Raw genomic sequence first — 57113 nt, 5'->3', positions numbered from 1 at the left:
CGATCAGCTCAACTGAAAATAAAAATGCCCGGGTTTGCCCGGGCATTTGAGTTCGAGAGCCTGTAAAACCGGCTTAGTTCGGAACGGCCTGAACCTTGGAGCGGGCCTGTTCTTCGGAAACGCGCTGTGCGAACATCTGTGCGAAATCGATCGGGTCGATCATCAGCGGCGGGAAGCCGCCATTGCGCGTGACGTCGGCAATGATCTGGCGGGCAAACGGAAAGAGCATGCGCGGGCACTCGATGAAGAGAACCGGCAGCATGTGCTCCTGCGGGAAGCCGGCAACGCGGAAGACGCCGCCATAGACGAGCTCGGTGTGGAAGACCGTCTTGTCGCCTTCCTTGGCTTCAGCGATCAGCGAAAGCACGACATCGAAATCCGTTTCGGACAGCGGATTGGCATTGACGTTCACATTGATGTTGATCGCCGGTGCCTTGTCGCGGGCCTGAAGCGAGCGCGGTGCGCCCGGGTTTTCGAAGGAAAGATCCTTGACGTACTGGGCAAGGATCGAAAGGGTCGGGCTCGCTGCGCCGTTGCTGCTGTTATCGTCTGCCATGGGATTTTCCTCGAGGGGCATTGAATGGTGCCGCCATCTAACATTTCGGGAATAGGCTTACAACCCTGGGCGTCCGGCGCAGTTAATGCGCCGCCATATCAGTCTCCGAGCCGTTTGCCAGACCAGGGCGACTTGCCGTCCGGTTCCCGATGATAGTCCTCTTCATCGAGATCGACCACCTTTGAATCGCCCGGCTTGCCTGGCCGGCCTCGAAATTCCGAACGCGAGGAAGCCGAAAAACCGTCGCCGCTCGCGCCAACGACAACGAAACGCTTTGCGATCGACCGCCAGAGCAGATTGCGAACCTGCGGGATAAGAAGCAGGATCGCCAGTATATCCGACAGAAAGCCCGGGATGATGAAGAGCAGCGAGGCGATGACAGTCATCGCCGGATTGAGCAGCTCCCGCCCGGGCACGGTACCGCTGCGCCCTTCGGCGGACATGCGGCGCAGGATGCCAATACCCTGCCGGCGCAAGAGGAAGGAGCCGACGACAAAGCCCAGTACGACAAGCGCCAGCGTCGCGGCAAGTCCGATTGCGCGGCCGACAATTACGAAGCCAGCGATCTCGGCAAGCGGCAGAAGCAGCGCGAAAACCGGCAGCATGGAAAAACGCATCTCTTTACCCCGAGTGGCTCGGGCTCCTCTTGGCACTGGCGAAGATACCAGCCATGATTTGAATCATTCGTATAGCCGGACTATATGGGGGTAGAAATCAGGGATGTTAACAGTGAACGGCGGGATATGAGTTCAAACGACTTCATCACATTATTTTTCTTGGTGGCGGCGGTGCTGATTTTCTTTCAGCTTCGATCCGTTCTCGGACGCCGCACGGGAAATGAGAAGCCGCCGCGTGATCTCTATACGCCACGGGATGCCGCGCAGAACGACAGCGCCGATGCCGGCAAGGTCGTAACCCTGCCGCGGCGCGATGTGAATGGGGAAGAGGAAGACCGCTTTTCCGCCATCGACGCTTTCGCACCGGCCGGCACGCCGCTGAACGAATCGCTGCGCGCGCTCAACAGAGCCGATCCCTCCTTCGACCCGAAGGAATTCTTGAATGGCGCCCGTATGGCCTACGAGATGATCGTCATGGCCTTTGCTGATGGTGACCGCAAATCGCTGAAGAACCTCCTCTCCCGAGAAGTCTATGACGGCTTCGACGCAGCGATCAGCGATCGCGAAAACAAGGGCGAGAAGATGAAGTCCACTTTCGTGGGCATCGACAAGGCTGAGATCACCCATGCCGAGACCAAGGGCAGCGAGGCGCAGATCACCGTGCGCATCATCAGTCAGCTGATCTCTGCCTCCTACGACAAGAACGACACGCTGATCGACGGTGATGCAGAGAATGTCGCGGAGGTCAACGATCTCTGGACGTTCGCTCGCGATACGCGATCGCGCGACCCCAACTGGAAACTCGTCGCGACTGAATCGGAACATGACTGACGCCGCCGGCTTTGCCCTTCAGGCAGTCAGTTTCGACGCAATGGAAGGCTGGAGGGATGATGATCCCTCCAGCCTTTTTGAAGTCATGGCTACCTGTCGCCGGCATATTTCCGAAACCAAACCTTATCGTACCGGTTCGCTGGGGCTGAGTTCAGCCGATCTCCTTCCATTGCTGGAGGAAGCAGAGACTTTTCGTCCGTCTTCGGCGAAGGAAGCGCGTGGCTTTTTTGAAAAGCACTGCCAGCCATTCCGGATTGTCCGGACCGACGGCGTCAGTGGTTTCGTCACCGCCTTCTACGAACCCGAAATCGAAGTTTCCGACAGACAGGATGCGACCTTCCGTTTTCCGATCTACCGGCGCCCGGATGATCTTATCGATCTCGATGATCAAAATCGTCCCGGGCGGTTTGATGGCTCCTACGCATTTGGACGCTTGCGTGCTGGGCTGATCGATGCCTATCCGGATCGCCACGACATCGATCAGGGCTATCTTGAGGGCCGTGGTCTTGAGATCGCCTGGGCGAAATCGAAGGTCGATCTTTTCTTCGTCCACGTGCAGGGCGCTGCCCGTCTGCGCTATCCGGATGGCAGGATCGGCCGCATCACCTACGCCGCAAAAGCCGGCCACCCATTTTCGGCGATCGGCAAGCTATTGATCGACCGTGGCGAGATCGACCGTGCGAAAATTTCCATGCAGTCGGTCCGCGCATGGCTTGCCACACATCCGGACCAAGTCGACGAAGTCCTCTGGCATAACCGATCCTATATTTTCTTCCGGGACGCACCGGTGGACAATCCGAATGCCGGACCGATCGCCGCCGCGAAGGTGCCGCTGCTTGCGGGGCGTTCGCTCGCCGTCGACCGCCTGATCCATACTTTCGGTTTTCCATTCTTCATCCGCTCCGAAAGCCTGACGCATCTCGATGCCGGTAAGCCGTTTCAACGGCTGATGCTGGCGCTGGACACTGGTTCGGCAATTGTCGGCCCCGCGCGCGGCGACATTTTCACCGGTTCGGGCCATGCTGCAGGCGAGTTGGCGGGAACAGTACGCAACGATGCCGATTTCGCAATTCTCATCCCAAATGCCGCTGCAGCGAGGTTCCTCTGATGCCGAAGGACCGCAAGCTCAGCTCAGACGAGAGAATCCTCTGGGGCAGGGTAGCCCGCAGTACCCGGCCCATGCCCGGCAAGACGGATGAACTGACCGCGCTCGACGCCTTCCTGGCGGAGGCCGAAGCGGCAGCCGAACAGGAAAAGGCGGAAAAGCAGAAGACGGCCACGCCACTTCCGCAGCAACCGGTAGCCCAGCCGCCTGTAAAACAGCCCTCGGGCGTCCACCATCCGCTGGAGCGGCCGGTCAAGCGCAAGATCGCCAAAGGCAAGCTGGCGCTGGAAGCACGGATCGATCTTCACGGCATGGTCCAGAGCGAAGCGCATTCCTTCCTGCTCGATTTCCTGATCCGCGCGCATGAACGCGGCATGCGGCACGTTCTCGTCATCACAGGTAAGGGCAGCTCCATGGGCAGCGAAGGCGCCTTGAAGCGCGCGGTGCCGCTCTGGTTCTCCAAGCCGGAATTCCGTTTTCTGATTTCGTCCTATGAGCCAGCGGCCCAACATCATGGTGGCGCGGGCGCCCTCTATATCCGCCTCTCGCGGCGGGCCGGGGAAACATCGTGACGCCGTTTGCAGAAGCAGTTCGCAAGCTGCGCGCCCGCAAGGGCGTGACGCAGAAACAGATGGCGGCGGCGCTCAATGTTTCGCCTGCCTATCTCTCGGCGCTCGAGCATGGAAAGCGCGGCGTGCCAAGCTTCGATCTGCTGCAGCGCATCGCCGGCTACTTCAACATCATCTGGGACGAGGCCGAAGAACTCTTCCTCGTTGCCGGCTCTTCCGATCCGCGCGTGGTCGTCGATACCTCGGGCCTGCCGCCCGAATATACCGAATTTGCCAATCGTCTGGCCAAGCGAATTCGCAGCCTTGACAGCGCCGATATCGCCCGGTTATCGGCGCTTCTTGAAAATGACGGCAAAGGGGACGGAAAAGCGTCATAATCCCCTGATTTATGCCTTGTTTTAGGGCCTTGCCATTGGGAACTCGCTGCAAAAAACCTATATTCGACATTGAAAAAGCCGGTGATTCGCAAGGCGCGCCGTTGCTTACGACAACAGGGAAAACCTCGACAGAATGACCGATGCACCCGCGACGGAAAACGGCGTAAACACCGAATATGGCGCAGACTCCATCAAGGTCCTGAAGGGCCTCGATGCCGTGCGCAAGCGCCCCGGTATGTATATCGGCGATACCGACGACGGCTCGGGCCTCCACCACATGGTCTATGAAGTCGTCGATAACGCGATCGATGAAGCGTTGGCCGGCCATGCCGACATCGTCACCGTTGCGCTCAATCCCGATGGCTCTGTGACCGTGACGGACAACGGCCGCGGCATCCCGACCGATATTCACAGCGGCGAAGGCGTGTCGGCAGCCGAGGTCATCATGACCCAGCTCCATGCCGGCGGTAAGTTCGACCAGAATTCCTATAAGGTTTCGGGTGGTCTGCACGGCGTCGGCGTTTCGGTGGTCAATGCACTGTCCGTCTGGCTGAAGCTGAAGATCCGTCGCCAGGGCAAGGTTCATGAGATGAGCTTCACCCACGGCGTTGCGGATGCTCCGTTGAAGGTGACGGGCGAAGCGGGCAACGAGACCGGCACGGAAGTCAGCTTCATGCCGAGCACCGGAACCTTCACCATGACGGAGTTCGACTACGGCACACTTGAGCACCGCCTGCGCGAGCTGGCCTTCCTCAACTCCGGCGTCCGCATTCTGCTGACGGACAAGCGCCATTCCGACATCAAGCAGGAAGAGATGATGTATGACGGCGGCCTCGAGGCCTTCGTTTCCTATCTCGACCGCGCCAAGAAGCCGCTCGTCGAAAAGCCCGTTGCGATCCGCGGCGAGAAGGATGGCATTACCGTCGAGGTGGCCATGTGGTGGAACGACAGCTATCACGAGAACGTGCTTTGCTTCACCAACAACATCCCCCAGCGCGATGGCGGCACGCATATGGCCGGCTTCCGCGCCGCACTGACGCGTCAGGTCGTTTCCTATGCCGATAATTCCGGCATTACGAAAAAGGAAAAGGTGACGCTGCAGGGCGAAGATTGTCGCGAAGGTCTGACCGCAGTCTTGTCGGTCAAGGTACCGGATCCAAAATTCTCATCGCAGACGAAAGACAAACTAGTTTCGTCGGAAGTTCGCCCTGTCGTCGAAAGCCTCGTCAATGAGGCCTTGAATACCTGGTTCGAGGAACATCCGAGCGAAGCGAAGATTCTCGTTGGCAAGGTCGTTGAAGCCGCCGCCGCCCGTGAAGCCGCCCGCAAGGCGCGCGAACTGACGCGCCGCAAGGGTGCGCTCGATATCGCCTCGCTGCCCGGCAAGCTCGCCGACTGCTCGGAGCGCGATCCGGCCAAGTCTGAAGTCTTCCTCGTCGAGGGTGACTCGGCAGGCGGTTCTGCAAAGCAAGGGCGCTCGCGCGAAAATCAGGCGATCCTGCCGCTGCGTGGCAAGATCCTGAATGTCGAGCGTGCACGCTTCGACAAGATGCTGTCGAGCCAGGAAATCGGCACGCTTATCACTGCGCTCGGCACCGGAATCGGCAAGGACGAGTTCAATGTCGAAAAGCTGCGCTACCACAAGATCATCATCATGACGGATGCCGACGTCGACGGCGCCCACATTCGCACGCTGCTGCTCACCTTCTTCTTCCGCCAGATGCCGGAACTGATCGAGCGCGGCCACCTCTACATCGCCCAGCCGCCGCTCTATAAGGTGTCGCGTGGCAAGTCGGTCCAGTACGTCAAGAACGAAAAAGCGCTGGAAGATTATCTGATCGGCCAGGGTCTGGAAGATGCGGCGCTGAAGCTCGCCAGCGGCGAAGTCCGTGTCGGCCAGGATCTGAATGAGGTCATTCACGATGCCCTGCGCCTGCGCGCGCTGCTCGACAACCTGCATTCGCGCTACAATCGTGCGGTCGTCGAACAGGCGGCAATCGCCGGCGCGCTCAATGCCGAAACCGTCAGCAATGCCGAACGTGCCCAGGAACTGGCAATCGAGGTGGCAAAGCGTCTCGACATCATCGCCGAGGAAACCGAGCGTGGTTGGGAAGGCAGCCTCACCAGCGAGGGCGGTATCCGCCTCGAGCGCATGGTTCGCGGCGTCAAGGAGGTCATCGTGCTCGATATGGCGCTGATCGGCTCCCAGGATGCCCGTTTTATCGACCAACTCACGCCGCGGATGAAGGAAATCTATCAGACGCCGCCGGCGCTGAGCCGACGGGATGGCGATGTCGAAATTTCCGGTCCACGCGCCCTTCTCGATGCAGTTTTCGCAAGCGGCCGGAAGGGCCTGACGATGYAGCGCTATAAGGGTCTCGGCGAAATGAACGCCGAACAGCTCTGGGAAACGACGCTCGATCCGAACGTTCGCTCGCTGCTGCAGGTCAAGGTCAACGATGCGACCGATGCCGACGGCCTTTTTGCGCGCCTGATGGGCGATGAAGTCGAGCCGCGGCGCGAATTCATCCAGGACAATGCGCTGAGCGTCGCAAACCTCGATATCTGACCAAAAATCAGTCGCGAAAAAGCCCCGCAGCCATCAGGCTTGCGGGGCTTTTTATTTTGCGATCAATCGTTGTCGATGAAATGGCCGTTGAAGGCGACCTCCGAGAGCGGCTTGCGCTGGCTCGGGAATTCGCGCTCCCGGTTGCGCTCGGAAAGGATGCTCTTGTCGGCGATGCGACCGATGGCAATGCCGGCTTCAACGCGGTAACCATCGGGGACTTCAAGCTTTTCCTTGATCTCGTCATGCTTGATGCCGCCCATGCCATGGGCATGGAAGCCGGAAATGCGGGCCTGCATGGCAAGATGGCCCCAGGCCGTGCCGGCATCGAAAGAGTGCGTATAGCTTGACCGTCCCTCGCTGCGCGCGCCGTTGAAGCTGCGCGAGACCACGAAGATCAGCGCTGAAGCGTTCTTTGCCCATTCCTGGTTGGCTTCGTTGAGCAGGCTCACGAATTCTTCCCAGTGCTCGGAGCCTTTTAAGGCGTAGAGGAACCGCCACGGCTGCATATTTGCGGAGGACGGCGCCCAGTGTGCGGCGTCGAGAAGCGTCAGAAGCTGGGCTTCTTCGATGATCTCGCCGGTAAAGGCGCGGGGCGACCAACGGTCGAGAAACATCGGATCGATTGGATATTCGGATTCGCGGCTATTGGCTTTGGTCATGCTGGCTTCCGGAAGTTGGCGATGGACGGGGGATTCCATTGCGGGAGATCACTTAAGTGATATTTCCGTGCTCGCTTGCTTGGCAAGCAAAGTTTGGTCACGGCCAGTGCACAATCTGTTTCCAGAAACTGGCCTTACGCGCGCGAGGAACTCCCGGTAAAGCAGCGTCAAATCCGATCGATCAGGGGATGCGGCATGTTGGTGAATGGGAAATGGACCGAAGACTGGCAGCCGGTCCAGGCGAAGGATGAGAAGGGTGGCTTCGTCCGCCAGATATCGAGCTTCCGCAACTGGGTGACACCTGACGGCAGCGCTGGTCCGACGGGTGAGGGCGGTTTTGCCGCGGAAGCCGGACGCTATCATCTTTACGTCGCCTATATCTGCCCCTGGGCTTCTCGCACGCTGGTCGGCCGCAAGCTTAAGCGGCTCGAAGACGTCATCTCGGTTTCGATCGTCGAACCGGCGCTCAGCAAGCAGGGCTGGCGTTTTGGCGATTATCCCGGCGCGACTTCGGATGAGCTGAACGGCGTCACCTACATGCACGAGATCTACACAAAAGCGGATCCCCATTTTACCGGGCGAGCAACGGTCCCCGTTCTATGGGACAAGAAACGTGCAACGATCGTCAACAATGAATCCTCCGACATTCTGCGCATGCTGAACAGCGGCTTTGGCGATCTTGCCCGCGGCAGTCTCGATCTTTATCCGGCCGCTCGACGGGGTGAAATCGATGCCTTCAACGAGCGTATCTATTCGTCCTTGAACAATGGCGTTTATCGCACCGGATTCGCAACGACGCAGGTTGCCTATGAAGAGGCCTTTGCCGAGGTTTTCGCTTGCCTCGACTGGATAGAACCGCAGCTTGAAGGACGCAGTTTCCTCTTTGCCGACCATCCGACGGAGGCCGATATCCGTCTGTTCGTCACGCTGGCGCGTTTTGATGTCGCCTATCACGGTCTCTTCAAATGCAATCTGCGGCGTCTCTCTGACTATGTTAACCTCAAGTCCTTCTGCCGGCGGATGCTGGATTGGCCCGGCATTGCCGAGACCGTGAACTTCGATCACATCAAGCGCGGCTATTATTCGATCGAGAGCCTCAACCCCACGCCTATTGTTCCGGTTGGTCCATCACTGGCGGAAATTTTCTAAGCGGGCGTACCGCTTCCGTGGCAAGTCATAATGACACCGATGAATAATTCGTTCATAGGTGGCGCATCTACTTTCCATTGAGGAGGACATTCATGAAGCTGATGCGCGTTGGAGAAGCGGGCCGCGAAAAGCCGGCCCTGCTCGATGCCGATGGCAAGATCCGTGACCTTTCCGCGCACGTCGCCGATATCGGCGGCGAGGCGATCACGCCGGCAGGTCTTGCGAAAATCGCGGCCCTTGACCCTAAGAGCCTGCCGGAACTGGCGCCCGGCCGCATCGGCGCCTGTGTTGCCGGCACCGGCAAATTCATCTGCATCGGCCTGAACTACTCCGACCATGCGGCTGAAACCGGCGCGACCGTGCCGCCCGAACCCGTTATCTTCATGAAGGCGACTTCGGCGATCGTTGGTCCCAACGACAATGTGCTGATCCCGCGCGGTTCTGAAAAGACCGACTGGGAAGTCGAACTTGGCGTGGTTATCGGCAAAACCGCGAAATATGTGAGCGAGGCCGAAGCGCTGGATTACGTTGCCGGTTACTGCGTTTCCGATGACGTCTCCGAGCGCGCCTTCCAGACCGAGCGCTCGGGCCAGTGGACCAAGGGTAAATCCTGCGACACCTTCGGACCGATCGGCCCCTGGCTCGTCACCAAAGACGAAGTTGCCGATCCGCAGAACCTCGGCATGTGGCTCAAGGTCAACGGCCAGACGATGCAGAACGGTTCCACGAAAACCATGGTCTATGGCGTGGCTTTCGTCGTGTCCTATCTCAGCCAGTTCATGTCCCTGCACCCGGGCGACGTTATCTCGACGGGTACGCCTCCAGGTGTCGGCATGGGCATGAAGCCGCCGCGTTACCTGAAGGACGGCGACGTCGTCGAACTCGGTATCGAAGGTCTCGGCACCCAGAAGCAGCTCTTCGTAGCAGACCGTTAACGACTTTTCTTGCTGAAAAGCTTAAACTTTGTGCGCCAAGATAATGCCGGAGATCAATTTTCCGGCATTTTTCTTTCAAACTGTAATGTTATGTTGCTGTGCAACAAAAACCTGTTAGCCTACGTTGATGTGCCAGCGTTAACGGAAAGAGTCCGGTGCCCTTCAATTGGCGTCGTCTTTGCCGGATAGAGAAAGGTGGCGCCCTCGATGTTCTACCAGCTTTATGAATTGAACCATGCAGCGTTGGCTCCGTTCCGCGCTGCAGCAGATATCATGCGTTTTGCCTATTCCAATCCGCTGAACCCCTTCTCACAGACCCCGCTAGGGCGCACCATTTCGGCCAGTCTCGAAATGTTCGAGCGCACGACGCGCCGTTACGGCAAGCCGGAATTCGGGCTCAATGAGACTGTCATCGACGGCAAGAAGGTTTCCGTGCGCGAGGAAGTCGTCTGGGCGCGCTCCTTCTGTAATCTCCTCCATTTCTCCCGCGATGTTCCGGCCGGCCACAGCGGCGACCCGCGCATCCTCATCGTCGCGCCGATGTCAGGCCATTATGCGACGCTGCTGCGTGGCACCGTCGAGGCCCTTCTGCCCAGCGCCGATATCTACATCACGGACTGGATCGATGCGCGCATGGTGCCGATGACCGAAGGCACCTTCGACCTTTCCGATTATATCGACTACGTCATAGAGATGCTGCATTTCCTCGGCCATGACACCCATGTTGTCGCCGTCTGTCAGCCCTCCGTGCCGGTGCTGGCCGCTGCCGCAATCATGGAAGAGGCCAAGGATCCGCTCGCCCCGTCGTCCATGACGCTGATGGGCGGTCCGATCGATACCCGCATTAATCCGACAGCCGTCAACAATCTTGCCAAGGAACGGCCGCTCGAATGGTTTGCCGATAATGTCGTCATGAACGTGCCCTGGCCGCAGCCGGGCTTCATGCGATCTGTCTATCCGGGCTTCCTGCAGCTTTCCGGCTTCATGTCGATGAACCTCGACCGGCACCTGATCGCCCACAAAGAATTCTTTATGCATCTGGTGAAGAACGACGGCGAACCGGAAAAGCACCGCGATTTCTACGACGAATATCTCGCCGTTATGGACCTCACCGCGGAATTTTATCTGCAGACCGTCGACCAGGTCTTCATGAAGCATGCGCTGCCGAAAGGCGAGTTGATGCATCGCGGCAAGCGCGTTGATCCCTCGGCCATCCGCAACGTGGCCTTGCTAACCGTAGAAGGCGAGAACGACGATATCTCCGGTGTCGGCCAGACGCATGCAGCCCAGACCATCTGCGTAAACATCCCTGAGCACATGCGCATGCATTACCTGCAGCCGGATGTCGGCCACTATGGTGTCTTCAACGGTTCCCGCTTCCGCCGCGAGATCGCGCCCCGCATCGTCAGCTTCACGCGCCAGCATTCTCGCGCCAAGAAGCCACCGGTCCAGCGCATCATCAAGGGCGGCAAATCGGCGTGAGTTAGAAAACGCTGATTTAATGCCATCGATTCAAGGTCTTGTTCGATTTAACCTGAAATCGTCTTGAAGGCCGGTTCCGCGGTAACCATCTGTTTTTTCAGCACTCGGCATCCTGTCGGGTGCTGAACGCGAGGATACCGCACGATGAACCAGTCAGCATTGCTTCGCCCGGATTGGACTCCGGCTACCGTTGCCTTGATGATCCTCGGCTTCATGGTTTTCTGGCCTCTGGGGCTGGCCATGCTTGCCTATATCATCTTCGGCGAGCGGCTGCGTGGCTTCAAGCGTGACGTCAACCAGGCAACGGATGGCTTCTTTGCAGGCTGCCGCCGTTCGCACGGCCGTCACCGCCCGCATTTCTCGACGGGCAACGTCGCCTTCGACGATTGGCGCAAGGCCGAGCTCGATCGCATGGAAGAAGAGCGCCGCAAGCTTGATGAAATGCGTGAGGAATTCGATTCCTACCTGCGCGAGCTTCGTCGCGCCAAGGATCAGGAAGAATTCGATCGCTTCATGCGCGAGCGCAAGAACAACCGACGCGACGATAATGGCCCGGTCGCCGAATACCAGACGCCGTAAGGCGTGATCACAAAGAATCTACGGCCGGCACCGGATACGATGCCGGTTTTTCTTTGCCCGGATTTCTCCCGAATCGTATAGAAAACCCCTATGTTTCCGCTTCCAAAGATCCGCCGTACGACGAAAAAACCGTCGCCGCCCGAAAAGCGGACGCTGGATGTCGCCGGCCGTCTGATGCCCTTGACGATCAAGCAGCATGATCGGGCAACCCGGATCACGCTCCGTATCGAGCCGGGCGGCCGTGCATTGAAGATGACGGTGCCGAAGGGGCTTGCCGCCCGCGAAGTCAACGCCTTCCTTGATCGGCATCAGGGCTGGCTGCTGACCAAGCTTGCGAAATTCTCGACGGATGCGGGCCTGCGCGACGGCGGCGAAATTCTCTTTCGCGGTGTCAGACATCGCATCGAGCACACAGGCAGCCTGCGTGGGCTGACTGAGGCTGTCGTGATGGACGGCAAACCGTTACTTCGCGTCAGCGGCATGCCGGAACATATCGGCCGGCGCATCGCGACCTTCCTCAAGAAGGAGGCGCGCAGCGATCTTGAGAGATTGTCGCGGCTGCATGCCGGTTCCATCAAGGCGCCGATCCGCTCGATTTCGATGAAAGATACTCGCAGCCGCTGGGGTTCCTGCTCTTCGGAAGGAAATCTGAGCTTCTCCTGGCGCATCGTCATGGCGCCGCCTTCGGTGATTGATTATCTCGCCGCCCATGAGGTCGCGCATCTGAAGGAAATGAACCACGGTCCACACTTCTGGGCGCTCTGCAAGAAGCTCTGCCCGCACATGGAAGAGGCGAAGTCCTGGCTGAAGCGTCACGGCAGTCAGCTGCACGCCATAGAGTTCGATTAAGCGCCGCCGTTAAATGCGGCCGCCATTGCAAATTGGCTCGACTCTTCGCCCGTTTCGTGTCACTTCGCTGCCATGAGACCGGATATCAAGATCTGCGGTTTGAAGACGCCTGAGACTGTCGAGCGCGCATTGAAGCGCGGAGCGACGCATATCGGCTTCAATTTTTTCCAGAAAAGCCCGCGTTACGTCGAGCCGGACATTGCCGGCAAGCTCGCGGAACCTGCGCGCGGCAAGGCGAAGATCGTCGCTGTCGTGGTCGATCCGAGCAATGATGATCTTGATGAAATCGTTGCACTTTTGCGCCCGGATATGCTGCAGCTCCATGGTAGCGAGAGCCCTGAGCGCGTGCTGACCATCAAGGCGATGTATGGCATCCCTGTGATCAAGGCCTTGTCGGTCCGCAGCACCGACGACCTGAAGAGGGTCGAGGCCTATATTGGCATCGCCGACCGCTTCCTCTTCGATGCCAAGCCGCCAAAAGGATCTGAACTACCGGGCGGCAATGGCGTTTCCTTTGATTGGGGTCTGCTCACCTGGCTTGACGGCAATGTCGACTACATGCTTTCCGGTGGGCTCAACAAGGCCAATGTCGGACAGGCGCTTGCAATGACGAAGGCGCCAGGTGTCGATACTGCCTCTGGTGTCGAGAGTGCGCCGGGCGTGAAGAGCCTGGACATGATCGATGAATTTTTCGATGCGGTTGAACAGGCATGCCTGCCTGAAACGACCTCAGGGAGTTGAAAGTGAACGAGACGCCTAAACCGAATTCCTTCCGCGCCGGTCCGGACGAAGACGGACGCTTCGGCATTTATGGGGGCCGCTTCGTGGCCGAAACCCTGATGCCTTTGATCCTCGATTTGCAGGAGGAGTGGAACAAGGCGAAGGACGATCCGGAATTTCAGGCGGAATTGAAACAGCTCGGCACCCACTATATCGGCCGGCCGAGCCCGCTCTATTACGCCGAGCGCCTGACCCAGCATCTCGGCGGCGCCAAGATCTATTTCAAGCGTGAAGAGCTGAACCATACCGGCTCGCACAAGATCAACAACTGCATCGGCCAGATCCTGCTCGCCAAGCGCATGGGCAAGACGCGCATTATCGCCGAGACCGGTGCCGGCCAGCATGGCGTGGCTTCCGCCACCGTCGCCGCCCGCTTCGGATTTCCCTGTGTCGTCTATATGGGCGCCACCGACGTCGAGCGTCAGGCGCCAAACGTTTTCCGCATGAAGCTTCTGGGTGCCGAAGTAAAGCCGGTCACGGCCGGCAGCGGCACGCTGAAGGATGCGATGAATGAGGCGCTGCGTGACTGGGTCACCAACGTCGATGACACCTATTATCTGATCGGCACGGCCGCCGGCCCGCATCCCTATCCGGAAATGGTGCGGGATTTCCAGGCGGTCATCGGCACGGAAGCCAAGCAGCAGATCCTTGAGGCCGAGGGCCGCCTCCCAGATCTCGTCATCGCTGCGGTCGGCGGCGGTTCGAATGCGATCGGCATCTTCCATCCTTTCCTCGATGACAAGGACGTCAAGATCGTCGGCGTCGAAGCGGGCGGCAAGGGGTTGCAGGGCGATGAGCACTGCGCCTCGATCACAGCCGGCTCACCGGGCGTGCTGCACGGCAACCGCACCTATCTGCTGCAGGACAATGACGGTCAGATCAAGGAAGGCCATTCGATCTCGGCCGGCCTCGACTATCCTGGCATCGGCCCGGAACATTCGTGGCTCAACGATATCGGCCGCGCCGAATACGTGCCGATCATGGATCATGAGGCGCTCGAAGCCTTCCAGATACTGACTCGTCTCGAGGGCATCATTCCCGCGCTCGAGCCTTCGCATGCGCTTGCCGAAGTCATCAAGCGCGCGCCCAAGATGGGCAAGGACGAGATCATTCTGATGAACCTGTCCGGCCGTGGCGACAAGGACATCTTCACTGTCGGCAAGATCCTGGGAATGGGTGAGTAAAGAGACATGACCGCACGTATGGATAAACGCTTCGCCGATCTGAAGGCGGAAGGCCGCCCGGCGCTCGTAACCTATTTCATGGGTGGCGATCCTGATTACGAGACCTCGCTCGGCATCATGAAGGCGCTGCCGGAAGCCGGCTCCGACGTCATCGAACTCGGCATGCCCTTTTCCGATCCGATGGCCGATGGCCCGGCGATCCAGTTGGCCGGCCAGCGCGCCCTGAAGGGTGGTCAAACGCTGAAGAAGACGCTGCAGCTCGCTGCCGACTTCCGCAAGACCAACGATGCAACACCGATCGTCATGATGGGCTACTACAACCCGATCTATATCTACGGCGTCGAGAAGTTTCTCGACGATGCGCTGGCATCCGGCATCGACGGTCTGATCATCGTCGACCTGCCGCCGGAAATGGATGACGAGCTCTGCATCCCGGCGCTGAAGAAGGGCATCAATTTCATTCGTCTGGCAACACCGACGACGGATGAGAAGCGCCTGCCGACCGTGCTGAAGAACACGTCTGGCTTCGTCTATTACGTTTCTATGAACGGCATCACCGGTTCGGCTTTGCCGGATCCGTCGCTGATTTCGGGTGCGGTCAAGCGCATCAAGGACCATACCGATCTGCCCGTTTGCGTCGGCTTCGGCGTCAAGACGGCAGAGCACGCAAAGGTCATCGGTGCTTCGGCCGATGGTGTGGTTGTCGGTACCGCGATCGTCAATCAGGTAGCCAACACCCTGACGGCGGATGGAAAGGCGACGGCCGACACGGTTCAGGCCGTTGCGACACTCGTTCGCGGTCTTTCCACAGGAACGCGTTCGGCGCGCCTTGTTGCTGCCGAATAGTTTCCCCACATTGGCACTAGTCAATCAGGAGTATTCGAGTTGAACTGGATCACTAACTACGTTCGCCCGCGGATCAATTCCATGCTGGGCCGTCGCGAAGTGCCGGAGAACCTCTGGATCAAGTGCCCGGAAACGGGCGAGATGGTTTTTCACAAGGACCTGGAAAGCAACAAGTGGGTCATTCCCGCTTCCGGCTACCACATGAAGATGCCCGCAAAGGCGCGCCTTGCCGACCTGTTCGACAACGGCGAATACGAAGCTTTGCCGCAGCCGAAGGTCGCCCAGGATCCGCTGAAGTTCCGCGATTCCAAGAAGTATAGCGACCGTCTGCGCGACAGCCGCCTCAAGACCGAGCAGGAAGATACGATCCTTGCCGGTCTCGGCAGCGTGAAGGGCCTGAAGCTCGTCGCGGTCGTTCATGAATTCAATTTCATCGGTGGTTCGCTTGGCATGGCTGCCGGCGAAGCGATCGTCAAAGCCTTCGAACGCGCGATTGCGGAGAAGTGCCCGCTCGTCATGTTCCCGGCCTCCGGCGGCGCGCGGATGCAGGAAGGCATTCTATCCTTGATGCAGCTGCCGCGCACGACGGTGGCCGTCGACATGCTCAAGGAAGCAGGCCAGCCCTACATCGTGGTTCTGACAAACCCGACCACCGGCGGCGTAACGGCCTCCTACGCCATGCTTGGCGATATTCATCTGGCGGAACCGGGTGCCGAAATCGGCTTTGCCGGCAAGCGCGTCATCGAACAGACGCTGCGTGAAAAGCTCCCCGAGGGCTTCCAGACCTCGGAATATCTGCTGGAACACGGCGTGGTCGACATGGTCGTCAAGCGTCATGATATTCCGGAGACGCTGGCGCGTCTGTTGAAAATCCTGACCAAGAAGCCGGCTACGGCGGCAAATGATGCCAATGGAGTGATTGCTCTGGCGGCGAGCGCCTGAGCAGCAGATCTCACAGAATAGGGCGGGCCGATGACAGACAGAGGCCAGATCGCGGTGAGTGAGGCGGCGCAGGAAATCGAAAAGCTCATGGGATTGCATCCCAAGGGCTACGATTTGTCATTGGACCGCATCAAGCGCCTTCTGGAGGCGCTTGGCAATCCGGAGCGCAACCTTCCCCCCGTCATCCATATCGCCGGCACCAACGGCAAGGGCTCGACATCAGCTTTCTGCCGCGCGCTTCTGGAAGCGGGCGGCTACAGCGCCCATGTCCATACCTCTCCGCATCTCGTAAACTGGCATGAACGTTACCGCCTGGGTGTTCCAGGCGGGCGTGGTCAACTGGTTGATGATAGCGTTTTCGCAGAAGTTTTGCGACGCGTGGCGAAGGCCAATGGCGGGGAGAAGATTACCGTCTTTGAAATACTGACGGCCGTCACTTTCATTCTTTTTTCTGAACATCCAGCCGATGCCGCAATCATCGAGGTCGGTCTCGGTGGTCGTTTCGACGCGACGAATGTCATCGAGGATCCCGCCGTTTCGGTCATCATGCCGATTTCACTCGATCATCAGCCCTATCTCGGCGACCGGGTGGAACTGATTGCAGCGGAAAAGGCCGGCATCATGAAGCGCGGCCATTCCGTCGTCATTGGCCATCAGGAGTATGACGCAGCCCTTGACGTGCTGATGTCGACGGCCGAACGGTTGCACTGCCCGAGCGCCGTTTTCGGACAGGATTTCATCGCGCATGAGGAATATGGCCGGCTGATCTATCAGGACGATTTCGGCCTTGCGGATCTGCCTTTGCCGCGCCTTCCCGGTCGCCATCAATATGCCAATGCCGCAGCCGCCATCCGGGCGGTCAAGGCCGCAGGCTTTACCGTCGCCGAACCGATGATGGAAAAGGCAATGGAAACGGTGGAGTGGCCCGGCCGCCTGCAGAAATTGACAGAAGGCAGGCTTCTGAGCCACGCGCCGGCCCGGTCGGAAATCTGGGTCGATGGCGGCCATAATCCGGGTGCTGGTGAAGTGATTGCCGAAGCCATGGCAAATTTCGAAGAGCGCCAGTCCCGTCCGCTGTTCCTGATATCGGGTATGATCAACACCAAGGACCCGGTCGGCTATTTCAAGGCCTTTGCGGATCTGGCGGAGAAGATCTATTGCRTGCCGATCCGCGGCAGCGAGGCGATGATCGATCCGGTGATTCTGGCCCACGCCGCCTATGATGCCGGGCTTGTGGCCGAACCGATGTCATCAGTCACCGACGCCCTGGACGCGATCGCTTCGAGCGTCGACCCGGAGGCGGCGCCGCCACGTATCCTCATCGGCGGCTCTCTTTATCTCGTCGGCGACGTGCTGGCGGAAAACGGCACACCCCCTAAATGAAAAAGCCCGGCATTTGCCGGGCTTTTTGCATCGAACTATCGATATCATCAGGCTGCGCTGGAAATCCAATTGGAAAGCGCCGTCTTCGGCTTTGCGCCGATGGAGATATCGGCAACTTCGCCGCCCTTGAAGATTGCAAGCGTCGGGATCGAGCGAACACCGAACTGGGCAGCCAGTTCCGGGTTTTCATCGATGTTGAGCTTGGCAACCTTGACCTTGCCGGCCATTTCCGTGGCGATTTCTTCGAGGCTCGGAGCAATCATTTTGCACGGACCGCACCATTCAGCCCAGAAATCGACGACGACTGGTTCTGCGGACTCCAGAACTTCCGACTGGAAGTTGTTGATATCGACCTTAACGGTAGCCATAGGCTGCTCCTTTACCGGAATTTGCTGTTGCGTAACATGTGAGGGTGCGGTGCCGGAATTTCAATGTCCGATATTTCACTTTGTGTTGAGTCCTGCAAGTGCCGAAGCCAAAGCCTGTTCGCCAAGAGTATGGATGGTCGCATTTTCCGTATAGACCAGCATGCAATCGATCCGTTTGGCAGGATAGAGCGGCTTCAATATTTCCCGATAGATCGCAAGCTGCGCCTTGTGCGCAAAAGGGATTTTATCTTCGTTTGTCGGTGGAACGCGATTTGTCTTGTAGTCCAGAATGACGACGCTGTCTGGCAGGACAGCAAGCCGGTCAATCCGGCCGGAGACGGCATACTCCCGGCCTTCCAGCGTCAAGGTTCCCATGATCGAAATTTCCGCCTGGGCATGAACGTTGAAGACGGCTTGAAGCCTTTCATCCTGCAAAAGTTTCACAACCGAATCGACTAAAGCCTGCCGCTCGATAGTGGGCCAGAATCGTGCCGCGCGTTCAGTGTAACGCTTCGCTGCCTCGGCCCGCTCCTCCGCCGGAATATCGGGAAGAGCCTGAAGCATCCGATGGATAAGACGGCCCTTTTCCAGGGAGCGATCGCTGCCCTCTTGATCGCCGAAGAGCGGTGAGGTCACCAAGAGATCATCGGCCTCCTCATCGATGATCGTTCCGGCACCGGAAGGGCTAAGCGGCCGAGGCAGTTGTTTTTGCGGCGGCAAAGGGCGGAAAAGGTCCGGGGGGATCGTTTCGACAGTTGCCTGTTCAGGCGCACGGTCCATTCGCTCGAAGCTGCGCTCGACCTGCGGCACACGCCAGCGCATGCCGTCCCACTCGCCATCCGGGCCCGCGAAAGTCGCCTTTTCGACATGCGGATGCTCCGCGTCGAGCGCGGTGGAAATCATCATATGCCAGGTGTCGGTGTTCAGCCGCACGCCGCGATAGCCGCAGACGATCAGCCGGTCGGCGGCGCGTGTCATCGCCACGTAGAGCAGGCGCCGGTATTCCTCTTCGGCAAGAAGCTGGATGCGCGCTGCATCGGTCAACGTCAGCGAATTGCCGAGATCACTGACGGGAATCCACACTGGTATCGGCGGCTCGTCCGGCCCGGCATCAAGCAACCGAAGCTTTGGCAGGTGGGTGTGGGTAAAAGCCTTCGAGCCGCCATCGACCAGAAAGACGATTGGCGCTTCGAGACCTTTGGAGGCATGCACCGTCATGATGCGCACCTCGTTGCGGCCCTTGTCCTGTTCGCGCTTCACTTCCGGCGCTTCAAGCTCAAGCGTCGAGATGAAGGATTGCAGGCCGGGGAGACCCGATGTCTCGTGGTCGAGCGCAAAGGTCAGGAATTCGTCGAGGATATCGCTGACTTCGGTACCGAGCCGCGCCAGAAACTGCCGCCGGCCGCCATGACTGCCGAGGACACGGGCATAGAAATCATGGACCGAAAGGCTTCGGGACTGGGCAAGAAAGAGCTCCAGCCTTGCGACGGCCGTGCCGAGGCGCTCATTGCCGTCGGCGGCATATTTGCGAAGATGGTGCCAGACGCTTTCATGGTCGTCGCGGAGCGCCGCAACCGCAAAAATATCCTCCTCCGAAAGATTGAAGAGAGGGCTCTTCAGGAGGGCGGCCAGCGAAAGATCGTCTTCCGGCAGGAGCAGAAAACGGCCGAGCGCCAGCAGATCCTGTACGGCGATATGACTGGTCAGCACCAGCCGGTCCGCGCCGGCGACGGGAATGTCGCCACGCCGCTTCAGTTCACGCGTCAGCGCATTGACGAAGGCGTCGCGTTTGCGGACGAGAACGAGGATATCGCCGGCTTCTATGAAGCGTTCCTTGCCCTTTTCGACGATCGTTTCGTGTCCCACAAGAGTACCGATCGTATGAGCGATGCGCCGTGCAAGAATGGCGGCTGGCGCGCTCTCGGGCGTCGCATCGAAGGGAGCGGTCCAGTCCTCATCCTTTATCACGACATCGGGCACGACCATTTCCCAGAGATCGACGGCCCCAGGATGGCCGATACGGCTGGAGCGATGAACGACCGGCTCGGTGCCGAGGCCGCGTGCATTCTCCGGTGGGGTGAAGATGTGATCGACCGCGAGCAGAACGTCGGAGGTAGAGCGGAAGGACAGCGGCAGGCGAACGGTCGAGAAGGCGAGGCCGCTGTTCTGCACGCGACGCTGCGTTCGTTCCTTCTCCTCGGAAAACCGTTCCGGCCGCGCGCCCTGGAAGGAATAGATCGACTGTTTCTCGTCACCGACGGCAAACAGTGTCCGGACGAGAGGCCGCGAACTTTCTCCTGAGAAGAAATCCTCCGCCAGCGACTGGATGACGCTCCATTGAACAGGGCTGGTATCCTGCGCCTCGTCGACGAGGATATGGTCGATACCCTGATCGAGCTTGTAATGGATCCACGGACCGACGCCACTCTTGGTGAGCAGGTCCGCAGTGCGGGTGATCAGGTCCTCGAAGTCGAGATGGCTGCGCTGTTTTTTCAGCTCCTCATAATCCCGGTTCAGACGGTCAGCGAGCACGAGAGCGGCATGGGTTGCTGTGTGCATCCGCATCAATTTCAGCCGGTCGCGGCAATTGACGACATGCGCACGCGCAGAAGCGATAGCATCACTAAGCTGCGGTGCTTCAGCAAGCATCGCCTTGACAAAGAATTGCCCGTCCGTCTTCGGCTCACCTTTCGATGTCAGGAAAACTTTCTCCAGTATCTGCGCGCGCGCGGTAACATCCCGTTCGCGGGCAGCGCGGCGCAAACCCTCGGCGACGTCTTGAGCCTTCGCGCCACCCTTTGCAGCGGCGAGCGAAAGATAAAGTTCCAGCACCGCATCCGAGAGACCTGGCAAGGGCCAGTATCGCTCGGCCAGCCCCTCTTCCGTATCATCAGGTGAAAGCCCGAGTTTCTTTCGCAGCAACTTGTCGGCGCCGCCATGCTGTTCGGCAGCGGTTATGAAGCGGCGTATGGCGTTACGGTTGGCAACGATCTCGCCGAGCAGATTTTCAAGCCCGGATTCATCACCGAGATTAAGCACATAGGTGAAGGCGCCAGCGAGGTTCCGGCCGTTCTCCGGTGCCGTTGCCGTCAGCAGCGAGCGTCGTGCGTCGGCGAGCAGGGTCTCTGCCGCTCGATCATCGAGGACGGAGAAGTGCCCGGCGACGTTTGCTTCCAGCGGAAACTGGTGCAGCAGTGCTTCGCAGAAGGCGTGGATCGTCTGGATCTTCAGACCACCCGGTGTTTCCAGTGCCTTGGCAAACAGTCGTCTTGCTTCCGCAAGCTTCAGGGAATCCGGCTCACGACCTTCGATCTGTGTGATGCGCTTGGCAAGCTCTTCATCCGGGAAAATCGCCCATTCCGCCAGCCGTTCGAAGACGCGGTTCGACATTTCGGAGGCGGCAGCCTTCGTATAGGTGAGGCAGAGAATGGCGGAAGGCCTTGCACCGGCAAGCAGCAGCCGGATCACCCGCTGGGTCAGAACATGCGTTTTGCCGGAGCCGGCATTGGCCGACACCCAGGCAGAACGGGTCGGATCAGAAGCGATCGCCTGCTGGATCGTCGTCCAGCCGATCCAGGTACCGGGATCGTCACCCTCCGGAAGCGCGGTCGGATCATTCATCGCCTCCTCCTTCCGGGTCAGCAGTTGCCCATTCCGCAACGCGGGCAAGATGATCGTAATCGCCGCCGAAATCGAATTGTTGGGCGGGGATCAGCCGCGAGGTAAAACCCTTCTCACCGGACTGCAGCAGGGTGACGAATTTTACCAGCTGGTCGATCGATTCTTCGGCAAGCTGCATTGCCGATTTTGCCTTGTCGCTGTTGGCCTCCTCGTTATTGACCTTGTCCACCAGGAAGCGGCTGCCCGGCCGCAAGCGGACATAGAGGAGGTCGCTCGGTACAAGGCTGCCGGCATCACGGAAGGCGCCGGCCTGAAGGGCAGCGGCCTCAAGCGCGAGCTGCGGGTCGAGCAAGGCGCGGGCCTGTGTCGGAGAGGGGTTGTAGCCAGTCTTGTAGTCTATGATGTCGGCGCTGTTTGGCCCCTTGATATCGATACGGTCGGCAACGCCGGTGAGCCGGATATCGATCCCATCGAGTTCGACACCGCCCCTCACTTCCGTCAGCCTCTTCTGCACATCGGATTGCCGCCCGGCCTCCCATTTCAGGAAAGCGCGCGCGACTTCGCGGAAGCGCGGCCGCCAGACGGCGTCGATATGCGGCGGCAACTGCTCCATGTCGAAGAGTTCGGTCAGGATGATTTCCATCGCCGCTGCCGCCTCCGGCGTTCCTGCTGTATGGTCCTCGCGAACAAAGCGATCGATAATCTTGTGGTAGAGAGTACCGCGTTCCGCTGCGCCCGGATCGCGATTGAATGGGTCGACGGGATCGAGCCGCAGCACGCGCCGAGCATAAATCGCATAGGGGTCGCGGCGCAGCCGACCGACTTCGCTGAAGGAATAGGATTTGGGCTGCAGTTCCCGTGGCGGCTTGGGAGAGGGCCTCTGCGCTGGCGCCTGATTGTCGCCGAGGTCTATCTGGTTTGCCCAGTGAACGAAGCGCGCGCCCCGCTTGCGCAATTGCTCTTCGAAATCCTCGCCGCCGAGCGCCAGCAGCCGTTGCAGCCACCGGGAGGCGACCGTTGGCGTCGAACCCTGGCGCAAGGCGCGTGAATAGATCAGATGGCGCGTCCCGTTTGCCATCTCGAAATCATGCGCCAGCTGGCCGATGCGCCGTTCCGGCGGCTCCAGCCCGATTTCTGTCTTCATCATACGGGAGACGAAGGGATTGTTGGCGGTCTGTCCTGGCCATGATCCTTCATTGAGGCTGCCGAGTATCAGCGTATCGACATTCTGCAGGCGCGCTTCCAGCGTCCCGAAAATAAAGAGGCGAGGGTGGCTGAGGGCACCGGGCTTGACGGCATGGCCGGCGGAGAGCGCCACCATGATATCGATCCATTGCGGCCCATCCGCTTCCATCTGGCCATCGGTATCGATGACTTCGCCAAGCAGGCTCGCCAGGGCATCGCCCGCTTCACCGGACCAGAGGCCTGCCAGATTGCCATGTTCGTCGTCAGCGATACCTTCCAGGGCGCGGCCCGTCCGTTCGGCCCATTGCGAGAGCGAGATGCCGGTCGTCAGGCCATCATCATCCCCACGATGCCGCACGAGCGCCGATACCAGTGGTTTCACGGCACGTTCAACTTTCTGGGCTAACCTGCGGGCCATCTCCGCTGCTTCAGATGGCAGCGATTTGCGCCACACCGGCACGTGCCTGTCGAGCGCTTGCTCCGAAAGCTGATGGTCGAGCAGCTGTTCGAGCGATCCGATATCAACCTCCGTCACGCCGCCGCGCAGCGCCAGCAACTCCAATGCCTCGACAGCCCCGGTCAGAAAGCCGCGCTCCAGCCCGAAGCGGGCAAGCGGATGTTTGAGCAGCGAAACGATGGCGACCGGATCGCCGGGACGCAGAGTCGATTCCAGGAGCAATTGCAGCAGCGTGCCCTGCGGCGTTGCCGAAAGTGGCGTACCGGCTGAATCGTCGGCGAGAATGCCGAAGCGGGAAAGCTCCCCCATAACACGGCGCGCCAGATTGCGGTCTGGCGTAATAAGCGCAGCTCTGCTTTCGCCATCGCTGCCCGGCTGTTCCAGTGCAAGCCGCAGAGCAACGGCAATCGCCGTCGCCTCCTCGCGCTCGTTGGCGGCTTCGATCATCGATACGTCCGCGAATGCCGCGGCAACGGTCCCTTCCGGCAGGTCTTTTTTCCAATCGCCCCAGCCGCTCGTCGCCTCTGATGGAGTAAGCGCCCGCGAGAGGACTTCCGCCCGAGAGCGCAGATCGGCTTCCGCTTCCTCGATCGGCTGAACGTCCTCGCGGCTGAGTTTCAGCCGTTTCAGCAGAACGGAAAGACCATACTGCGGATGCGTGCGGCTTGCCGGGTTGGCCCGTTGACCCGGCAGGAGATCAGGAGCGACCAGAGACCAGTGCTCCTCCGGCATGGAAAGGTCGAGGCCGGGCAACACGATCACGCCTTCCGGAAGGTTCGCCACGGCGCCGATGAGATCGGCCGTGGCAGGAAGCGAACCCGTCGAGCCAGCGATGATGATCGGACCGGCAGGCTTCATCATCGAGAGACGGCCGGCCTCGGCGCGCAGGATGGCATTGCGATGGCGGGCCGGCGACGATCGGCCAAGTTCGATCAGGCGTTCCGGCCAGAAGGCACTGGCGATCTGCAGGAACTCCGCCGTCAATTGCCACCAGGCCGCATAATCACCCGTATCAAGCTTGCCGAGTTCAGACCATGCAAGATCCTCGGTTTCGATCGAATCGATCAATTCCGCCAGATTGCGGGCAAGCCAGATGGCATCCGCCGGGCTTGCCGGCGCGACGAGAGGCGATTCCGAATGGATATGCCGGACGATCTCCGGCAGCTTGTTGCGCCAGGCAAGGATCAGCCGGGCCAGTTCCAGAAGGCGCGCGATATTGGAAAGCGGCTGGGCAAGATCGATCGTCGCGGGCAGCGCCTCGTCAAAATAGCCGCTGTCGTCGTCCGTCTCTCCCAGTGGCCGGATGACCGGCAGGATCGCCGAGCGGCCGCCGAGCAGATCGACGAATTCCGAACGCAGGACACGTACGGCGCGCCGGGTCGGCAGATAGATCGTCACCTTGACAAGCGAAAGCGGATCAGCGGGATCATGCAGGAAAAGCGGTGTCAGGCGTCCGTCACAAAGCGAACTTGCCAGCGTCTTCAGGAAGGGAAGGCCGGATGGAATCGTCAGAATGCGTGGCCGGTGCCGCTCTACCATGCGTCACGCAAACGTCCGGAACCGCCGGATCGTCTCCTCCGCATCGTCAATTGCGTCAGGCGTGCCGACCGTCAGCCAATGGCCTTCCATCATCATGCCGAAAAGCCGGCCGCGGGCGATCGCCTTGTCGAAATAGATATTGAGGTTGAAGGCTTCCTCGGGTGCATCGTCCAGCAGTGCGGGGCGCATGACGATCGCACCGGCATAGACAACTGGATTGGAGGGATCGTCACGATAACGCGTCAATCGACCGTCAGGCCCCAGGCTGAAGTCGTTCTTGCCGTTATGCCCCGTTGTGTCCTTGATGCGCACGCATAGCAGGGCCATATCCATGCGTTCGGCATCGAAGAATCCGGCTAATCGTCGCAGATTGCTGGGTTGACCCGCCGGCTCGCCGATCCAGAAAAGATCGGCGTTCATGACGAAGACCGGTTCGCGGCCGAGCAGCTTCAGCCCCTTTGCCAGCCCGCCGCCGGAATCCATCAGCGCCTCGCGCTCGTCGGAAACGAGGATATCAAGCCCGGGATAGCTCTTAAGGTGAGTTTCCATCTGGTCGGCGAAATGATGCACATTGACGACCGCTCGCTCCACACCGGCTTCGACAAGCGAATCCAGCGCATAATCGATCATCGGCTTTTCGCCGATCTTCACCAGAGGCTTCGGAATCGTGTTGGTAATCGGGCGCATGCGGGTTCCGAGCCCCGCGGCCAGTACCATGGCTTGTCTGATGGTCATACTGATCCGGTCTTATGATTCGACTGGGACTATTCCAGCCCTTGCGCACCATTCGCGCAAGGGGGCAAGCGCCTCATGTTCCAGCGCCACCTTCAGATAAGACAGCGTACGCGGCATATGTTGCAGATAGCCGGGTTTGCCGTCCCGCTGCAAGAGCCGCACCCATAGGCCGGCAAGTTTGCAGTTGCGTTGCGCCGACATGATAGCCCATGCCTTCATAAACCCAGCTTCGTCAAAACCGCCCTGGGCCTGTCGGAGCGAAAGATAGTCGTCCATTAACTGACGGAAGAGATCCGGTTCGATCGTGACGCGGGCGTCTTGAACGATGGAAGCAAGATCATATGCGGTCGGTCCGATCATCGCATCCTGGAAGTCGATGATGCCGATCTTGCGGATGCCGCTTTCATGTTCCCGCCAGATGATGTTGGGCGAATGRAAGTCGCGYARCAGCAGRTTSKTTTCGGCCGATTGCAGCTCGTCGATCARATGRTCCCAGATCGCGAGATACTCTTCGTGCTCGRCATCCGTCGGCGCCGTGCCACGTTTCCAGGCAATATGCCAGTCGAGTATCAGCCGCACTTCCATCTTCATCGCCACGCGATCGAAGTCTGGAATGTGATGCGTATGCGCGGTAGAAACCGGGATGTCCTGCGGGATCTGCATCGAATGAAGATGGGCAAGGCAGGCAACGCTTTGCCGATAACGCTCGGCGATCGGCCGTCCGTCCTCATCCAGCACGCCTTCGGTACCGAGATCCTCAATCAGCAATATGCCCTGTTCGTAATCGACCTTGTAGATCTCCGGCGTCGCAAAGCCCCGCTCGCGCAATRCATCGGCGATCGCGACGAAAGGATAGGCATCCTGTGCCAGATGCGCGACCTTGGGGTAGGGCTTGCCGTCATAGACCGGCGGTCCTTCGGGATGCGGCCGCCAGTCCATGAGTATCTTTCGCGAAGCGTCGCTCGGATAGACGTATTCGTAGGCCCGAAGCGAGGCATCCCCGGTCAGGAATCGGCGTTTGGCTTCTCCGTAACCGGCATCGGCAAGGAAGCCGCGGATCGCGAGCACGCGATGGATACGGTCTGCAGTTTTCTCCGGCGCCGTGATCGCGGCACGGCGGCCGGTACCTTCATGTTCGAGGCGCAGGGAGATGCGCGATACGGGCAACTCACCTTCCGCCATCTCGGGCCATTCGACGATGCAGATGCCGTTTTCAAGCGCTTCGTCGAAGCCGAGCTCCGTCAGTTCCGAAGGGTCGCCGAGCCGGTAGAGATCGAAATGCGAGACGGGAATGCGCAGATCGTAGGATTGCACCAGCGTGAAAGTCGGGCTTGGAACTTCCAGCCCTTCATCATCAGCCATAGTGCGCAGGAAAGCCCGCGCCAGCGAGGATTTTCCGGCGCCGAGATCGCCCATCAGCGCCAAGCAATCACCGGCCTTCAGCGCCAGCGCCAGATCATTGCCGAGGCGGAGGGTTGCTGCCTCGTCTTCCAGGAAAAGCGAGATGACGTCGACTTGCGTCATTCGGCAGCGACGGAATGCGGCAGGTTGATGGAGGGGATGCGGCAGGTCACCGTTGTTCCCCTGCCGGGCTCGCTGTCGATGCTGACTTCGCCATTATGCAGGCTGACGAAGCTGTCGACGATCGAGAGGCCAAGCCCGGCGCCGCCACGCTTTCCACTCTTGGCGCCGGTTGCGAAACGGTCGAAAACGGTCGCGATCATATCGGGCGAAATACCGGGACCGCGATCCCGCACCGAGAAGACGAAGTCCGTACCTTCCCGGCGGCATTCCAGCGCAATCGATGCGCCCTCGGGCGAGAAATTGGCGGCATTGGCCAGAAGCTTCAGCAGGATCTGCTTCAGCCGCTGCGGATCGGCAACGATCGAGCCCAGATAGGCGGGCGCGGTGATCTCCAGCGAAACGCCGCTCTCCTGCAGCCTGTCGGCGATCTGCATGGAAACATCGTCGAGAAGATCGGCGAGATCGATTTCCGCATAGTTCAGCCGCATGATGCCGGCATCGACGGTCGCAAGATCAAGGATGTCGTTGACGAGCGTCAAGAGCACCGAGGACGAGGTGGCGATATGGTCGATATATTCGGCTTGCCGCTCGTTCAGCGGGCCTACGCCCGGCGTGCGCAGCAGATCGGTGAAGCCGATGATGTTCGTCAGCGGCGAGCGCAGCTCATAGGAGACGTGCTGCACGAAGTCATTCTTCAGCTCGTCCGCCTTGCGCAGCGCCTCGTTCTTTTCCGTCAGCGCCCGTTCGGCTCGTACGCTGTCGGTCATGTTGACGAAGGTCAGCATGGTCTGAGCGTTGGGCAGCGGGATGACAGCAAAGTCGAGCACGAGGCCGGACAGCAGTTCGAGCGTTCCCTGGCTGGAACGACGCTCGTCGTCGAAGCTGGTGATCAGTTCCGCAAAGGTCTTCCAGCCGTCGGGCTGGTCATAGGACGGGGCGCAAGCCTCGCCGATGCCGCGGATATGCGTGCCGGGCTTGGCTTCAGTCTCCGTGATGCCCCAGAGCGCCCGGAAGGCAGGGTTGGAGAGGCGGATACGGCCGTCAGGCCCGAAGACGGCAACACCTTCCGAAAGGTGGTCAATCGTCTCGCCCTGTACCTTCACCAGCGTATTGTAGCGCGTCTCGAGATCGACCTGCTCGGTCAGGTTCTCGAAGACCCATGTCGCGCCACCCTGCGGATGCGCGGTCGCAAAGACGCGCAGCGTCTGCCCGTTCGGCAGGTGCCAGAGGTCGGATTGCGTATCGAGCGAACGATAGACGGAAAGCGCCGTTTCCTTCCACGATTTCCAGTTCAGCTGGTCCGGCAGTTTCTTGGCTGCACGAAGGCGTTCCAGAAGTTCGCTATTGTCAGGCTTGCTTTCGAGGAACGCGATATCGAGCTCCCACAGCGACACGAAGGCCTGATTGTAGAATTGCAGCCGGCGGTCGCCACCGAAAATGGCGACGGGTGTCGCCAGATGATCGAGTGTTTCAGCATGGCTCTTAAGCGTCCGCTCCAGTTCAGCGCGAACCGCTTCGATATCGGAAACATCGACGGCAAGGCCGGCCGAGCCGCTGGGGACCTTTACGTCGACCACATCAAAGAACGTGCGGTTGCCGCGCACGACTGTCGAAATCGTGTCGTGGAAAGGCGATTCCGGCGTTGCCGTGGCGTGGATGCGCTCGCGCGCGATCGTGGTCAGGATTTCACGGCCTTCATTGACGGCCTGCTGCGGCGATTGCGCTTCCACGGCATCGCCATAGGCATGGTTCACCCAGGTCAGACGCCCGACGGTATCACGCTGCCAGGCCGGCATATCGATGGCGTCGAGCATGGTTTGAAAGGCGGAGATCGACGTCATCAGCCGATCGCGCTCGATCTTCAGTTCAGCCAGCTCGGCGCGCAGATTGTTGAGCGCCACGAAGCGCACGAAGGCGCGACCGCCGGAAACGCGGCCTTGTGCTTCGATTACCTCGTCTCTGATAGTCTCGATCACCATGTCGAAACTTTCGGCCTGTTCACGGAGACGGCCGACCGCCCGCTCCAGTTCGGAAGCCGATCGCGCCTTCAGCCAGAGACCGAAGGCAAGGAATTCATTGTCCTGTGGAGCGCCGGTTTCCGGCGGAAGCTGACCGAGGAGTTCCGGCCGGGCGACGCCATCCCAGATGACGATGCGCCGGTTCTTGTCGGCAATGAGCGCCTCATATTGGGAGATGCGCTGCTGCGCGTCCGAAAGCGCCGAGCGGATTTCGCGGCTTTCATTTTCGAGATTGCCGCGCTGGCGCACCAGCCAGAGCGTCGAAAGCAGGGCGGCTGAAATGACGCCAATGACGACGGAAAGGCCGACGACTTGCGAGGAGGTGAAAAGATGTGCTGACGCACCAATACCTGGCTGCGCCTGCGCCAGAGCCGGCCAAGCCGGTGCGACGACTGCAGTGCTCGCAGCGCACAGCTTTGCAATACGTGCCAAAGACCAATGCTTTTGCCTTGCAGTCACAAGGACCGCGGCAAACCTATATTTTTGGCCTGCCTGAAGCGGACAGTCAGCGGCATATGCGCGACCCTCCACCTGGCTGGGCAGGCTGTGTTTCATTTCCGACATCCTCGGTATGTCTCCGTCCTTTAATGTGCCGCATCACGACAAGACATCCCATTTTCGTGGAAAACGGAGAGCTCCGAAGCCACGAATCAAGTCTCAAAACAATACTTCGGAAGGGAATCGTCGGAAAGAGAGCGCCCAAAAAATAAGCCCCAGCATTTGTCAATGCTGGGGCTACCACATCTTGTGGATATCGAAGACGAAATCAGTATCTGTAGTGGTCGGACTTGAACGGACCCTGCGGCTTCACGCCGATATAGGCAGCCTGCTCTTCGCTGAGCTGGGTAAGCTTTACGCCGAGCTTGTCGAGATGCAGGCGCGCGACCTTCTCGTCGAGGTGCTTCGGCAGGATGTAGACCTTGTTCTCGTACTGGCCGGGCTTGGTGAAGAGCTCGATCTGCGCCAGCGTCTGGTTGGTGAACGAGGCCGACATGACGAAGGACGGATGGCCCGTTGCGTTGCCGAGGTTCAAGAGGCGGCCTTCGGAGAGAAGGATAATGCGGTTGCCCTTCGGGAACTCGATCAGGTCGACCTGCGGCTTGACGTTTGTCCACTTGAGGTTACGCAGCGCGGCAACTTCGATTTCGTTGTCGAAGTGGCCGATRTTGCMGACGATCGCCATGTCCTTCATCTGACGCATATGGTCGATGCGGATGACGTCCTTATTGCCGGTCGTGGTGATGAAGATATCGGCGGAGGAAACGACGTCCTCGAGCAGAACGACTTCATAACCGTCCATGGCGGCCTGCAGGGCGCAGATCGGATCGGCTTCCGTGACCTTGACGCGGGCGCCAGCGCCGGAAAGCGAAGCCGCAGAACCCTTGCCAACATCGCCGTAACCGCAGACGACGGCAACCTTGCCGGCCATCATCACGTCGGTGCCGCGGCGGATGCCGTCAACCAGCGATTCCTTGCAGCCGTACTTGTTGTCGAACTTCGACTTGGTGACGGAATCGTTGACGTTGATCGCGGGGAAAGGCAGGAGGCCCTTCTGGCTGAGTTGGTAAAGACGGTTGACGCCTGTCGTGGTTTCTTCAGTGACACCCTTGATTGCTTCACGCTGCTTGGTGAACCAGCCGGGCGAAGCGGTAAGGCGCTTCTTGATCTGCGCGAAGAGGATTTCCTCTTCTTCGGAATGCGGGTTGGAGAGAACGTCCTCACCGGCTTCGGCGCGGGCGCCGAGAAGGATGTACATGGTGGCATCGCCGCCATCATCGAGGATCATGTTGGAGAAGCCGCCATCGGCCCACTGGAAAATCTTGTCGGTGTAAACCCAATAATCCTCAAGAGACTCGCCCTTGATTGCGAAGACCGGAACGCCGGAAGCGGCGATCGCTGCAGCGGCATGGTCCTGCGTTGAGAAGATGTTGCACGAAGCCCAGCGGACTTCGGCGCCGAGCGCGACCAGTGTCTCGATGAGGACAGCCGTCTGGATCGTCATGTGCAGCGAGCCGGTAATGCGCGCGCCCTTCAGCGGCTTGGATTCACCGAATTCGGCGCGGCAGGACATGAGGCCGGGCATTTCGGTTTCGGCGATGGTGATTTCCTTGCGGCCGAAATCTGCAAGACCGATATCGGCGACAACATAATCTTTTTCAGTGCTCATAGGGCTCTCCAGGCTCAAAACGTCTCAAAAACATCGCAAGGACGCGACGATGACCACAACGGATCGAACACGTGCGGAATGCACGTCATGCTCGCCGTTTAGCAGGCTTCAGCCGGGAAGGCAACGGGGATATAAAGAAGTCTTTATATCTTTATATGGCGCTGAAGATCAGATTTCTTCGCCGAACTTGTTCTGGATGAGCTGATCGAGGGCATTCAGTGCTTCGGCAGCCTGGTTGCCGGTCGCCGAGACGATGACGCTGGAGCCGGGGCTTGCTGCAAGCATCATAAGGCCCATGATGGAGGTTCCCCCAACCGTCATGCCGTCTTTGGAAACGGTGATCGTTGCATCGAAGGCATCGACCGTCTGGACGAATTTTGCCGAAGCGCGCGCATGCAGGCCGCGCTTGTTGATAATAAGGAGTTCCCGGGAGAGCGGTGTCATGGAGGCTTCTTACTTTCCGCTCAGGACCCGGCTCGCAACGTTGATGTATTTGCGGCCTGCCTCCGAAGCCTCGGCAAGCGCCTTTTCCATGTTGTTCTCGCCGCGTACGCCGGCGAGCTTGATCAGCATCGGCAGGTTGACGCCGGCGATGACTTCGGTGTGGCCGCTGCTCATCACCGAGATTGCGAGATTGGAAGGGGTACCGCCGAACATGTCGGTGAGAATGACGACGCCATGGCCGTCGTCTGCGCCGGAAACGGCTTCGAGAATGTCCTGTCGTCTTTGGTCCATATCGTCTTCCGGTCCGATACAGACCGTTTCGATGAATTTCTGAGGACCGACGACGTGCTCTACGGCATGACGAAACTCTTCAGCCAGCTTGCCATGAGTGACAAGCACAAGTCCGATCATGATATTACTGCTCCCATGGCATACGCAAACCGTGGCCCCAATATCGCAACGCAGCAATTACGTCCACCGGTGGGGGCACATCTTGGCGATCAAAAGCCGAAGTGCAAGATAAAAATATAAATGTATAGGCCGTATCGGGCCGTCCGGAAGGCCTCAACTTCCTATTTCGGGCGCTTTTGCCATCAACACGGCAAGAGGCAGTGGAAGATTGGGCAGCAATCGCAGTACAGGCAACTCGAAACCCCCGGCAAGAACGACAGTTTCTCCTTCCGCGGGGAGACGGTTTTCTCCCATGGCGCTGGCCGGCAGGACTGCAAAATGCATCGCTGCCTGGGCGATATGATCGTGCTTTACGATCCCGGTGCCGCGCAATTCGATGAGCCCGGCAATGGCGGGCGGACAGGCGGCGGTGATTGCTCCGTCCTGTTTCGAAAGAAGTACCTGATCATCAGCCACGAGAACAGAAAAAACACCTTGCCGCCGCGCCTCTGCCATGCAGGTAAAAGCGGTCATCGACTTGCCCCAGCCTGAGGGGCCGGTGAAGAGCAGGCCGGTCTTTCCGATGACGATTGCGGTGGCGTGGATGTTGATCATGCCGCGGCATCGGCCGGAAGGGCAAGGATAAAGCGAGCGCCGAGCAGCTTGCCACTCTCGTCGTCGACAATGTTTTCGGCCCGCAATGAACCGCCATGCGCCTCGGCGATCTGCCGGCTGATCGAAAGCCCGAGGCCGGAATTCTGGCCGAAGCCTTCGGATTCCGGCCGGTCGGTATAAAAGCGTTCGAAGATGCGGTCGATATTCTCTGCCTGGATGCCCGGACCGTTGTCTTCGATATAGACGACGCAACGGGAACGGGTACGGACTAGACGCACTGTGATCTTGCCGTTCTGCTCCGGCACGAAGGAGCGGGCATTTTCAATCAGGTTGGTGATGATCTGGCCGATACGCAGGTCATGTCCTTTGACGACGAAGCGCGTCTTGACGTTCGGCTTGCGATCGACGGCATAGTCGATCTCGACCTTCTTCTTGGTGCTGCGGATCTGGCGCGATACGTCGATGAGGTCGCGCAGAAATACTTCCAGATCGACAGATCCGGCATCGACGCGCGCAAGCTCGGCATCGAGGCGGGATGCATCGGAGATATCGCTGATCAGACGGTCGAGACGGCGGACATCGTGCTGGATGACATCCATCAGCCGCTTCTTGGAATCGTCGGATTTGGCGAGCGGCAGTGTTTCGACGGCGCTGCGCAGCGAGGTCAGCGGGTTCTTCAGCTCATGGCTGACATCGGCCGCAAAGCTCTCGATCGCATCGATCCGATCGTAGAGAGCCGTCGTCATTTCGCGCAGTGCTATGGAAAGGTTGCCGATTTCGTCCTGGCGCGCCGAAAAGTCTGGAATTTCCTCTCGTTCCTTGGCGCCGCGGCGCACCCGGATGGCCGCCGCCGAAAGCCGGCGCAGCGGATTGGCGATGGTCGAGGAAAGCACGAGCGCCATCAGCACGTTGACGAGCGTCGCAACGCCGAAGACGCGCATGATGGCGAGACGCTCGGCATGCACGATATTGTCGATATCGCCGGCCTGCGTCGACAGCAGCAGCACGCCAAGCACGGCCCGGAAGCGCTGGATCGGAACGGCAACCGAAACGATGAGCTCGCCCTTTTCCGTCGTACGCACGACTGCGCCGCGTACACCCGTCAGCGCGTTCATCACCTCGGGATAGATCGAGCCGTCGCCACCAGGCGCTTCCTTGTAGACCGGAAGATTGCCCGGCTGCAGTGCCTTGTTGAAGAGGGCTGTGAACCATTCGCTCCAGGTCTGTTTTTCTTCCTCCACCGGCGGCAGGTCGAAACGCAGCACCTGGCCACGCGAATAGAGATGCCGGGAATCGAGCAGCAGATTGGCATCGGCATCGAAGATGCGGGCGCGGGTGCGGGTCGGCGAGATCAGCCGCCGAAGAACCGGTGCCACCTTTTCCGGATCGATCGGGAATTCGAGATCTTCGTCGTTCGGAACCGGCGTAATGCTCTGGCCGGCCTGCAGTTCGAGCAGCTTCTGCGGATCGATGGTAATCGAGTTCGTGTCGACGGAGGCCGAGGCCGAAACCGCGCCGGCGATGATTTCACCCTGTGTCAGCAGGCTCTCGACGCGCGCGTCGATCAGGCCTTCGCGGAACTGGTTGAGGTAGAGAATGCCACCGACGAGGACGAGCAGGGCCGCAAGGTTGAAGAAGACGATGCGGCGCGTCAGGCTCGAAAAGACGGCATTGCCGAAGATGCGGCGGATCAGGGTGAAGGGATGCGACCAACGCCGGCCTCTGACGCGTCGAGTGCTCACGCCCTCCGCATCATCCAGATCCCTTTCCTGCACCAACTGTGCCAATGACAGGCCCTTTCGGAGGGCGGGGCCAGCTTGACCGGCCCGCCGCCCTCAACCGTCTCTTGCCGCGCCTCGAGGCGTCAGGCTGCTTCGCGGAAGCGATAACCCACACCGTAAAGCGTTTCAATCATATCAAAGTCAGTATCGACCATCTTGAACTTCTTGCGCAGCCGCTTGATGTGGCTGTCGATGGTGCGGTCATCAACATACACCTGTTCGTCATAGGCGGCATCCATCAGGGCGTCGCGGCTTTTCACCACACCCGGGCGCTGAGCCAGCGAATGCAGGATCAGGAATTCGGTGACGGTGAGGGTGACTGCCTCACCCTTCCAGGTGCAGGTGTGGCGTTCCTGGTCCATGACCAGCTGGCCGCGCTCGAGCGAACGGGCCTGCTGAACTGCACCCGCCTTCGGCGCGCCGACAGTTGCGCTGCCACCGGCCGCTGCCGCCTCGCGGCTCGAGGCGCGGCGCAGCACAGCGCGAACGCGCTCGACCAGCAGACGCTGGGAGAAAGGCTTGGTGATGAAATCATCGGCGCCCATCTTCAGGCCGAAGAGCTCGTCGATCTCCTCATCCTTGGAAGTTAGGAAGATGACCGGAATGTCCGACTTCTGGCGAAGCCGGCGAAGCAGCTCCATGCCATCCATGCGCGGCATCTTGATATCGAAGATCGCCAGCTGTGGCGGGCGCGCGAGCAGGCCATCCAGCGCGGAAGCGCCGTCCGTGTAGGTCTCGACCTTATATCCTTCTGCTTCCAGTGCAATCGACACGGAAGTGAGGATGTTGCGGTCGTCGTCAACGAGCGCGATTGTCGGCATGGTGTTGGTCTCCGTCATCAGTGCGCAATCTCCCGGATTGGTCGTCCCCAGGCGGTCTTCGTGACCGGTTGCGCTTATGGAGGATAAAGGTGGAACAAATTGTGGCAAAGATAAAGGGGTAGATTGCCTACCCGTATAAGCGGCAATCGGAAGTGGTGCGACAAGTTGTTTCAACAGGCGGTCTTCAAACGATTTAAAATGGATTTCTAGAATTTAAATCGATTAAATATTTGATATCATTGTCTTTTCTAGGATTAAGGCTATTGCCATTTAAAATTTCTCCTCTTATTTTCGCACTGATTTTAACGGCCAAGGCGCCTCAGCGAAGGGAAAAGCTATGGAGATGTTCGGAGTTCATAACCAGGCAATCGAGCTGGCGACGATCGGTTTCAGCGACGTACGGAGCGTACGTTACAACCTCTCCGCCGCTCTTCTCTATGAGGAATCGATTCGCCGGGGAGAGGCCGAACTGACAGCCCAAGGCGCCCTTCGCGCGACCACCGGCCAGCACACGGGCCGCTCACCGCGCGACAAGTTCGTCGTCCGCGATGAAAACACCGATGGCCAGATCTGGTGGGACAATAACAAGCCGATGTCGCCGGAGCATTTCGCCCTGCTGCACAAGGACATGCTCGCTCACGCCGCCGGCAAGGACCTCTTCGTGCAGGATCTTATCGGCGGTGCCGATGCAGAGCAGGCGCTGCCGACCCGCGTTGTCACCGAATTCGCCTGGCACTCGCTCTTCATCCGTAACCTGCTGATCCGCCCGAAGGCCGATGCGCTCGCAGGCTTCGCGCCGAAGCTGACAATCATCGATCTGCCGAGCTTCAAGGCCGATCCGGAGCGTTATGGCTGCCGTACCGAAACGGTGATCGCCTGCGATCTGACGAACGGCATCGTTCTGATTGCCGGCACTTCTTATGCCGGCGAGATGAAGAAATCGGTCTTCACCGTGCTGAACTACCTGCTGCCCGCCAAGGGCGTCATGCCGATGCACTGCTCGGCCAATGTTGGTCCGGAAGGCGATGCCGCTGTCTTCTTCGGCCTCTCGGGCACCGGCAAGACGACGCTTTCGGCCGATCCGGCCCGCACGTTGATCGGCGATGACGAGCACGGCTGGAGTGAAAACGGCATCTTCAATTTCGAAGGTGGCTGCTACGCCAAAACCATTCGCCTCTCGGCAGAGGCCGAGCCGGAAATCTATGCCACCACCCAGCGCTTCGGCACTGTACTTGAAAACGTCGTTCTCAACGAAAACCGCGAGCCGGATCTCGATGATGCGTCGCTGACCGAAAACACGCGCTGCGCCTACCCGATGGACTTCATTCCGAATGCATCGGAAACCGGTCTTGCGGGCCATCCGAAAACCATCATCATGCTGACGGCCGACGCTTTCGGCGTCATGCCGCCGATCGCCAAGCTGACGCCCGATCAGGCTATGTACCACTTTCTCTCTGGGTACACCGCCAAGGTGGCAGGCACCGAAAAGGGTGTTGTGGAACCGGAAGCAACCTTCTCGACCTGCTTCGGCGCTCCCTTCATGCCGCGCCATCCCGCCGAATACGGCAATCTGCTGAAGGAGCTCATCGGCCGCCACGGCGTCGAGTGCTGGCTCGTCAACACCGGCTGGACCGGCGGCGCATACGGCATCGGCAAGCGCATGCCGATCAAGGCAACCCGCGCATTGCTGACGGCCGCCCTTTCGGGCGAACTCGCCAAGGCCGAGCTTCGCGCTGATCCAAATTTCGGCTTTGCCGTTCCGGTCGCAGTCGAAGGCGTTGAAACTGGCATCCTTGATCCGCGTTCGACCTGGGCCGACAAGCCGGCCTATGACGCGCAGGCCGAAAAGCTGGTCTCCATGTTCATCGCCAACTTCGCCAAGTTCGAAGATCATGTCGACGGCGGCGTGCGCGATGCAGCACCCGGCATCAAAGTCGCTGCCGAATAATTCACCAATAAACTCTTGGCGATTCACGTGAAACCCGGCGTTCCCAGCGCCGGGTTTTCGTCGCCCTTGCGCTGGATTTCACCCGCTTTCAATTCGCAGCCATTATGCGCTAGAAGGCGGTATGGCCAGCGACGCGCTCTATATCAACGACAGGATTACCATCGCCGGATGGGAGCTGACGGAACAGTTCGTTCTGGCGGGCGGTCCGGGCGGTCAGAACGTCAACAAGGTGTCGACCGCCGTCCAGCTCTTCTTCAACATCCCGAACTCGCCCTCGCTCAACGAGCGGGTCAAGACCAATGCAATCAAGCTTGCCGGCAGGCGCATGTCGAAGGACGGCGTATTGATGATTGAGGCAAGCCGGTTCCGCAGCCAGGACCGCAACCGCGAGGATGCGCGCGAGCGGCTGAAGGAGCTGGTCCTGGAGGCCGCCAAGCCGCCACCGCCGCCGCGTAAGAAGACAAAGCCGACCAAGGGCTCGATTGAACGGCGGCTGAAGGAAAAATCCGGCCGTTCAGAAGTCAAGAAGATGCGCGGCCGGCCGGGTGGCGGAGAATGATATGCCGGAACTCCTAAGCGGCGTCCGCCATCTTCCCGAATATCTGGATCGCGCCCGTCAGGAAGCGCTAGTGGGCCTTATCAGAGCTATCGTCGCTGAAGCACCACTCTACGTGCCGGTCATGCCCGGCACCGGCAAACCTATGTCGGTCCGGATGACCAATTGCGGCTCGCTCGGCTGGGTGACCGACAAGGAGCGCGGCTACCGATACCAGCCGATGCATCCGGCGACCGGCAGGCCATGGCCGTCAATCCCTTCGGAATTGCTGGAAATCTGGAATGATCTTTCGGGCTATGACAAGCCGCCCGAAGCTTGCCTCGTCAATTTCTACTCCGATGAAGCGCGCATGGGCCTGCATCAGGATAAGGACGAGAACGACTTGAAAGCGCCAGTCGTCTCAATTTCGCTCGGCAATGCCTGCCTGTTTCGCGTGGGTGGAGTGAACCGCAACGACAAGACCATGTCGTTCAAGTTGTCGAGCGGCGATCTCGTCATTCTCGGCGGGGAGGGGCGGCTCTGCTTCCACGGCGTGGACCGCCTCTACCCGGCCACCTCCACGCTTCTGAAGAACGGCGGCCGCATCAACCTAACGCTCCGCCGCGTTAATCCCTAACCCACCAAAATCCTAGAGCTTGCGCAGTGCTACCTGCTCGATCAGATGATCCTTGCCCTTGCGCAGGATGAGATCGGCGCGCGGCCGTGTCGGCAGGATGTTCTGGCGCAGGTTCTTGAGGTTGATGTTCGCCCAGAGGTCCTCTGCGATCGCGATCGCTTCCTCATCGCTGATCGATGCGTAACGGTGGAAGTAGGAATTCGGATCCCGGAAGGCCGTTTCCCTGAGCCGCATAAAACGCGTCACATACCAGTTGTGGATCTGGGTTTCCTCGGCGTCGATATAGATCGAGAAGTCGAAGAAGTCGGACACCATCGGGACGATCTTGCCGTCAGCTGGCAGATCGCGCGATTGCAGAACATTGATGCCCTCGAAGATCAGGATGTCAGGCCGGTCGACGATCTTATATTCGTCCGGCAGCACGTCATAGACGAGGTGCGAATAGGAAGGCGCTTTCACATCCGGCAGACCAGCCTTGATCGCCGACAGGAAACGCAGGATCGCGCCCGTATCGTAGCTTTCCGGAAAACCCTTGCGCTGCATCAGGTTCTCGCGCTTCAGCACGGCATTGGGATAGAGGAAACCGTCCGTCGTGACGAGATCGACCTTGGGGCTGGATGGCCACCGGCCGAGCAACTCTTTCAGGATACGCGCCGTCGTGGATTTTCCGACGGCTACCGAACCGGCAATGCCGATCACGAATGGCGTCTTCGTCACGTCCGACAGGCTGAGGAAACGGTTGCGCTGCTCGAACAGCAGCTGCGAGGATTCCACATGCGCCGAAAGCAGGCGTGAGAGCGAAAGGTAGATGCGCCTGACTTCGTCGAGGTCGATCGGGTCGCCCATCGAGCGGAGCCGTTTGACCTCATCGGCCGTCAGCGTCATCGGCGTGTCGGCACGAAACTTAGCCCACTGTTTCGATGTGAAGAAGTGATAGGGGGAAAAGGATGCACTCTGGAAGTGATCCAGCTTTTCCGCCACTCCGATAATCTGTGTCGCGATGCTCATGAATTCTGCCGGCTGGCCTTTTCCTTGAGGCCGGATTGCGCGGTCCTTCGCGCAAGTTCGGTCATGACATTCTCTAGCGGTATTTCAGCAATCTTCAATACGACCATTAGGTGATAGAGAACGTCGGCTGCTTCATAGGTGAGGTTATCGCGGTCGTCGGTGACGGCCGCCATGACAGCTTCGATCGCTTCCTCGCCGAGTTTCTTGGCTGCTTTCTGCTGCCCGCTGGCCACCAGCTTGGCGGTCCAGGATTCGTCCGGAGAGGCCTTCGCCCGTTCTTCGACGATCCGCTCAAGGTCGGAAAGGGAAAATCCGCTCATGATACTGCTTTCAAACTCAGTCGAGGCGCATCGCGATGCCGCGCTCAGACATATAGTGTTTTGCTTCGCCGACGGAATAGGTGCCGAAATGGAAGATTGATGCGGCAAGCACCGCATTGGCATGGCCTTCCTTCACGCCGGCCACCAGGTCGTCGAGATCACCCACACCGCCCGACGCAATGACGGGCACACGGACGGAATCGGCAATCGCCCGCGTCAGTTCCAGATCGTAGCCGATCTTCGTGCCGTCGCGGTCCATGGAGGTGACGAGCAGTTCGCCAGCACCGCGGGCGACCATCTTCTGGGCGAATTCCACCGCATCGATGCCGGTCGCGTTGCGGCCGCCATGTGTATAGATTTCCCAGGCGCTGAGATTGTCGCCGCCGACTTTTTGCGTCAGCCGGCGCTTGGCATCGATCGACACGACGATGCACTGGTCACCGAATTTGTCAGCCGCTTCGGCGACAAAATCCGGATTGTTGACCGCAGCCGAATTGATCGAGACCTTGTCGGCACCGCAAAGCAGCAGCTTGCGGATATCGGCAATGGTCCGCACGCCGCCGCCGACGGTGAGCGGCATGAAGCACTGCTCGGCCGTGCGTGCGACGACATCGAAGATCGTCTCGCGATTGTCCGAGGAGGCGGTGATGTCGAGGAAGCACAGCTCGTCGGCACCGGCCGCATCATAGGCTTTCGCCGCCTCGACGGGATCGCCGGCATCGACCAGATTGAGGAAATTGACGCCCTTGACGACACGGCCGTCCTTGACGTCGAGGCAGGGGATCACGCGGGCTTTCAGGGTCATTATGCGGTCTCCTTTGCCCGTGCGGCCTTGATGAGATCGAGCGCCTCCTTGGGGTCGATCCGTCCATCATAAAGGGCTCGGCCGGAGATGGCGCCTTCAAGCTTGCGGGCGTCCGGCTGCAGCATGCGCTTGATGTCTTCGATCGAGGCGAGTCCACCAGATGCGATGACCGGGATGGAAACAGCGTCCGCCAGCTCCAGTGTCGATGCCCAGTTGATGCCGGTCAGGATGCCATCGCGATCGATATCAGTATAAATGATCGCGGCAACGCCGGCGCCTTCGAATTTCTTCGCAAGCTCGATAATGCCGAGTTCGGATGCTTCCGCCCAGCCTTCGACAGCCACCTTGCCACCCTTGGCGTCGATGCCGACGGCGACACGGCCCGGAAATGCCTTGCAGGCTTCGATGACGAGCGCCGGGTCACGGACGGCAACGGTGCCGAGGATCACGCGGCGCAGCCCGCGCGACAGCCAGTTCTCGATATGCTCGAGCGTGCGGATGCCGCCGCCAAGCTGAACCGGGTTTTTCGTGGCCTTGAGGATCGCTTCAACCGCATCGCCATTGGCCGAATGTCCTGCAAAGGCACCGTCGAGATCGACCACGTGCAGCCATTCGAAACCCTGCTCTTCGAAGGATTTCGCTTGAGCGGCCGGATCGGTGTTGTAGACCGTTGCCTGTTGCATGTCGCCGAGCTTCAGGCGAACGCATTGTCCACCCTTCAGGTCGATCGCGGGAAAAAGGATCATTCGTCTCAAGTCCGTAGCGTCGTGGGCACCATCAGTGCATTCCACGCATCTACGATATCCGAACGAAAAAAGACAGCGGCAATGGCGACCGCGGCAAAAAGCACGATCAGCAGCAGGGTCACGGTGAAGGCCACCCGGACCTGGCGCCAGAAGCCGGTGCGCTTCTTCACCGACTTTTCAATATCCCGCGCCTGCCGCAGCGCCTCGCTGTTGGTGGCCATGAGCTGGATCTGCGGCTCCATGGCTTCGACATAGGTATCGGCATAGCTCGAAAGGATCTGCGAAGCGCGGTCGCGCAGCGTGCTGCGCAGATCGGCGGAGAGGTAGTTGCTTGTCACCGCCGCGATTTCCACCTCATTGGGTGAGCGGCCGGCATTGCGCTTGCGATGGCTGACGATGAAATCGCGCTTCTGGCGCTCGTAAAGTGCATAGGCAAGCAGGCCGATCAGATCATCCTCGCTTTCGATGTAGAATTCCAGCACCGCTTCGGCGAGATCGCCGGCGCTTATCTCGCCTGATCGCAACCGTGAATTCTCGTTTCCTGGAAAGGTCTCCTGCATCAGCCGCCGAGCCTCTCTTTGAGTGCCTTGGCCGCGTTCGCGAGTGCTTTGTGATGCAGAGCCTCATCCACCTGGCGGATGATCGCCCCACCGGGCAGCCTGATATCGACAAAAGGCGGTTGCCCCTCTCTGGAGGGCCGCAACCTGTAGAATATCTTGCCTGATTTCCGCGAAGCCGGCATCGAGCGCGCTCCTGTAACTGCCCTTTCAATTACAGGAGAAATAAGGCGCGCGTATTAAAAGCCAGCCCTTACGGCGCCCAGCGCAGGAAATTCGCAATCAGCGCCAGCCCAAGCTTCTGGCTTTTTTCTGGGTGGAACTGAGAACCGGCCATATTGTCCCTCCCGACAAAGGCCGTCATCGGCCCGCCATAGTCGGTGGTGGCGATGACGTCGCCGGCATTTTCGGCGGCGAGATGGTAGGAGTGCACGAAATAGGCGTGCAGGCCATCTGGCCCGGTCGGGATGCCGTCGAAAAGCGGATGTTCATGTTTCAGGTCGAGCGTGTTCCAGCCGATCTGCGGGATCTTCAGCTCCGGATCAGCAGGCGTCATCTCCACGACATCGCCTGGAATCCAGCCGAAGCCTCGAGTCGTCGTCTTCTCAAGACCGCGTGAGGACATGAGCTGCATGCCGACGCAAATGCCGAGGAAGGGGCGAGCCTTCCGCTCGACGCCTTCGAGCAGAGCTTCCGTCATGCCGGGAACGGCATCTAGCCCGCGACGGCAATCGGCATAGGCGCCGACGCCCGGCAGCACGATGCGGTCGGCAGCGGCAACGATCTCCGCCTTGTCCGTCAGGTTGATTTCCGCCTCGATACCGGCTTCACGGGCCGCGCGCTCGAAAGCCTTGGTGGCCGAGCGCAGATTGCCAGAGCCGTAATCGATAATTGCGACGCGCATTATTTGCGTCCTCCATCAAAACCGAAGAGACCGAGGGAAGTGGAATGGCTCTGCCGCGCCTGCGGGCCGGAAACCTGGTTCCATTCGGGCGCTTTCAGATCGGCGCCGGTCTCGATACTGGAAAAATAGATCTCTTCCGCAAGGTCGATCGAGGAAGCGCCGATCGCGGCCTCTTCCCGCCAGCCGCGGGAGGCGAGATTGCGGATGCGGAAATTCTGTCCTTCGAAGCCGACGAACAGGTTGACCGCGATGGCGAGCGCCATGCCCGCCGGTCCAAAGCCCGATTCCTCTGCCAACACGCCGCCGATCGCCTGTAGTGCGAAGGCAATGATTGCATGAAGCCAGAGGCGGTGGGCGAGCAGCCAGATCCAGGGAAAGAGGAAGGCAAGCCACGAGAAACCATCGCGGATCGTGCGCGTATCCTCGCGCTGACCATCAGGTGGAACAAGAAAAACGTAGCTGGATGCCATCTGATGCTCCCTGCTGGGGCTCAGACGAGCGTGCCCTTTGTCGAGGGAACACGGCCCGCCTGTCTCGGATCGATCTCTGTCGCCGCGCGCAGAACGCGGGCGACGGCCTTGAAGCATGTCTCTGCAATATGGTGGTTGTTGGCACCATAGTGGTTGAGAATATGCAGGGTGATCCCGGCATTCTGCGCAAGCGCGTGGAAGAACTCGCGCACGAGTTCGGTATCGAACGTGCCGATTTTCGGCGCGCTGAACGAGACGTTCCAGACGAGGAAGGGACGGCCGGAGAGATCGACAGCCGCCTTCGTCATTGTCTCGTCCATGGCGAGATCGATTGAGGCGTAACGCGTGATGCCGCGGCGGTCGCCGAGCGCCTTCGAAATCGCCTGGCCGATTGCGATGCCGGTATCCTCGACCGTGTGATGGTCGTCGATATGCAGGTCGCCCTTAGCCTCGATCTCCATGTCGATCAGCGAATGTCGCGAAAGCTGTTCCAGCATATGGTCGAAGAAGCCGACGCCCGTCGAAATCGTCGATTTTCCGGTGCCGTCGAGATTGACGGAGACGGAAATGGACGTCTCGTTGGTCTTGCGGGAAACACTGCCCGTGCGGCTTGCTGCGGTCTCGGCCATATGGCTTTCTCCTTGAAATCAAGGTGGTTCCTTATCAGGCGTATTGCGAAATATCCAGAAGCGCGAGGGCAGAAAAGGCAGGCCATTTGCAATCGCGGCGGACCCTCTTACATAGGGTTGGACAGGGCCGATGCCCGGCCCGCTGTAACCGCCCGCGAGTTGGGGCAACAGGTGTTTGATGACGACAATTATTACAGTTCGAAAAGGCGGCAAGGTCGTGGTGGCCGGCGATGGCCAGGTCAGCCTCGGCCAGACCGTCATGAAGGGCAATGCCCGCAAGGTCCGCCGCATCGGCAAGGGCGAAGTGATCGCCGGTTTCGCTGGTGCGACGGCCGACGCCTTCACGCTTCTGGAAAGGCTCGAGAAGAAATTGGAGCAATATCCGGGTCAGTTGATGCGCGCCGCCGTCGAGCTCGCCAAGGACTGGCGTACTGACCGTTACTTGCGCAATCTCGAAGCCATGATGCTTGTCGCCGACAAGTCGGTGACGCTTGCCATTACCGGTAATGGCGATGTGCTGGAACCTGAGCATGGCGTTATGGCCATCGGTTCGGGTGGTAATTTCGCGCTTGCCGCGGCTCTCGCGCTGGCCGACACAGACAAGTCCGCCGAAGAGATTGCCCGCCGCTCGCTCGATATTGCTGCCGACATCTGCGTGTATACGAACCACAACGTCATCGTGGAAACGTTGGATGTCGAAGGCTGACAGCGTACCCCGATATACATTCCGCGATGTCACCGACGGAGATTTTCCGCTTCTGGCGCGCTGGCTCGGTGAGCCGCATATTGCGGAATGGTGGGGCGCTGTCGACAAGGAGCTTGCTTCGATCAGGGAGTCTATGACGAGCGTGGAAACGCGGCCGATGATCGTGGAGCTGGATGGGGCGCCGATTGCGTATCTCCAGAGTTACGATCCGCATCTTGAAGAGGGCCATCCTTATCAGGATCAGCCGAAAGGCACGCTTGGACTGGATATTTCGATCGGCGATGCGGACTTGCTGGGCAAGGGTCACGGCAGCACGATTGTCAGGCAGATGGCTGCCGAACTTTTCGCTGCCGGCGCGACGCGGATCGTGATCGATCCCGACCCGGCGAATGCAAGAGCGATCCGCGCTTACGAAAAGGCAGGCTTCCGGCATTTCGACACGAGAACATCCATATATGGTCCAGCCCATTTCATGGTTATGGACCTACCCGAAGAAACGGATCTGATATGACTACTTTTTCTCCCCGCGAGATCGTTTCCGAGCTCGACCGTTACATCATCGGCCAGCATGAGGCCAAGCGCGCCGTGGCGATCGCGCTCCGTAACCGCTGGCGCCGTCATCAGCTCGATCCGAGCCTGCGCGATGAAGTCATGCCGAAGAATATCCTGATGATCGGCCCAACCGGCGTCGGCAAGACGGAAATCTCCCGTCGCCTCGCCAAGCTCGCCGGCGCGCCTTTCATCAAGGTCGAAGCCACGAAGTTCACCGAGGTCGGTTATGTCGGCCGCGATGTCGAGCAGATCATCCGCGATCTCGTCGAAGTCGGCATCGGCCTGGTGCGTGAAAAGAAGCGCGCCGAGGTTCAGGCCAAGGCCCATATGAGCGCCGAGGAGCGCGTTCTCGATGCGCTGGTCGGTGCGACGGCCTCGCCCGCGACCCGTGAAAGCTTCCGCAAGAAGCTGCGCAATGGCGAACTCGACGATAAGGAAATCGATATCGAAGTGGCCGATACCGGCTCCGGCATGGGCGGCTTCGATATCCCCGGCATGCCGGGCGCCAATATCGGTGTGCTGAACCTGTCGGAAATGTTCGGCAAGGCGATGGGCGGCCGCACCAAGAAGGTGCGCACCACGGTGAAGGCCTCCTACACAGACCTGGTCCGCGACGAGTCCGATAAACTTATCGACAACGAAGTCATCCAGCGCGAGGCTGTGCGCTCGGTTGAAAATGACGGCATTGTCTTCCTCGACGAAATCGACAAGATCGCGGCCCGCGATGGCGGTGTTGGCGCCGGCGTTTCCCGCGAAGGCGTCCAGCGCGACCTGCTGCCCCTCGTCGAAGGCACGACGGTTTCCACCAAATACGGCCCGGTGAAGACGGATCACATCCTCTTCATTGCCTCCGGCGCCTTCCATGTTTCCAAGCCGTCGGATCTGCTGCCGGAATTGCAGGGCCGCTTGCCGATCCGCGTCGAGCTTCGTCCGCTGAACAAGGAAGACTTCCGCCGCATCTTGACGGAAACCGAGGCAAGCCTCATTCGCCAGTACAAGGCGCTGATGGAAACCGAAAGCCTGACGCTCGATTTCACCGATGACGCGATCGATGCGCTCGCCGATGTCGCCGTCCATCTGAACTCCTCCGTCGAAAATATTGGCGCGCGCCGCCTGCAGACGGTCATGGAGCGGGTGCTGGACGACATCTCCTATAACGCACCGGACCGCGCCGGCACGGATGTGAAGATCGATGCCGCTTACGTACGCGAGCATGTCGGCGATCTCGCACAGAATACCGACCTGTCGCGCTTCATCTTGTAATCGGGAAACGTCGTTTCCTGTCTTTGCGCAGGTAATGCAAAAACTTTGACGATCTGAACTCTCGACAGCGGGCCTTTTACTTTTTAGTGAGAGGCCCGCTTTGTTTTTTGTACGGCTTTATTCGGACAAGATTCTGGTCCAGTCAGCCGCCACGAAGACGACAGGGAAAGACGGGAAAGCAGATCGTGCGACGCCTTTTGACAAGCCTTGTGATTGCCATGACTATCGTGGGCCCGGTCCCTGCGCTTGCGGCGCAGGCTGTTCCGCCCGGAAACCGTCATGCCGAGCAGCCGGATATTCCAGGCGCTTCGGTCCGCCGCACAAAGGGCACCAAGACGACCTTCGATATCAAATATGAGAAGGTGTACGATCTCCTGTCGACCGACCATGAGCTCCTGGGCAAGATCAAGAAGGTATCAAACGCTTACGGCATCAATCCCATTCACGTGATCGGCGCGATTGTCGGCGAACATACTTATAATGTCGATGCCTATGACCGCCTGCAGGCTTACTATGTGAAGGCCGCTTCCTATGCCGGTGAGAGCTTCCGCTTTGCCTATGATGGCGAGAACGTCGACGATTTCGTCGACCGGCCGCAATTTGCCGCCTGCAACAGCAAAAGCGATTCTTACACACTTTGGACCTGCCGCGAGGATGTCTGGGAAAGCGATTTCCGTGGAAAGACCGTTGGTGGCAAGAGCTTCCCGAACAACCGCTTCAGCGCCGTCTTCTTTCAGCCCTTCTATGCAGGCCAGACCTTCGGCCTTGGCCAGGTCAACCCGCTGACGGCGTTAATGCTGTCTGATCTCGTATCCCGCGTTTCCGGCTATCCGAAGCTGAACGAGAAGAATGCCGGCTCGGTCTACAAGGCAATCATGGACCCAGACATCTCGCTTGCCTTCGTCGCCGCCTCGATCCGCAGGTCGATCGACGACTACAAGGAGATCGCCGGCATGGATATCTCCGGCAATCCGGGAGTGACAGCCACACTTTATAATGTCGGCAATTCTCGCCAGCGCGCCGCAGCGCTTGCCGCCAAGAATCGCTCCTCCGGCACGACAGTCTGGCCGGAAGAGAATTATTACGGCTGGCTGGTCAACGATAAACTGGACGAGCTGAAGGGCCTGCTCTAACTTTCGAGGCCTGCTGGGAAGACGATAGCTTCCCGCGAAAGGCTATGCTCATGGACATGCGTCCGGACCCCTTCGTACCGCCGGCACCGCTGCCGCGCACCGTGCCGCCGTCGCGGCTCGAGATCATCAGGACGATTTTCCGCAACCCGCTCGAGCTCTGGGGCGAACCATCCTATACGCTGCCCTGGATCCGCACCAATTTCTTCGGCCAGAGAACGCTGATCGTCAACGATCCCGGCCTCATCAAACATGTGCTGGTCGATAACGCCAACAATTACCGCATGTCCGATGTCCGTCAGCTCGTCCTGCGCCCGATCCTTCGTGATGGGCTCCTGACTGCGGAAGGCCCTGTCTGGAAACGCTCGCGCAAGGCCGTGGCCCCCGTCTTCACGCCCCGGCATGCCAAGGGCTTTGCCAGCCAGATGCTGCGCCAGTCGGAAGATTACGCCAGCAAATATGCCGATGTCGGCGAAGCCGGCACGATTTTCGATATCAGCACCGACATGACGGAGCTGACCTTCGCCATCCTCGCAGACACGTTGTTTTCCGGTGAGATCGTCACATCGAGCGGCCACTTCGCCGATGATGTCAACGAGCTGCTGCATCGCATGGGCCGCGTCGATCCGATGGATCTGCTGCGGGCGCCGTCCTGGGTTCCACGTGTGACACGCATCGGCGGCCAGAAGGTCCTGGAGAAATTCCGCGCCATTGTCCGCAACACCATGGATATGCGGCTTGCGAAGATGAGGGCCGACCGCAGCACGGCGCCGAACGATTTCCTGACCCTGCTGCTGGAGCAGGCCGGTCCCGATGGCCTGACGAAGGAGGAGATCGAAGACAATATCCTGACCTTCATCGGTGCGGGCCACGAGACAACCGCCCGCGCGCTCGCCTGGACGCTCTATTGCGTATCGAACAGTCCGCATATCCGCGAGGCGATGGAAGAGGAGATCGATAGGATCCTCGCATCAGGCGTAGAACCGGTTGAATGGCCGGATCTGATGCCACAGACCCGCGCCGCCTTCGAGGAGGCACTCCGCCTTTATCCGCCCGCTCCTTCGATCAATCGCGCTGCCATTGCAGATGATTCCTGGACCAGCCCCAAGGGCGAGCGTGTCGAGATCGAGGCTGGCGTCACCGTGCTCGTCATGCCTTGGACATTGCATCGTCATGAACTCCATTGGGATCGGCCGCGCGCCTATATGCCGGAACGATTCCTGCCGGAAAACCGTGCTTCCATCGGCCGTTTCCAGTTCCTGCCGTTCGGCGCCGGTCCGCGCGTCTGCATCGGCGCCACCTTTGCGCTTCAGGAAGCGGTTATCGCGCTGGCCGTCTTGATGCAGCACCACCGTTTCGATTCGACCGATCAGACGAATCCCTGGCCGGTGCAGAAGCTGACGACGCAGCCGCAAAACGGCCTTCCGATGCGCGTGACTCGCCGGACTGTTTCCAAGCCTGCATAAATCTTTCGAATTGTCGCTGAATTGACTGTGAATGAAAGCCGGGCAAAGTGGCAGCATGAAAAAAGCTGCCACTGCAAGGGAGACACCGCATGAGCCGCATTGAAAAGAATGGTCTCTTCATCGAAGCCGTCCTTCATGATTTCCTCGTGAAGGAGGCGTTGCCGGGCCTCGCAATCGATGCGGACAAGTTCTTCGCCGACTTCTCGGCGATCGTGCATGATCTGGCGCCGAAGAACCGCGCGCTGCTTTTGAAGCGCGACCAGCTGCAGGCAAAGATCGACGACTGGTATCGCCGGAACGGCGCACCGACGGATATGGACGCCTATCAGTCCTTCCTGAAAGAGATCGGCTATCTCCTGCCGGAGGGGCCGGATTTTCAGGTTTCGACTGCCAATGTCGATGCCGAGATCGCCTCTCTTGCCGGCCCGCAGCTCGTCGTTCCCGTCATGAACGCCCGCTACGCGTTGAATGCCGCCAATGCTCGCTGGGGTTCGCTCTATGACGCGCTCTATGGCACCGATGCCATCCCGGAAACGGACGGTGCCGAAAAGGGCAGCGGCTAYAACCCCAAGCGCGGCGAAAGGGTCATCGCCTGGGTGCGCAATTTCCTCGATTCCGCCGTTCCCCTCGATGGCAGCTCCTGGAAGAATGTCGGTTCCTTCGCCGTCAAGAATGGTGCTCTGGCAATTGCTGCCGTCGATGGCAAAACACTGGCGCTGAAAGATGCCGGACACTTTGCCGGCTATCGCGGCGATGCGAACGCGCCGACCCATATTCTCCTGAAGAATAACGGCATCCATATCGAAATCTTGCTCGATGCCTCGACCGCGATCGGCAAGACCGATCCGGCCCATATCTCCGACGTCTGGCTGGAATCGGCAATCACCACGATCATGGACTGCGAAGATTCCATTGCAGCCGTCGATGCCGAGGACAAGGTCGTCGTCTACCGCAATTGGCTCGGCCTCATGAAGGGCGACCTGCAGGAAGAAGTGGCCAAGGCCGGTTCGACATTCGTTCGCAAGCTCAACCCGGATATCGCCTACGCGGCCCCCGGCGGACAGAGCTTCGAACTGCATCGCCGCTCTCTGATGCTGGTGCGTAATGTCGGCCACCTCATGACCAATCCGGCGATCGTCGATCGCGATGGCAACGAGGTTCCGGAAGGCATCATGGATGCCGTAATTACCGGCTTGATTGCGCTCTACGATGTCGGCCCGTCCGGACGCCGCAAGAATTCGCGTGCCGGCTCCATGTATGTCGTCAAGCCGAAGATGCATGGCCCCGAAGAGGTCGCCTTCGCAGTCGAGATCTTCTCACGCGTTGAAGACGCCCTCGGCATGGCGCGCAACACCATGAAGATGGGTATCATGGACGAGGAGCGCCGCACGACGGTCAATCTCAAGGAATGCATCCGCGCTGCCCGCGAACGGGTCGTCTTCATCAACACGGGCTTCCTCGATCGCACAGGCGATGAAATCCACACTTCTATGGAAGCCGGCCCGATGATCCGCAAAGGCGATATGAAGCAGGCCGCCTGGATTGGAGCCTACGAAAACTGGAATGTCGATATCGGCCTCGAATGCGGCCTCTCCGGCCACGCGCAGATCGGCAAGGGCATGTGGGCGATGCCCGATCTGATGGCCGCAATGCTGGAGCAGAAGATCGCCCATCCGAAGGCTGGGGCTAACACCGCCTGGGTGCCGTCGCCGACGGCCGCTACTCTGCATGCCACGCATTATCACCAGATCAATGTCGCCAAGGTGCAGCAAGGCCTGAAGGATCGCACCCGCGCCAAGCTCGCCGACATTCTCTCGGTGCCGGTCGTTGTACGGCCGAACTGGACGCCGGACGAAATCCAGCGCGAACTCGACAACAATGCACAGGGCATTCTGGGTTACGTCGTGCGCTGGGTCGACCAGGGTATCGGCTGCTCCAAGGTGCCTGACATCAACAATGTCGGCCTCATGGAAGACCGCGCGACATTGCGGATTTCCGCCCAGCACATGGCGAACTGGCTGCACCACAAGATCGTCACGAAGGAGCAGGTCGTTGAAGCGATGAAGCGTATGGCCGCCGCCGTCGACCAGCAGAATGCCGGCGATTCGGCCTACATCCAGATGGCCGGGAATTTCGATGATTCGATTGCCTTCCAGGCAGCACTCGATCTGGTCCTGAAGGGCAGGGAACAGCCGAACGGCTACACCGAGCCGGTCCTGCATCGCCGCCGCATCGAGCTCAAGGCAAAGCAGACCGCCTGAGCCTGCCAGATACAAAAAGGCCGCCGGACTTCAAAAGTCCGGCGGCCTTTTTTATACCGAATTCAGCTTTTAGCTTACTGGATAACGATGACCTTGGAGGTGGTCTTGCCCGGACGGACGCGGCTGTAGAGATCGATCACGTCCTGGTTCATCAGGCGGATGCAGCCAGAAGAAGCGGCGGTGCCGATCGATGCCCATTCGGGGGTACCATGCAGGCGGAAGAGCGTGTCCTGGCCCTTCTCGTTGAAGAGGTACATGGCGCGTGCGCCGAGCGGGTTGGTGAGGCCTGGACCCATGCCGTCTTCGACGTACTTAGCGATTTCAGGACGACGGACGGCCATTTCCTTCGGTGGGTGCCAGTTTGGCCATTCCTGCTTCCAGGCGACATAGGCCGTGCCGGACCATGCGAAGCCCTGCTTGCCGACGCCGATCCCGTAACGGACGGCTTTGCCGTTGGGCAGGATATAGTAGAGGTGACGCTCGCGCGTGTTGACGATGATCGTGCCCGGACGCTCGTCGCTCTGGTAGCTGACGATCTGCCGGCGGAATTCCGGCTTGACGCGGTCGATCGGAATTGCCGGCAGGGAGTATCCGGCATCCGACGTTACACCGTAGGCGTCATTGAAGATTTGTGCCGTCTGAACGGTCGGACCTGCGCCCTTGTCATCGACGGACGCGGATTCGGACGTCGTGGAGCAGCCGGCCAGTGCCAGGGTCGCCAGCAGGCCAAATACAGGGAATGCATTGCGGATGCGCATGGATGACTCGTGAAGGTTTTGGGGCAAGGGAGGATAGTCTTTCGACCATCGTTGCTTATGGTTTATTTTCGATTAACTTTGCCTTTGCAAGGCTGCTGCGGTGCGACAAAATCCATCTGCGCCGCAAATTAGAAGCGCATGGCTTTTTTGCAACAATGACCAAGGCCCCCTGACACTTATCCATGACGATTTTGAGCGTTTACAATAACAATCCGTTAATCGATGGCCGGCAATCGGACAGGGCCATGATGGTCCGCCGTGGCATGCAGATTTTGCTCCACGATATGCGCCACGCAGTGCTGCCGGAACTGCCTCTGGCGAGCGGCCGCCGGGCCGATTTGATTACCATCTCTGAAAAGGGAGAGGTCTGGATCATCGAGATCAAGACGTCGATCGAGGACTTCAAGGTCGATCGTAAATGGCCGGATTACCGTCTGCATTGCGACCGGCTATTCTTTGCAACACACAAGGATGTGCCTGTCGATATATTTCCAGAGGAGTGCGGCCTTTTTCTTTCAGATGGTTACGGGGCGCATATGCTGCGCGAGGCACCTGAACACCGCCTGCCGCCGGCGACCCGCAAGGCCGTAACGCTCAACTTTTCGCGCGCAGCCGCGCAGCGGCTGATGATGGCCGAATGGGCAAACGGCAAACCGTTCAACGTGGATGATGTCTGACTATTTCGGCGCGCGTTTGGCGAGGATGCGCTGCAGCGTGCGGCGGTGCATGTTGAGCCGGCGTGCCGTCTCAGACACGTTGCGCTCACACATTTCGTAGACACGCTGGATATGCTCCCAGCGCACGCGATCCGCCGACATGGGGTTTTCCGGCAGTTCCGCCTTTTCCCCGGGCCGTTGCGTCAACGCCGCAAACACATCATCGGCATCAGCAGGTTTCGCCAGGTAATCCACAGCCCCGAGCTTCACTGCCGTCACCGCGGTGGCGATATTGCCGTAGCCCGTCAGCACTATGATGCGCGTGTCGTCGCGGCGCTGGCGAATCGCTTCGATGACATCGAGACCGTTGCCGTCACCGAGTCGTAAGTCGACCACCGCATATTTCGGCGGCCGGCCCTTGGACTTTGCCACACCTTCCGCCACCGATTCGGCCGTTTCCACATGGAAGCCGCGTGCCTCCATAGCCCGTGCTAAACGACGCAAAAACGGGCCGTCGTCGTCGACGATCAGCAGGCTCGGGTCAGGCCCGATATGCTCCTCGTTGGAGCCGGCGGAAATCTCATGGTTCTGATCTGTCATCGCTACGGTCCCGGCGGTTGAATGTCCGAATGCGTCAACCGCTTATATTCTGTTTATGCCCACAAAGTCATTTTGTCGAATTTGCGTCTATCAACACGCGCGGCCATTCGATTCGAATGCGAGCGCCGGCATTTTCCGGATCACGGTTTTCGAAAATCAAAGACGCGCCGGAGCGCTCCAGCAGCGTCTTGGCGATGAAAAGCCCCAGCCCCAGGCCTCCAGCCGTATCTTCCCTCTGCCGTTTGGTGACGTAAGGCTCGCCGATCCGCGTCAGAATATCGGGCGCGTAGCCGTTGCCGTCGTCCTCGATGACGATGAGCACCTTTTCGTGATCATGCTCGACCGTGACCGTCACCTTCTCCCGCGCATAGTCGACAGCGTTCTCGACGAGGTTGCCGAGCCCGTACATGATGCCGGCATTGCGGTCGGTAACAGGCTCGCCCCTGCGCGGGCTCTTTTCCATCAACTCCAGCTTGATGCCGAATTCGCGATGTGGCGCCACGATTTCCTCCATCATCGAGGAAAGGGGTAGCCGCCGCAGATGCGCCTCGCCCTCGGCGGAGAGCGTCGTCAGCCGGCGAAGGATGTCGCGGCAGCGCTCACTCTGACTGCGCAGAAGCTGCACATCCTCGCGGAACCGGTCGTCATTCTTGAGCTCGCGCTCCATCTCCTTGGCAACGACGCTGATCGTGGCAAGCGGCGTGCCGAGCTCATGGGCTGCGGCCGCCGCAAGCCCGTCGAGCTGGGAAAGATGCTTTTCCCGCTGCAGCACCAGCTCAGTTGCCGCCAGCGCGTCGGCAAGCTGGCTTGCTTCCATCGACACCCGATAGGCATAGAAGGCAGCAAAGGCCATGGTCGAAGCAATTGAACACCAGACGCCGAACTGCATGACATTGTGCACGTTGATTTCCATCCCGTCGAACCACGGAAGTGGAAAGGGCGAGAAGGCAAGCACGGTAATGCAGACCATCGCAAAGCCGATCAATGCAGTGCTGTAGCGGATCGGCTGTGAGGCGAAGGAAATGATGACGGGAACGCAGACCAGTGCCGCAAAGGGATTGGCAAGGCCGCCAGTAATGAAGAGCAGTGCGCAGAGCTGCAGAAGGTCGAAACCCAAAAGCGCGAAAGCGGCACGCGGCTCAAGCCGGTGAGTCGGCGGATAGCGTATCGTCAGATAGAAATTCACCGCGGCGAGTGCGGCAATCAGCGAGCAGCTGGCAACCAGCGGCAGGGGGAATTTTAACAGGAACGCGACGATGAAGACTGTTACCGCCTGGCCGATGACCGCCAGCCATCGCAATCGCACCAAAGTCTGCAGGCGTAGCCGGCGGCTGCTTAGCCTGTCTTCCCGTGTCTGGATTTCGGTCTTCTCAATCACGCCACACTCCTACAGCATCTTCCGAAAATCGGAATCGATTTCGGAAAGCTTGATGCGTAGATTCAAAGAGTTAGAGCGTCCGTTGCGCGTCCGAATGAACGCACGGCGCTCCAACGCCGCGGATTATGTACCACGGGGCTTTGCCCTTGTCGTCGGCGCCGCTTCATCAGGCTTTTCCGGCCAGGGATGTCTTGGATAGCGCCCCCGCATATCCGCGCGCACATCCTTCCACGAGCCCGCCCAGAAACCTGGCAGGTCGCGGGTCGTCTGGATCGGCCTGTGCGCCGGCGAAGTAAGCTCCAGCAGCAGAGGCAATCGTCCGCCGGCGACCGCCGGATGCTGCTTGAGACCGAAGAGCTCTTGTACCCGGATCGTCAGCGTCGGCTCTTCGCCGTCGTATTGGATCGGATGGCGTTGCCCCGTCGGCGCATCGAAATGCGTTGGTGCAAGCCGTGCGAGATCGCGCTGCAGGTCGTGCGGGACGAGTGCCATCAGTCCGTTGGAGAGCCCGGAGGCGGAAATATCCGAAAGCCCTCGCGCGTCCATCTGGAAAGGGATGAACCAGTCTTCCATGCGGTCAAGCAGTGCTTCGTCGCTCATAGCGGGCCATGGTTCACCGATCGTCCGGTGCAGGAAGCCGATCCGCTCCCGAAGCTGCAGAGCCTCCTTGGAAAAGGGAAGCTGATCGAGCCCCAGCTCCTGCAATCCCTGCGCAAGCGCCCGTACCACCGCCTCGCCCGAGGGGCGTGGAAGCGGCGCTTCCTCGAAAACGATCGCGCCGAGTCTTGTGGCCCGGCGTGCCCGCACCTGCCGACTCTGCCTGTCGAAAAAGGTCTGATCGTCCGTCCGGATTTCGCCCGGCAGCTCGGCTTCGATGTCGGCGCGGGAAACGTCCGCTGCCGCCAGAATTCTCCCCTGTGCGGCCCGACCCGTCAGATCGGCGATTACGAGCATCTGGCTGCCGGCCAGCCGCTCGGTCTCCGCAAGCTCGGCGCCTCGGCCGTTCGCCATGACATACCGCCCGCGCGCGCCGCGCTGAAGTGCGATTCGATCCGGGAACGCATGCAGCAGAAGCCTTCCTGCGAGAGCAGGTTCAGCGCTCGAAACCCTATTGAAACCTTCTGAGAGCCTCCCTGCGAGCCGTCTCGCAGCCTCGGCCCTTTCGCCTTTTTCACCTTTGAACCGTCGCAGACGCTCCTCCAGATCGATGCCAGTGCCGCCGAGCCCCTGCTCGGTCAGCAGCACGGATATCAGCGCCGCATCCCTGGCATGACCCGATTCGCCAGCCGAAACCACCATGGCGGCCAGCCGCGGCGGCAGGGCGAGGTCGCGCATCACCTTGCCTCGCGCCGTCAACGCACCGTTTTTGTCCAGCGCCCCAAGCTGCGCCAATAGCGCGCGTGCTTCCTTGATTGTCGTCTCCGGCGGTTGATCGACAAAAGCGAGCGATTTCGTATCCTGAACGCCCCAATGGGCGAGATCGAGCACGAGACCGGAAAGATCGCTGGAAAGGATCTGCGGTGGCGTGAAGGCCGGAAGTGCCGCCGTCTGACCCTGATGCCATAGGCGGATCGCGATGCCAGGTTCTGTCCTTCCCGCGCGGCCGGCGCGCTGATCGGCCGAAGCGCGTGACACCCGCACTGTTTCCAGCCGCGTGATGCCCGTCGATGCCTCGAAGACCGGCGATCGCTGCAGCCCGCTGTCGATCATGATCCGCACGCCGTCGATGGTGATCGAGGTTTCAGCAATTGAGGTCGCAAGCACGATTTTGCGCGTGCCTGGTGCCGCGGGGCGGATCGCCGCGTCCTGCTCATTCTGGCTGAGATTGCCATAGAGCGGCGCAATCAGCGTCTCGGCGCCGAACCGCCCCTCGAGCCGCTCTGCCGTCCGGGTGATCTCCGCCTGGCCAGGAAGGAAGGCGAGAATCGATCCGGATTCGCTCGCATGAAAACCGGCGATCGCCCGCACCATCGCGTCTTCAATGCGCTCGCCGCCCGGCCGGTCCTGATAACGGATATCAATCGGAAAGCTTCGACCCGTACTCTCGATAACAGGCGGATGATTAAGCAGTGCAGCGACCCGTTCGACATCGAGCGTGGCCGACATCACAAGGATACGTAGGTCCTCGCGAAGCGCCGATTGAACGTCGAGCGCCAGCGCAAGGCCGAAATCGGCATCCAGCGACCGCTCGTGGAATTCGTCGAAGATGACGGTGGAGACTCCGGAGAGTTCGGGATCATCGAGGATCATACGGGCGAAGACGCCCTCGGTGACAACCTCGATCCGCGTCCTGGCCGATATCCTGTTATCCAGGCGCATGCGGTAACCGACCGTTTCGCCCACCTGCTCGCCGCGTAGGGACGCCATCCGGCTCGCCGCGGCACGCGCCGCCAGCCGGCGGGGCTCCAGCAGGATGATCTTCCCGTCGTCGCGCCAAGGTTGGCCAAGCAGATGAAGCGGTACCAGCGTCGTTTTGCCGGCGCCTGGAGGAGCCGAAAGCACGGCTCGCTTCTCCTTGCCAAGCGCCGCGCTGATATCAGGCAGCACATGCGAAACCGGAAGCTCCGGCAAAGAAGGCGTCGTCTTCACTTTCGGGCCGTCACCATTTCATAGGCAAGGATGGCGGCCGCCAGATCCTCGAGCGCTGCGCCGACGGATTTGAAGAGGGTAATCTCTTGTGCATCTTTCCGCCTGTCACAGGCGCCCG

Annotated in this window: 56 protein-coding genes (2 of these 56 only partly in view); 27 read left to right on the top strand and 29 right to left on the bottom strand. The window is 59.8% G+C overall.

Translation table 11 applies throughout. The features are described from left to right. On the top strand, positions 1–16 hold the end of the coding sequence (gene dnaQ, locus AC1DTN_RS07275) for a DNA polymerase III subunit epsilon (protein ID WP_113322170.1). It extends 701 nt beyond the left edge of the window; the window shows 16 of its 717 coding nt (coding positions 702–717); its start codon lies beyond the left edge, outside the window; the stop codon is at positions 14–16. A 57-nt stretch (positions 17–73) separates the two neighbouring features. Here the strand turns inward: dnaQ and secB are convergent, their stop codons facing one another. Continuing rightward, a complete protein-coding gene (gene secB / locus AC1DTN_RS07270; RefSeq protein ID WP_113322169.1) occupies positions 74–556 on the bottom strand; it encodes a protein-export chaperone SecB in 483 nt (160 codons plus the stop codon). A gap of 98 nt (positions 557–654) precedes the next feature. Then, complete coding sequence (locus AC1DTN_RS07265; protein ID WP_477920246.1) at positions 655–1173, bottom strand: FxsA family protein; 519 nt, start codon at positions 1171–1173, stop codon at positions 655–657. A gap of 126 nt (positions 1174–1299) precedes the next feature. On the opposite strand from AC1DTN_RS07265, the gene AC1DTN_RS07260 reads away from it, so the two are divergent. The 5 genes from AC1DTN_RS07260 to gyrB all read left to right on the top strand — a co-directional run bounded on the left by AC1DTN_RS07260 (position 1300) and on the right by gyrB (position 6624). Then, positions 1300–2004: a Tim44/TimA family putative adaptor protein gene (locus tag AC1DTN_RS07260; protein WP_113322167.1), complete on the top strand. Its 705-nt coding sequence runs from the start codon at positions 1300–1302 to the stop codon at positions 2002–2004. Next, positions 1997–3112 (top strand): murein transglycosylase A, encoded by a 1116-nt coding sequence (gene mltA / locus AC1DTN_RS07255; protein ID WP_477920245.1) that lies wholly within the window; start codon positions 1997–1999, stop codon positions 3110–3112. The genes AC1DTN_RS07260 and mltA overlap by 8 nt, the downstream gene beginning before the upstream one ends. Continuing rightward, a complete protein-coding gene (locus AC1DTN_RS07250) occupies positions 3112–3681 on the top strand; it encodes a Smr/MutS family protein (protein ID WP_477920243.1) in 570 nt (189 codons plus the stop codon). The genes mltA and AC1DTN_RS07250 overlap by 1 nt, the downstream gene beginning before the upstream one ends. After that, positions 3678–4055 carry a helix-turn-helix domain-containing protein gene (locus tag AC1DTN_RS07245; RefSeq protein WP_113322164.1) on the top strand — a complete coding sequence of 126 codons (378 nt, stop codon included), beginning with the start codon at positions 3678–3680 and terminating at the stop codon, positions 4053–4055. Before AC1DTN_RS07250 ends, AC1DTN_RS07245 begins: the two co-directional genes overlap by 4 nt. Before the next feature lie 133 nt (positions 4056–4188). After that, entirely contained in the window at positions 4189–6624 is a 2436-nt protein-coding gene (gene gyrB / locus AC1DTN_RS07240; protein ID WP_477920242.1) for a DNA topoisomerase (ATP-hydrolyzing) subunit B, read from the top strand. A gap of 62 nt (positions 6625–6686) precedes the next feature. Here gyrB and AC1DTN_RS07235 read toward each other — a convergent pair whose 3' ends face one another. Further along, positions 6687–7283: a nitroreductase family protein gene (locus AC1DTN_RS07235; RefSeq protein WP_477920241.1), complete on the bottom strand. Its 597-nt coding sequence runs from the start codon at positions 7281–7283 to the stop codon at positions 6687–6689. Between the two features lie 195 nt (positions 7284–7478). Between AC1DTN_RS07235 and AC1DTN_RS07230 the strand changes: the two genes are divergently transcribed. The 10 genes from AC1DTN_RS07230 to AC1DTN_RS07185 all read left to right on the top strand — a co-directional run bounded on the left by AC1DTN_RS07230 (position 7479) and on the right by AC1DTN_RS07185 (position 17412). Further along, entirely contained in the window at positions 7479–8432 is a 954-nt protein-coding gene (locus AC1DTN_RS07230) for a glutathione S-transferase family protein (RefSeq protein ID WP_477920240.1), read from the top strand. 92 nt (positions 8433–8524) lie between these two features. Beyond that, positions 8525–9367, top strand: a complete 843-nt coding sequence (locus AC1DTN_RS07225; protein ID WP_037102235.1) for a fumarylacetoacetate hydrolase family protein — start codon at positions 8525–8527, stop codon at positions 9365–9367. Positions 9368–9574: 207 nt separating this feature from the next. Beyond that, positions 9575–10849: a polyhydroxyalkanoate depolymerase gene (locus tag AC1DTN_RS07220; RefSeq protein ID WP_477920238.1), complete on the top strand. Its 1275-nt coding sequence runs from the start codon at positions 9575–9577 to the stop codon at positions 10847–10849. A gap of 144 nt (positions 10850–10993) precedes the next feature. Then, entirely contained in the window at positions 10994–11428 is a 435-nt protein-coding gene (locus tag AC1DTN_RS07215; protein ID WP_113300854.1) for a DUF2852 domain-containing protein, read from the top strand. Positions 11429–11518: 90 nt separating this feature from the next. Next, the gene (locus tag AC1DTN_RS07210) at positions 11519–12277 is read left to right on the top strand and encodes a M48 family metallopeptidase (RefSeq protein WP_477920237.1); all 759 of its coding nucleotides are present in this window, start codon (positions 11519–11521) and stop codon (positions 12275–12277) included. 72 nt (positions 12278–12349) lie between these two features. Next, positions 12350–13018 (top strand): phosphoribosylanthranilate isomerase, encoded by a 669-nt coding sequence (locus tag AC1DTN_RS07205; protein WP_439016927.1) that lies wholly within the window; start codon positions 12350–12352, stop codon positions 13016–13018. A gap of 2 nt (positions 13019–13020) precedes the next feature. Further along, on the top strand, positions 13021–14241 hold the full coding sequence (gene trpB, locus AC1DTN_RS07200) for a tryptophan synthase subunit beta (protein ID WP_007813770.1): 1221 nt from the start codon (positions 13021–13023) through the stop codon (positions 14239–14241). Positions 14242–14247: 6 nt separating this feature from the next. After that, the gene (trpA, locus tag AC1DTN_RS07195; RefSeq protein WP_477920236.1) at positions 14248–15087 is read left to right on the top strand and encodes a tryptophan synthase subunit alpha; all 840 of its coding nucleotides are present in this window, start codon (positions 14248–14250) and stop codon (positions 15085–15087) included. Between the two features lie 39 nt (positions 15088–15126). Further along, the gene (gene accD, locus AC1DTN_RS07190; protein ID WP_477920234.1) at positions 15127–16029 is read left to right on the top strand and encodes an acetyl-CoA carboxylase, carboxyltransferase subunit beta; all 903 of its coding nucleotides are present in this window, start codon (positions 15127–15129) and stop codon (positions 16027–16029) included. A gap of 30 nt (positions 16030–16059) precedes the next feature. After that, on the top strand, positions 16060–17412 hold the full coding sequence (locus AC1DTN_RS07185) for a bifunctional folylpolyglutamate synthase/dihydrofolate synthase (RefSeq protein WP_477920233.1): 1353 nt from the start codon (positions 16060–16062) through the stop codon (positions 17410–17412). A 47-nt stretch (positions 17413–17459) separates the two neighbouring features. Here the strand turns inward: AC1DTN_RS07185 and trxA are convergent, their stop codons facing one another. From trxA to AC1DTN_RS07125, 12 genes are all read right to left on the bottom strand, one after another. Next, entirely contained in the window at positions 17460–17780 is a 321-nt protein-coding gene (gene trxA, locus AC1DTN_RS07180) for a thioredoxin (protein WP_310389827.1), read from the bottom strand. A gap of 75 nt (positions 17781–17855) precedes the next feature. After that, entirely contained in the window at positions 17856–21401 is a 3546-nt protein-coding gene (addA, locus tag AC1DTN_RS07175; RefSeq protein WP_477920231.1) for a double-strand break repair helicase AddA, read from the bottom strand. Further along, positions 21394–24582, bottom strand: a complete 3189-nt coding sequence (gene addB, locus AC1DTN_RS07170; protein ID WP_477920229.1) for a double-strand break repair protein AddB — start codon at positions 24580–24582, stop codon at positions 21394–21396. The genes addA and addB overlap by 8 nt, the downstream gene beginning before the upstream one ends. A 3-nt stretch (positions 24583–24585) precedes the next feature. Next, complete coding sequence (locus tag AC1DTN_RS07165; protein WP_113322150.1) at positions 24586–25317, bottom strand: nucleotidyltransferase family protein; 732 nt, start codon at positions 25315–25317, stop codon at positions 24586–24588. 12 nt (positions 25318–25329) lie between these two features. After that, positions 25330–26841, bottom strand: coding sequence for a tRNA (adenosine(37)-N6)-threonylcarbamoyltransferase complex ATPase subunit type 1 TsaE (gene tsaE / locus AC1DTN_RS07160; protein WP_477920226.1), 1512 nt, complete (start codon positions 26839–26841; stop codon positions 25330–25332). Continuing rightward, positions 26838–29423 carry a sensor histidine kinase gene (locus AC1DTN_RS07155; protein ID WP_477920224.1) on the bottom strand — a complete coding sequence of 862 codons (2586 nt, stop codon included), beginning with the start codon at positions 29421–29423 and terminating at the stop codon, positions 26838–26840. The genes tsaE and AC1DTN_RS07155 overlap by 4 nt, the downstream gene beginning before the upstream one ends. A gap of 202 nt (positions 29424–29625) precedes the next feature. Beyond that, entirely contained in the window at positions 29626–31026 is a 1401-nt protein-coding gene (gene ahcY, locus AC1DTN_RS07150; RefSeq protein ID WP_477920222.1) for an adenosylhomocysteinase, read from the bottom strand. 168 nt (positions 31027–31194) lie between these two features. Continuing rightward, positions 31195–31470: an HPr family phosphocarrier protein gene (locus AC1DTN_RS07145; RefSeq protein WP_007813748.1), complete on the bottom strand. Its 276-nt coding sequence runs from the start codon at positions 31468–31470 to the stop codon at positions 31195–31197. Between the two features lie 9 nt (positions 31471–31479). Further along, positions 31480–31881, bottom strand: coding sequence for a PTS sugar transporter subunit IIA (locus tag AC1DTN_RS07140; RefSeq protein ID WP_007813746.1), 402 nt, complete (start codon positions 31879–31881; stop codon positions 31480–31482). A 153-nt stretch (positions 31882–32034) separates the two neighbouring features. After that, positions 32035–32475, bottom strand: a complete 441-nt coding sequence (locus tag AC1DTN_RS07135) for an HPr kinase/phosphorylase (RefSeq protein ID WP_477920221.1) — start codon at positions 32473–32475, stop codon at positions 32035–32037. After that, the gene (locus AC1DTN_RS07130; RefSeq protein WP_007813741.1) at positions 32472–34262 is read right to left on the bottom strand and encodes a sensor histidine kinase; all 1791 of its coding nucleotides are present in this window, start codon (positions 34260–34262) and stop codon (positions 32472–32474) included. Before AC1DTN_RS07130 ends, AC1DTN_RS07135 begins: the two co-directional genes overlap by 4 nt. 77 nt (positions 34263–34339) lie before the next feature. Continuing rightward, entirely contained in the window at positions 34340–35077 is a 738-nt protein-coding gene (locus AC1DTN_RS07125) for a response regulator transcription factor (RefSeq protein WP_439017291.1), read from the bottom strand. A 337-nt stretch (positions 35078–35414) separates the two neighbouring features. Between AC1DTN_RS07125 and AC1DTN_RS07120 the strand changes: the two genes are divergently transcribed. From AC1DTN_RS07120 to AC1DTN_RS07110, 3 genes are all read left to right on the top strand, one after another. Further along, entirely contained in the window at positions 35415–37025 is a 1611-nt protein-coding gene (locus AC1DTN_RS07120; protein WP_477920219.1) for a phosphoenolpyruvate carboxykinase, read from the top strand. A 121-nt stretch (positions 37026–37146) separates the two neighbouring features. After that, positions 37147–37584 (top strand): alternative ribosome rescue aminoacyl-tRNA hydrolase ArfB, encoded by a 438-nt coding sequence (gene arfB, locus AC1DTN_RS07115; RefSeq protein WP_439016939.1) that lies wholly within the window; start codon positions 37147–37149, stop codon positions 37582–37584. A 1-nt stretch (position 37585) separates the two neighbouring features. Next, complete coding sequence (locus AC1DTN_RS07110; RefSeq protein ID WP_477920218.1) at positions 37586–38197, top strand: alpha-ketoglutarate-dependent dioxygenase AlkB; 612 nt, start codon at positions 37586–37588, stop codon at positions 38195–38197. Positions 38198–38209: 12 nt separating this feature from the next. On the opposite strand, the gene coaA is transcribed toward AC1DTN_RS07110, so the two are convergent. The 9 genes from coaA to hisB form a co-directional block, all read right to left on the bottom strand. Then, positions 38210–39205 (bottom strand): type I pantothenate kinase, encoded by a 996-nt coding sequence (gene coaA, locus AC1DTN_RS07105; RefSeq protein WP_310389856.1) that lies wholly within the window; start codon positions 39203–39205, stop codon positions 38210–38212. Continuing rightward, positions 39202–39525: a phosphoribosyl-ATP diphosphatase gene (locus AC1DTN_RS07100; RefSeq protein ID WP_477920217.1), complete on the bottom strand. Its 324-nt coding sequence runs from the start codon at positions 39523–39525 to the stop codon at positions 39202–39204. The genes coaA and AC1DTN_RS07100 overlap by 4 nt, the downstream gene beginning before the upstream one ends. A 16-nt stretch (positions 39526–39541) precedes the next feature. Next, a complete protein-coding gene (gene hisF / locus AC1DTN_RS07095) occupies positions 39542–40330 on the bottom strand; it encodes an imidazole glycerol phosphate synthase subunit HisF (protein WP_113183711.1) in 789 nt (262 codons plus the stop codon). After that, the gene (gene hisA / locus AC1DTN_RS07090) at positions 40330–41076 is read right to left on the bottom strand and encodes a 1-(5-phosphoribosyl)-5-[(5-phosphoribosylamino)methylideneamino]imidazole-4-carboxamide isomerase (protein ID WP_113322137.1); all 747 of its coding nucleotides are present in this window, start codon (positions 41074–41076) and stop codon (positions 40330–40332) included. The genes hisF and hisA overlap by 1 nt, the downstream gene beginning before the upstream one ends. A 5-nt stretch (positions 41077–41081) precedes the next feature. Next, positions 41082–41636: a hypothetical protein gene (locus tag AC1DTN_RS07085; RefSeq protein WP_113322136.1), complete on the bottom strand. Its 555-nt coding sequence runs from the start codon at positions 41634–41636 to the stop codon at positions 41082–41084. Then, positions 41636–41818: a hypothetical protein gene (locus AC1DTN_RS07080; protein WP_113322135.1), complete on the bottom strand. Its 183-nt coding sequence runs from the start codon at positions 41816–41818 to the stop codon at positions 41636–41638. Before AC1DTN_RS07080 ends, AC1DTN_RS07085 begins: the two co-directional genes overlap by 1 nt. A gap of 68 nt (positions 41819–41886) precedes the next feature. Beyond that, on the bottom strand, positions 41887–42537 hold the full coding sequence (hisH, locus tag AC1DTN_RS07075; protein WP_477920214.1) for an imidazole glycerol phosphate synthase subunit HisH: 651 nt from the start codon (positions 42535–42537) through the stop codon (positions 41887–41889). After that, complete coding sequence (locus AC1DTN_RS07070) at positions 42537–43007, bottom strand: DUF2628 domain-containing protein (protein ID WP_477920212.1); 471 nt, start codon at positions 43005–43007, stop codon at positions 42537–42539. The genes hisH and AC1DTN_RS07070 overlap by 1 nt, the downstream gene beginning before the upstream one ends. A 20-nt stretch (positions 43008–43027) precedes the next feature. Further along, positions 43028–43636 carry an imidazoleglycerol-phosphate dehydratase HisB gene (hisB, locus tag AC1DTN_RS07065; RefSeq protein WP_113322132.1) on the bottom strand — a complete coding sequence of 203 codons (609 nt, stop codon included), beginning with the start codon at positions 43634–43636 and terminating at the stop codon, positions 43028–43030. A gap of 178 nt (positions 43637–43814) precedes the next feature. Here hisB and hslV point away from each other — a divergent pair, with 178 nt between their 5' ends. The 6 genes from hslV to AC1DTN_RS07035 all read left to right on the top strand — a co-directional run bounded on the left by hslV (position 43815) and on the right by AC1DTN_RS07035 (position 51014). Next, entirely contained in the window at positions 43815–44342 is a 528-nt protein-coding gene (hslV, locus tag AC1DTN_RS07060; protein WP_113322131.1) for an ATP-dependent protease subunit HslV, read from the top strand. Beyond that, entirely contained in the window at positions 44329–44853 is a 525-nt protein-coding gene (locus AC1DTN_RS07055) for a GNAT family N-acetyltransferase (RefSeq protein ID WP_439016945.1), read from the top strand. Before hslV ends, AC1DTN_RS07055 begins: the two co-directional genes overlap by 14 nt. Next, positions 44850–46157 (top strand): ATP-dependent protease ATPase subunit HslU, encoded by a 1308-nt coding sequence (gene hslU, locus AC1DTN_RS07050; RefSeq protein WP_113183717.1) that lies wholly within the window; start codon positions 44850–44852, stop codon positions 46155–46157. The genes AC1DTN_RS07055 and hslU overlap by 4 nt, the downstream gene beginning before the upstream one ends. Before the next feature lie 185 nt (positions 46158–46342). After that, complete coding sequence (locus AC1DTN_RS07045) at positions 46343–47290, top strand: DUF1402 family protein (protein ID WP_477920209.1); 948 nt, start codon at positions 46343–46345, stop codon at positions 47288–47290. A gap of 50 nt (positions 47291–47340) precedes the next feature. Continuing rightward, complete coding sequence (locus AC1DTN_RS07040; RefSeq protein WP_477920208.1) at positions 47341–48753, top strand: cytochrome P450; 1413 nt, start codon at positions 47341–47343, stop codon at positions 48751–48753. Positions 48754–48842: 89 nt separating this feature from the next. Next, on the top strand, positions 48843–51014 hold the full coding sequence (locus AC1DTN_RS07035; RefSeq protein WP_477920206.1) for a malate synthase G: 2172 nt from the start codon (positions 48843–48845) through the stop codon (positions 51012–51014). Positions 51015–51088: 74 nt separating this feature from the next. Here AC1DTN_RS07035 and AC1DTN_RS07030 read toward each other — a convergent pair whose 3' ends face one another. After that, on the bottom strand, positions 51089–51772 hold the full coding sequence (locus AC1DTN_RS07030; RefSeq protein WP_025670011.1) for a L,D-transpeptidase: 684 nt from the start codon (positions 51770–51772) through the stop codon (positions 51089–51091). 2 nt (positions 51773–51774) lie between these two features. On the opposite strand from AC1DTN_RS07030, the gene AC1DTN_RS07025 reads away from it, so the two are divergent. After that, the gene (locus AC1DTN_RS07025; protein ID WP_162747990.1) at positions 51775–51945 is read left to right on the top strand and encodes a hypothetical protein; all 171 of its coding nucleotides are present in this window, start codon (positions 51775–51777) and stop codon (positions 51943–51945) included. 9 nt (positions 51946–51954) lie between these two features. Continuing rightward, a complete protein-coding gene (locus AC1DTN_RS07020; RefSeq protein WP_037070647.1) occupies positions 51955–52449 on the top strand; it encodes an MmcB family DNA repair protein in 495 nt (164 codons plus the stop codon). Here AC1DTN_RS07020 and AC1DTN_RS07015 read toward each other — a convergent pair whose 3' ends face one another. The 4 genes from AC1DTN_RS07015 to lhpI all read right to left on the bottom strand — a co-directional run. Next, entirely contained in the window at positions 52450–53028 is a 579-nt protein-coding gene (locus AC1DTN_RS07015; protein WP_025670009.1) for an ActR/PrrA/RegA family redox response regulator transcription factor, read from the bottom strand. 67 nt (positions 53029–53095) lie between these two features. Beyond that, on the bottom strand, positions 53096–54406 hold the full coding sequence (locus AC1DTN_RS07010) for an ActS/PrrB/RegB family redox-sensitive histidine kinase (RefSeq protein WP_439016949.1): 1311 nt from the start codon (positions 54404–54406) through the stop codon (positions 53096–53098). A 123-nt stretch (positions 54407–54529) separates the two neighbouring features. After that, positions 54530–56995: an ATP-dependent helicase HrpB gene (hrpB, locus tag AC1DTN_RS07005; RefSeq protein ID WP_477920205.1), complete on the bottom strand. Its 2466-nt coding sequence runs from the start codon at positions 56993–56995 to the stop codon at positions 54530–54532. Continuing rightward, on the bottom strand, positions 56992–57113 hold the final stretch of the coding sequence (gene lhpI / locus AC1DTN_RS07000) for a bifunctional Delta(1)-pyrroline-2-carboxylate/Delta(1)-piperideine-2-carboxylate reductase (RefSeq protein ID WP_477920203.1). The gene runs 826 nt beyond the window's last position; only the last 122 of its 948 coding nucleotides appear in the window; its start codon lies beyond the right edge, outside the window; its stop codon occupies positions 56992–56994. The genes hrpB and lhpI overlap by 4 nt, the downstream gene beginning before the upstream one ends.

This window comes from Rhizobium sp. 01T444, assembly GCF_056398305.1.
This window is presented reverse-complemented; position numbering and strand designations above follow the sequence as displayed.

Excerpts from the sequence above, each read along its gene's own strand:
- secB (WP_113322169.1), bottom strand. The coding sequence starts at position 556 with ATGGCAGACGATAACAGCAGCAACGGCGCAGCGAGCCCGACCCTTTCG.
- AC1DTN_RS07265 (WP_477920246.1), bottom strand. The coding sequence starts at position 1,173 with ATGCGTTTTTCCATGCTGCCGGTTTTCGCGCTGCTTCTGCCGCTTGCC.
- AC1DTN_RS07260 (WP_113322167.1), top strand. The coding sequence starts at position 1,300 with ATGAGTTCAAACGACTTCATCACATTATTTTTCTTGGTGGCGGCGGTG.
- mltA (WP_477920245.1), top strand. The coding sequence starts at position 1,997 with ATGACTGACGCCGCCGGCTTTGCCCTTCAGGCAGTCAGTTTCGACGCA.
- AC1DTN_RS07250 (WP_477920243.1), top strand. The coding sequence starts at position 3,112 with ATGCCGAAGGACCGCAAGCTCAGCTCAGACGAGAGAATCCTCTGGGGC.
- AC1DTN_RS07235 (WP_477920241.1), bottom strand. The coding sequence starts at position 7,283 with ATGACCAAAGCCAATAGCCGCGAATCCGAATATCCAATCGATCCGATG.
- AC1DTN_RS07230 (WP_477920240.1), top strand. The coding sequence starts at position 7,479 with ATGTTGGTGAATGGGAAATGGACCGAAGACTGGCAGCCGGTCCAGGCG.
- AC1DTN_RS07225 (WP_037102235.1), top strand. The coding sequence starts at position 8,525 with ATGAAGCTGATGCGCGTTGGAGAAGCGGGCCGCGAAAAGCCGGCCCTG.
- AC1DTN_RS07220 (WP_477920238.1), top strand. The coding sequence starts at position 9,575 with ATGTTCTACCAGCTTTATGAATTGAACCATGCAGCGTTGGCTCCGTTC.
- AC1DTN_RS07215 (WP_113300854.1), top strand. The coding sequence starts at position 10,994 with ATGAACCAGTCAGCATTGCTTCGCCCGGATTGGACTCCGGCTACCGTT.
- AC1DTN_RS07210 (WP_477920237.1), top strand. The coding sequence starts at position 11,519 with ATGTTTCCGCTTCCAAAGATCCGCCGTACGACGAAAAAACCGTCGCCG.
- AC1DTN_RS07205 (WP_439016927.1), top strand. The coding sequence starts at position 12,350 with ATGAGACCGGATATCAAGATCTGCGGTTTGAAGACGCCTGAGACTGTC.
- trpA (WP_477920236.1), top strand. The coding sequence starts at position 14,248 with ATGACCGCACGTATGGATAAACGCTTCGCCGATCTGAAGGCGGAAGGC.
- trxA (WP_310389827.1), bottom strand. The coding sequence starts at position 17,780 with ATGGCTACCGTTAAGGTCGATATCAACAACTTCCAGTCGGAAGTTCTG.
- addA (WP_477920231.1), bottom strand. The coding sequence starts at position 21,401 with ATGAATGATCCGACCGCGCTTCCGGAGGGTGACGATCCCGGTACCTGG.
- addB (WP_477920229.1), bottom strand. The coding sequence starts at position 24,582 with ATGGTAGAGCGGCACCGGCCACGCATTCTGACGATTCCATCCGGCCTT.
- AC1DTN_RS07165 (WP_113322150.1), bottom strand. The coding sequence starts at position 25,317 with ATGACCATCAGACAAGCCATGGTACTGGCCGCGGGGCTCGGAACCCGC.
- AC1DTN_RS07155 (WP_477920224.1), bottom strand. The coding sequence starts at position 29,423 with ATGTCGGAAATGAAACACAGCCTGCCCAGCCAGGTGGAGGGTCGCGCA.
- AC1DTN_RS07145 (WP_007813748.1), bottom strand. The coding sequence starts at position 31,470 with ATGACACCGCTCTCCCGGGAACTCCTTATTATCAACAAGCGCGGCCTG.
- AC1DTN_RS07140 (WP_007813746.1), bottom strand. The coding sequence starts at position 31,881 with ATGATCGGACTTGTGCTTGTCACTCATGGCAAGCTGGCTGAAGAGTTT.
- AC1DTN_RS07135 (WP_477920221.1), bottom strand. The coding sequence starts at position 32,475 with ATGATCAACATCCACGCCACCGCAATCGTCATCGGAAAGACCGGCCTG.
- AC1DTN_RS07125 (WP_439017291.1), bottom strand. The coding sequence starts at position 35,077 with ATGCCGACAATCGCGCTCGTTGACGACGACCGCAACATCCTCACTTCC.
- AC1DTN_RS07120 (WP_477920219.1), top strand. The coding sequence starts at position 35,415 with ATGGAGATGTTCGGAGTTCATAACCAGGCAATCGAGCTGGCGACGATC.
- arfB (WP_439016939.1), top strand. The coding sequence starts at position 37,147 with ATGGCCAGCGACGCGCTCTATATCAACGACAGGATTACCATCGCCGGA.
- AC1DTN_RS07110 (WP_477920218.1), top strand. The coding sequence starts at position 37,586 with ATGCCGGAACTCCTAAGCGGCGTCCGCCATCTTCCCGAATATCTGGAT.
- coaA (WP_310389856.1), bottom strand. The coding sequence starts at position 39,205 with ATGAGCATCGCGACACAGATTATCGGAGTGGCGGAAAAGCTGGATCAC.
- AC1DTN_RS07100 (WP_477920217.1), bottom strand. The coding sequence starts at position 39,525 with ATGAGCGGATTTTCCCTTTCCGACCTTGAGCGGATCGTCGAAGAACGG.
- hisF (WP_113183711.1), bottom strand. The coding sequence starts at position 40,330 with ATGACCCTGAAAGCCCGCGTGATCCCCTGCCTCGACGTCAAGGACGGC.
- hisA (WP_113322137.1), bottom strand. The coding sequence starts at position 41,076 with ATGATCCTTTTTCCCGCGATCGACCTGAAGGGTGGACAATGCGTTCGC.
- AC1DTN_RS07085 (WP_113322136.1), bottom strand. The coding sequence starts at position 41,636 with ATGCAGGAGACCTTTCCAGGAAACGAGAATTCACGGTTGCGATCAGGC.
- AC1DTN_RS07080 (WP_113322135.1), bottom strand. The coding sequence starts at position 41,818 with ATGCCGGCTTCGCGGAAATCAGGCAAGATATTCTACAGGTTGCGGCCC.
- hisH (WP_477920214.1), bottom strand. The coding sequence starts at position 42,537 with ATGCGCGTCGCAATTATCGATTACGGCTCTGGCAATCTGCGCTCGGCC.
- AC1DTN_RS07070 (WP_477920212.1), bottom strand. The coding sequence starts at position 43,007 with ATGGCATCCAGCTACGTTTTTCTTGTTCCACCTGATGGTCAGCGCGAG.
- hisB (WP_113322132.1), bottom strand. The coding sequence starts at position 43,636 with ATGGCCGAGACCGCAGCAAGCCGCACGGGCAGTGTTTCCCGCAAGACC.
- hslV (WP_113322131.1), top strand. The coding sequence starts at position 43,815 with ATGACGACAATTATTACAGTTCGAAAAGGCGGCAAGGTCGTGGTGGCC.
- AC1DTN_RS07055 (WP_439016945.1), top strand. The coding sequence starts at position 44,329 with ATGTCGAAGGCTGACAGCGTACCCCGATATACATTCCGCGATGTCACC.
- hslU (WP_113183717.1), top strand. The coding sequence starts at position 44,850 with ATGACTACTTTTTCTCCCCGCGAGATCGTTTCCGAGCTCGACCGTTAC.
- AC1DTN_RS07040 (WP_477920208.1), top strand. The coding sequence starts at position 47,341 with ATGGACATGCGTCCGGACCCCTTCGTACCGCCGGCACCGCTGCCGCGC.
- AC1DTN_RS07030 (WP_025670011.1), bottom strand. The coding sequence starts at position 51,772 with ATGCGCATCCGCAATGCATTCCCTGTATTTGGCCTGCTGGCGACCCTG.
- AC1DTN_RS07025 (WP_162747990.1), top strand. The coding sequence starts at position 51,775 with ATGACTCGTGAAGGTTTTGGGGCAAGGGAGGATAGTCTTTCGACCATC.
- AC1DTN_RS07020 (WP_037070647.1), top strand. The coding sequence starts at position 51,955 with ATGACGATTTTGAGCGTTTACAATAACAATCCGTTAATCGATGGCCGG.
- AC1DTN_RS07015 (WP_025670009.1), bottom strand. The coding sequence starts at position 53,028 with ATGACAGATCAGAACCATGAGATTTCCGCCGGCTCCAACGAGGAGCAT.